Annotated in this window: 51 protein-coding genes and 2 tRNA genes (2 of these 53 cut by a window edge); 24 read left to right on the top strand and 29 right to left on the bottom strand. The window is 75.1% G+C overall.

Translation table 11 applies throughout. The annotated features are described in order from the left end of the window. Both GWJ10_RS10795 and GWJ10_RS10790 read left to right on the top strand, forming a co-directional pair. On the top strand, nt 1-1067 hold the 3' portion of the coding sequence (locus tag GWJ10_RS10795) for an APC family permease (RefSeq protein WP_163187393.1). Its footprint begins 274 nt before the window's first position; only the last 1067 of its 1341 coding nucleotides appear in the window; its start codon lies off the left edge, out of view; it ends in the stop codon at nt 1065-1067. Nucleotides 1068-1111: 44 nt separating this feature from the next. After that, entirely contained in the window at nt 1112-1426 is a 315-nt protein-coding gene (locus tag GWJ10_RS10790) for a hypothetical protein (protein WP_076404730.1), read from the top strand. Here GWJ10_RS10790 and GWJ10_RS10785 read toward each other — a convergent pair. From GWJ10_RS10785 to GWJ10_RS10775, 3 genes are all read right to left on the bottom strand, one after another. Further along, a complete protein-coding gene (locus tag GWJ10_RS10785) occupies nt 1423-1842 on the bottom strand; it encodes a hypothetical protein (protein WP_163187391.1) in 420 nt (139 codons plus the stop codon). The two genes, GWJ10_RS10790 and GWJ10_RS10785, sit on opposite strands and share 4 nt — an antisense overlap. 92 nt (nt 1843-1934) lie before the next feature. After that, nucleotides 1935-2348 (bottom strand): VOC family protein, encoded by a 414-nt coding sequence (locus GWJ10_RS10780; protein WP_163187664.1) that lies wholly within the window; start codon nt 2346-2348, stop codon nt 1935-1937. A 32-nt stretch (nt 2349-2380) separates the two neighbouring features. Next, entirely contained in the window at nt 2381-3403 is a 1023-nt protein-coding gene (locus tag GWJ10_RS10775; protein ID WP_085387816.1) for a LacI family DNA-binding transcriptional regulator, read from the bottom strand. A 175-nt stretch (nt 3404-3578) separates the two neighbouring features. Here GWJ10_RS10775 and GWJ10_RS10770 point away from each other — a divergent pair, with 175 nt between their 5' ends. From GWJ10_RS10770 to GWJ10_RS10750, 5 genes are all read left to right on the top strand, one after another. Next, nucleotides 3579-4322, top strand: a complete 744-nt coding sequence (locus GWJ10_RS10770) for a glutamine amidotransferase (RefSeq protein WP_144683406.1) — start codon at nt 3579-3581, stop codon at nt 4320-4322. Then, nucleotides 4322-5242: a ribokinase gene (locus GWJ10_RS10765; protein WP_043653989.1), complete on the top strand. Its 921-nt coding sequence runs from the start codon at nt 4322-4324 to the stop codon at nt 5240-5242. Before GWJ10_RS10770 ends, GWJ10_RS10765 begins: the two co-directional genes overlap by 1 nt. Nucleotides 5243-5335: 93 nt before the next feature. Then, entirely contained in the window at nt 5336-6394 is a 1059-nt protein-coding gene (locus tag GWJ10_RS10760) for a DMT family transporter (RefSeq protein WP_241005755.1), read from the top strand. Continuing rightward, nucleotides 6391-7440, top strand: coding sequence for a phosphotriesterase (locus tag GWJ10_RS10755; protein ID WP_043653986.1), 1050 nt, complete (start codon nt 6391-6393; stop codon nt 7438-7440). Before GWJ10_RS10760 ends, GWJ10_RS10755 begins: the two co-directional genes overlap by 4 nt. A gap of 110 nt (nt 7441-7550) precedes the next feature. Then, nucleotides 7551-8126, top strand: a complete 576-nt coding sequence (locus tag GWJ10_RS10750) for a CueP family metal-binding protein (RefSeq protein ID WP_163187388.1) — start codon at nt 7551-7553, stop codon at nt 8124-8126. Between the two features lie 73 nt (nt 8127-8199). On the opposite strand, the gene GWJ10_RS10745 is transcribed toward GWJ10_RS10750, so the two are convergent. Then, nucleotides 8200-10023 (bottom strand): DUF5979 domain-containing protein, encoded by a 1824-nt coding sequence (locus GWJ10_RS10745; RefSeq protein WP_163187386.1) that lies wholly within the window; start codon nt 10021-10023, stop codon nt 8200-8202. A gap of 170 nt (nt 10024-10193) precedes the next feature. Next, a complete protein-coding gene (locus GWJ10_RS10740) occupies nt 10194-11639 on the bottom strand; it encodes a ThuA domain-containing protein (protein ID WP_081599940.1) in 1446 nt (481 codons plus the stop codon). 280 nt (nt 11640-11919) lie between these two features. On the opposite strand from GWJ10_RS10740, the gene GWJ10_RS10735 reads away from it, so the two are divergent. Both GWJ10_RS10735 and GWJ10_RS10730 read left to right on the top strand, forming a co-directional pair. Continuing rightward, entirely contained in the window at nt 11920-12690 is a 771-nt protein-coding gene (locus GWJ10_RS10735; protein WP_163187384.1) for a response regulator transcription factor, read from the top strand. Continuing rightward, nucleotides 12683-14278: a HAMP domain-containing sensor histidine kinase gene (locus GWJ10_RS10730; protein WP_163187382.1), complete on the top strand. Its 1596-nt coding sequence runs from the start codon at nt 12683-12685 to the stop codon at nt 14276-14278. Before GWJ10_RS10735 ends, GWJ10_RS10730 begins: the two co-directional genes overlap by 8 nt. Before the next feature lie 89 nt (nt 14279-14367). On the opposite strand, the gene GWJ10_RS10725 is transcribed toward GWJ10_RS10730, so the two are convergent. From GWJ10_RS10725 to GWJ10_RS20010, 4 genes are all read right to left on the bottom strand, one after another. Continuing rightward, on the bottom strand, nt 14368-15540 hold the full coding sequence (locus tag GWJ10_RS10725; RefSeq protein ID WP_163187662.1) for an RtcB family protein: 1173 nt from the start codon (nt 15538-15540) through the stop codon (nt 14368-14370). A 121-nt stretch (nt 15541-15661) separates the two neighbouring features. Further along, a tRNA-Arg gene (locus GWJ10_RS10720) sits at nt 15662-15734 on the bottom strand. Nucleotides 15735-15777: 43 nt separating this feature from the next. Then, nucleotides 15778-15849: transfer RNA gene (locus GWJ10_RS10715), tRNA-Arg, on the bottom strand. A 154-nt stretch (nt 15850-16003) separates the two neighbouring features. After that, nucleotides 16004-16135 carry a hypothetical protein gene (locus tag GWJ10_RS20010; RefSeq protein ID WP_277394950.1) on the bottom strand — a complete coding sequence of 44 codons (132 nt, stop codon included), beginning with the start codon at nt 16133-16135 and terminating at the stop codon, nt 16004-16006. Between the two features lie 473 nt (nt 16136-16608). Here GWJ10_RS20010 and GWJ10_RS10710 point away from each other — a divergent pair, with 473 nt between their 5' ends. Then, entirely contained in the window at nt 16609-17436 is an 828-nt protein-coding gene (locus GWJ10_RS10710) for a metal-dependent hydrolase (RefSeq protein ID WP_061267388.1), read from the top strand. Nucleotides 17437-17444: 8 nt separating this feature from the next. On the opposite strand, the gene GWJ10_RS10705 is transcribed toward GWJ10_RS10710, so the two are convergent. Further along, complete coding sequence (locus GWJ10_RS10705; RefSeq protein ID WP_163187380.1) at nt 17445-19883, bottom strand: HAD-IC family P-type ATPase; 2439 nt, start codon at nt 19881-19883, stop codon at nt 17445-17447. 254 nt (nt 19884-20137) lie between these two features. Here GWJ10_RS10705 and GWJ10_RS10700 point away from each other — a divergent pair, with 254 nt between their 5' ends. From GWJ10_RS10700 to GWJ10_RS10690, 3 genes are all read left to right on the top strand, one after another. Next, nucleotides 20138-21070 (top strand): RIO1 family regulatory kinase/ATPase, encoded by a 933-nt coding sequence (locus GWJ10_RS10700; RefSeq protein ID WP_306303303.1) that lies wholly within the window; start codon nt 20138-20140, stop codon nt 21068-21070. A gap of 36 nt (nt 21071-21106) precedes the next feature. Next, a complete protein-coding gene (locus tag GWJ10_RS10695) occupies nt 21107-22096 on the top strand; it encodes a Gfo/Idh/MocA family oxidoreductase (RefSeq protein ID WP_163187378.1) in 990 nt (329 codons plus the stop codon). A gap of 62 nt (nt 22097-22158) precedes the next feature. Continuing rightward, nucleotides 22159-22560 carry a hypothetical protein gene (locus tag GWJ10_RS10690; RefSeq protein ID WP_163187376.1) on the top strand — a complete coding sequence of 134 codons (402 nt, stop codon included), beginning with the start codon at nt 22159-22161 and terminating at the stop codon, nt 22558-22560. A 51-nt stretch (nt 22561-22611) separates the two neighbouring features. Here GWJ10_RS10690 and GWJ10_RS10685 read toward each other — a convergent pair whose 3' ends face one another. From GWJ10_RS10685 to GWJ10_RS10670, 4 genes are all read right to left on the bottom strand, one after another. After that, nucleotides 22612-22896, bottom strand: a complete 285-nt coding sequence (locus tag GWJ10_RS10685) for a hypothetical protein (protein ID WP_163187374.1) — start codon at nt 22894-22896, stop codon at nt 22612-22614. 113 nt (nt 22897-23009) lie between these two features. Next, nucleotides 23010-26639: an error-prone DNA polymerase gene (locus tag GWJ10_RS10680; RefSeq protein WP_163187372.1), complete on the bottom strand. Its 3630-nt coding sequence runs from the start codon at nt 26637-26639 to the stop codon at nt 23010-23012. Beyond that, on the bottom strand, nt 26632-28359 hold the full coding sequence (locus GWJ10_RS10675) for a DNA polymerase Y family protein (RefSeq protein ID WP_163187370.1): 1728 nt from the start codon (nt 28357-28359) through the stop codon (nt 26632-26634). The genes GWJ10_RS10680 and GWJ10_RS10675 overlap by 8 nt, the downstream gene beginning before the upstream one ends. Beyond that, complete coding sequence (locus GWJ10_RS10670; RefSeq protein WP_163187368.1) at nt 28356-29438, bottom strand: hypothetical protein; 1083 nt, start codon at nt 29436-29438, stop codon at nt 28356-28358. The genes GWJ10_RS10675 and GWJ10_RS10670 overlap by 4 nt, the downstream gene beginning before the upstream one ends. A gap of 380 nt (nt 29439-29818) precedes the next feature. On the opposite strand from GWJ10_RS10670, the gene GWJ10_RS10665 reads away from it, so the two are divergent. Next, nucleotides 29819-30400 (top strand): YbaK/EbsC family protein, encoded by a 582-nt coding sequence (locus GWJ10_RS10665; protein ID WP_061267380.1) that lies wholly within the window; start codon nt 29819-29821, stop codon nt 30398-30400. A gap of 79 nt (nt 30401-30479) precedes the next feature. On the opposite strand, the gene helR is transcribed toward GWJ10_RS10665, so the two are convergent. The 6 genes from helR to GWJ10_RS10635 all read right to left on the bottom strand — a co-directional run bounded on the left by helR (nt 30480) and on the right by GWJ10_RS10635 (nt 39376). Then, entirely contained in the window at nt 30480-32708 is a 2229-nt protein-coding gene (helR, locus tag GWJ10_RS10660) for an RNA polymerase recycling motor ATPase HelR (RefSeq protein WP_163187660.1), read from the bottom strand. A 426-nt stretch (nt 32709-33134) separates the two neighbouring features. After that, entirely contained in the window at nt 33135-34127 is a 993-nt protein-coding gene (locus tag GWJ10_RS10655) for a siderophore-interacting protein (protein ID WP_163187366.1), read from the bottom strand. An 80-nt stretch (nt 34128-34207) separates the two neighbouring features. Beyond that, complete coding sequence (locus GWJ10_RS10650; protein WP_241005754.1) at nt 34208-36415, bottom strand: iron ABC transporter permease; 2208 nt, start codon at nt 36413-36415, stop codon at nt 34208-34210. 56 nt (nt 36416-36471) lie between these two features. Beyond that, a complete protein-coding gene (locus GWJ10_RS10645; protein WP_108049087.1) occupies nt 36472-37470 on the bottom strand; it encodes an iron-siderophore ABC transporter substrate-binding protein in 999 nt (332 codons plus the stop codon). Nucleotides 37471-37550: 80 nt separating this feature from the next. Continuing rightward, nucleotides 37551-38375: an ABC transporter ATP-binding protein gene (locus tag GWJ10_RS10640; protein WP_163187656.1), complete on the bottom strand. Its 825-nt coding sequence runs from the start codon at nt 38373-38375 to the stop codon at nt 37551-37553. 116 nt (nt 38376-38491) lie between these two features. Beyond that, nucleotides 38492-39376 carry an endonuclease/exonuclease/phosphatase family protein gene (locus GWJ10_RS10635; RefSeq protein WP_163187364.1) on the bottom strand — a complete coding sequence of 295 codons (885 nt, stop codon included), beginning with the start codon at nt 39374-39376 and terminating at the stop codon, nt 38492-38494. A gap of 105 nt (nt 39377-39481) precedes the next feature. Here GWJ10_RS10635 and GWJ10_RS10630 point away from each other — a divergent pair, with 105 nt between their 5' ends. After that, nucleotides 39482-40114 (top strand): nucleotidyltransferase family protein, encoded by a 633-nt coding sequence (locus GWJ10_RS10630; RefSeq protein WP_076404711.1) that lies wholly within the window; start codon nt 39482-39484, stop codon nt 40112-40114. 85 nt (nt 40115-40199) lie between these two features. Continuing rightward, nucleotides 40200-40649: an SRPBCC family protein gene (locus tag GWJ10_RS10625; protein ID WP_021483430.1), complete on the top strand. Its 450-nt coding sequence runs from the start codon at nt 40200-40202 to the stop codon at nt 40647-40649. Here GWJ10_RS10625 and GWJ10_RS10620 read toward each other — a convergent pair. Continuing rightward, nucleotides 40642-40863, bottom strand: coding sequence for a hypothetical protein (locus tag GWJ10_RS10620; RefSeq protein WP_163187362.1), 222 nt, complete (start codon nt 40861-40863; stop codon nt 40642-40644). The genes GWJ10_RS10625 and GWJ10_RS10620 overlap by 8 nt on opposite strands. A 7-nt stretch (nt 40864-40870) precedes the next feature. Between GWJ10_RS10620 and GWJ10_RS10615 the strand changes: the two genes are divergently transcribed. Continuing rightward, a complete protein-coding gene (locus GWJ10_RS10615) occupies nt 40871-41632 on the top strand; it encodes an alpha/beta hydrolase (RefSeq protein ID WP_163187360.1) in 762 nt (253 codons plus the stop codon). Then, nucleotides 41629-42333 (top strand): alpha/beta hydrolase, encoded by a 705-nt coding sequence (locus GWJ10_RS10610; RefSeq protein ID WP_163187358.1) that lies wholly within the window; start codon nt 41629-41631, stop codon nt 42331-42333. Before GWJ10_RS10615 ends, GWJ10_RS10610 begins: the two co-directional genes overlap by 4 nt. A 255-nt stretch (nt 42334-42588) precedes the next feature. Here GWJ10_RS10610 and GWJ10_RS10605 read toward each other — a convergent pair whose 3' ends face one another. The 4 genes from GWJ10_RS10605 to GWJ10_RS10590 all read right to left on the bottom strand — a co-directional run bounded on the left by GWJ10_RS10605 (nt 42589) and on the right by GWJ10_RS10590 (nt 45619). After that, nucleotides 42589-43251, bottom strand: a complete 663-nt coding sequence (locus GWJ10_RS10605; protein WP_163187356.1) for a hypothetical protein — start codon at nt 43249-43251, stop codon at nt 42589-42591. Between the two features lie 255 nt (nt 43252-43506). Next, the gene (locus tag GWJ10_RS10600) at nt 43507-43917 is read right to left on the bottom strand and encodes a hypothetical protein (protein WP_163187354.1); all 411 of its coding nucleotides are present in this window, start codon (nt 43915-43917) and stop codon (nt 43507-43509) included. 135 nt (nt 43918-44052) lie between these two features. Further along, complete coding sequence (locus GWJ10_RS10595) at nt 44053-44646, bottom strand: hypothetical protein (protein ID WP_163187352.1); 594 nt, start codon at nt 44644-44646, stop codon at nt 44053-44055. A gap of 67 nt (nt 44647-44713) precedes the next feature. Next, on the bottom strand, nt 44714-45619 hold the full coding sequence (locus tag GWJ10_RS10590) for an RNA methyltransferase (protein ID WP_163187350.1): 906 nt from the start codon (nt 45617-45619) through the stop codon (nt 44714-44716). Between the two features lie 90 nt (nt 45620-45709). Here GWJ10_RS10590 and GWJ10_RS10585 point away from each other — a divergent pair, with 90 nt between their 5' ends. From GWJ10_RS10585 to GWJ10_RS10575, 3 genes are all read left to right on the top strand, one after another. Further along, nucleotides 45710-45961, top strand: coding sequence for a type II toxin-antitoxin system Phd/YefM family antitoxin (locus GWJ10_RS10585; RefSeq protein WP_163187348.1), 252 nt, complete (start codon nt 45710-45712; stop codon nt 45959-45961). After that, nucleotides 45958-46371, top strand: a complete 414-nt coding sequence (locus tag GWJ10_RS10580; RefSeq protein ID WP_163187346.1) for a type II toxin-antitoxin system VapC family toxin — start codon at nt 45958-45960, stop codon at nt 46369-46371. The genes GWJ10_RS10585 and GWJ10_RS10580 overlap by 4 nt, the downstream gene beginning before the upstream one ends. 91 nt (nt 46372-46462) lie before the next feature. Beyond that, nucleotides 46463-49354, top strand: coding sequence for a cation-transporting P-type ATPase (locus tag GWJ10_RS10575; protein WP_163187344.1), 2892 nt, complete (start codon nt 46463-46465; stop codon nt 49352-49354). Here the strand turns inward: GWJ10_RS10575 and GWJ10_RS10570 are convergent. Together GWJ10_RS10570 and GWJ10_RS10565 are read right to left on the bottom strand one after the other, a co-directional pair. Further along, the gene (locus GWJ10_RS10570; RefSeq protein WP_163187342.1) at nt 49278-50426 is read right to left on the bottom strand and encodes a glycosyltransferase; all 1149 of its coding nucleotides are present in this window, start codon (nt 50424-50426) and stop codon (nt 49278-49280) included. The two genes, GWJ10_RS10575 and GWJ10_RS10570, sit on opposite strands and share 77 nt — an antisense overlap. Then, entirely contained in the window at nt 50426-51481 is a 1056-nt protein-coding gene (locus GWJ10_RS10565; protein WP_144723394.1) for a phosphodiester glycosidase family protein, read from the bottom strand. Before GWJ10_RS10565 ends, GWJ10_RS10570 begins: the two co-directional genes overlap by 1 nt. A gap of 150 nt (nt 51482-51631) precedes the next feature. Between GWJ10_RS10565 and GWJ10_RS10560 the strand changes: the two genes are divergently transcribed. The 3 genes from GWJ10_RS10560 to GWJ10_RS10550 all read left to right on the top strand — a co-directional run bounded on the left by GWJ10_RS10560 (nt 51632) and on the right by GWJ10_RS10550 (nt 54289). Continuing rightward, nucleotides 51632-53398 carry an FAD-dependent oxidoreductase gene (locus GWJ10_RS10560; protein WP_163187340.1) on the top strand — a complete coding sequence of 589 codons (1767 nt, stop codon included), beginning with the start codon at nt 51632-51634 and terminating at the stop codon, nt 53396-53398. Further along, nucleotides 53395-53754 (top strand): rhodanese-like domain-containing protein, encoded by a 360-nt coding sequence (locus tag GWJ10_RS10555; RefSeq protein WP_163187338.1) that lies wholly within the window; start codon nt 53395-53397, stop codon nt 53752-53754. Before GWJ10_RS10560 ends, GWJ10_RS10555 begins: the two co-directional genes overlap by 4 nt. Nucleotides 53755-54016: 262 nt before the next feature. Next, nucleotides 54017-54289: a metal-sensitive transcriptional regulator gene (locus tag GWJ10_RS10550; RefSeq protein WP_021482683.1), complete on the top strand. Its 273-nt coding sequence runs from the start codon at nt 54017-54019 to the stop codon at nt 54287-54289. Nucleotides 54290-54366: 77 nt separating this feature from the next. On the opposite strand, the gene GWJ10_RS10545 is transcribed toward GWJ10_RS10550, so the two are convergent. Both GWJ10_RS10545 and GWJ10_RS10540 read right to left on the bottom strand, forming a co-directional pair. Then, complete coding sequence (locus GWJ10_RS10545; RefSeq protein ID WP_241005775.1) at nt 54367-56319, bottom strand: ABC transporter ATP-binding protein; 1953 nt, start codon at nt 56317-56319, stop codon at nt 54367-54369. Nucleotides 56320-56462: 143 nt separating this feature from the next. Beyond that, nucleotides 56463-56663: the final stretch of an ABC transporter ATP-binding protein gene (locus tag GWJ10_RS10540; RefSeq protein ID WP_021483161.1), read on the bottom strand. The gene runs 1533 nt beyond the window's last position; the window shows 201 of its 1734 coding nt (coding positions 1534-1734); its start codon lies beyond the right edge, outside the window — the gene reads right to left on this strand; its stop codon occupies nt 56463-56465.

The following is a 56663-nucleotide window of genomic DNA, read 5'->3' as shown; positions in this document are numbered from 1 at the left end:
GCGCGTTCCGCAGCCCGCTCGTGTCGTTCCTCGTCGGGTTCTCCATGCTCGCCGCAGGCGTGACGAGCGCCGCGGGCCTCTCCCTGGCCTTCGCCGGCGACTACTTCGCGACGTTCGTCGACGCCCCCGACCGCCTCGTGGCCGTGCTGTTCCTCGCCGTGGTGGCCGCGCTCAACGCGCGCGGCATCAAGGAGTCGCTGCGCGCCAACGTCGCGATGACCGCGATCGAGCTGTCCGGGCTCGTGCTCGTCGTCGTGCTCGCCGCCGTCGTGCTGGGGCGCGGCGAAGGGTCGCCGGGCCGCGTCACGCAGTTCGCGGAGGGCACGACGCCGGCGCTCGCCGTCCTCGCGGCCGCCATCCTCGCGTACTACTCGTTCGTCGGGTTCGAGACGTCGGCGAACCTCGCCGAGGAGGTGCGCGACGTGCGCCGCACCTACCCGCGGGCACTGTTCGGCGCGCTCGTCACCGCGGGCGTCGTGTACGTCGCGGTGGGCGTCGCCGCGGTCGCGGTCGTCGACCCCGAGACGCTCGCCGGCTCGACCGGGCCCCTGCTCGAGGTCGTCGACGCGGAGGGGTCGGTGCCCGCCTGGGTGTTCTCCCTCGTGGCGCTGATCGCCGTCGCGAACGGGGCGCTGCTCACGATGATCATGGCGAGCCGGCTCGCGTACGGCATGGCCGAGCAGGGCCTGCTCCCCGCCGCGCTCGGGCGCGTGCTCCCCCGGCGCCGCACGCCGTGGGTCGCGATCGTCGTGACGACCGTGGTCGCGATGGGGCTCGTGTTCACGGGCGACGTCGCGGGCCTCGCCGAGACCGTCGTGCTGCTCCTGCTGCTCGTGTTCGCCTCGACGAACGTCGCGGTCCTCGTGCTGCGCCGCGACCCCGTCGACGCGCCGCACTTCCGCGTCGCGACGGTCGTGCCGGTGCTGGGCGTGGCGTCGTGCGTCCTGCTCCTGACGCAGCAGGACGCCGTGACGTGGCTGCGCGCGGGTATCCTGCTCGCCGTCGGCGCGGTGCTGTACGTCGTGATGCGCTGGACCCGCCGGGCCGCGGACGCACGCGCGGCGTGACGGCGCGGCGCTCGGCTCGGCTCGGCTCGGCTCAGAGGAGGACCGTGGACCCGATCGGCCGAGAGCGTCGCCTGGTCCGTGCCGCCCGGCTCCTGGCCGCCGGCGTCGTGCTGCCGCTCCTCGCCTGGTGGCTCACCACCTGGGAGGGGAACTACCACCTCGGCTCGGTCTGGCACTACGTCAACCAGGCGGAGAGCCGGGCCGAGCCGTGGAGCGCGGCGGCGATCGAGTCCAACCGGGAGCACCTGGTGGCCGCCGCCCTCTTGGCCGTCGCCGGCCTCGTGTGCCTCGTCGCCGGCCTGACGGTGGCCGTCCGGGCACGGCGCGTTCCCGCGGAGGACCGCGAGCAGGACCGCTAGGCGAACGGGACGAACGGCGGTTGCTCCGGTCCTGACAGCATCGACTGGAGCACGAGCGCCACGGTGAGCACCGCGACCGGGATCGCCGCACCGACGAGTGCGCACCGAGCCGCGACCGCGGCCGTCAGCCCGCCGCGAGCCCGGGCGCGGACGGCCAGGCCGACGGCGGAGAGCGCGACGACGAGCAACAGGACGGCACCGACCAGCGCGCGGACGACGACCGGCCGGTCGGGCACCCCGTCGAGCAGCCCGCTCGACCCGGCGTCCAGCCACCACAGCTCCCACAGGTACTCGCTGGCCGCCCGGCCCAGCAGCACGGTGGGCACGGCGGCGGCGAGCGCGGCACCTCCCACGACGAGCGCGGCACCCCGCCGACCTCGGCCCGGCCCGTGCTCCGACCCTTCGCGTGACGTCATGGCGGAAAGGTACCAACAGCGCAGAACGGACGAGCCGCGCTGTTCCCGCGACAGCAGACCTCCGTACCCCTGGGTGGCCCGACGTGCCGCCGTCAGAGAGGCGTCGCCCCGCCGACCGCCTCCGACGCGACGAGCTCGGCCTTGAACCCCGCAGAGTTCTCGAGCCATCCGGCGTAGTGGTCGGGACCGCCGGCGTGCGGGTAACGGTCGTGGTAGAGCGGGCGCCACCCGTGGTCGGGCGCGGCGACCATGAGCGCGTCGACCGTCGCGGGAGCACCGGCCCGGAACGCGAGGTGGTTGACCCCCGGGGCCCGGCGGTCGTGCGTCGCCCTGGTGAGGTTCGGGGACGTCGTGAACGTGAGGTAGGCCCCGCCACCGGCCCACGACTCACCGTCCGGCCACTCGCTGCGGCGCGAGAACCCGAGCGCGCCCAGCAGCCAGCCCCACTCGGTTCGGGCCGTCGCGAGGTCCGCGACCCAGATCTCGACGTGGTGCAGCCCGGTCACGGCACGCACCGCCCGCTCCCGGCGAACACCCCTCAGCCGTCCGCGGGCCGGGCGACCGAGCCGCGCACGACGAGGTGCAGCGGCAGCACGGTGCGTGCGGGCGGGACCGCGGGCGGGGTGCCGGCCATCGAGCGCTCGATCGCGTCCATCGCCGCGAGCGCGAGCGCCGCGACGGGCTGCTCCAGCGTCGTGAGCTTGGGGCGCAGCCACTGGCCGACACGGATGCCGTCGCACCCGACGACCGAGAGGTCCTCGGGGATGGAGATGCCGTGCAGCTCGGCCGCGCCCAGCATCCCGACGGCCACGATGTCGCTGCCGACGAACACGGCCGTCGGCGCGTTCCCGGGCCGCGTGAGGTAGGGGAACGTCGAGGCGCCGAACTGCTCGGTGTACGGCCCGTGGCGCACGAGGTCCGGGTCGACGTCGAGGCCGGCGTCGTGCATCGCGTCGACGTAGCCGCGCAGGCGGTCCTGGGTCGTGGACAGCTCCGCGGGCCCGGCGACGTGGGCGATGCGCCGGTGCCCCTGCTGCACGAGGTAGCTCGTGGCCTGGTAGGCGCCGCCGTAGTTGTCGACGGTGATCGTCTCGACGGGCAGGTCGAGGTCGACCTCCTCGTCGATGACGACGACGGGCAGCCCGTCCGCGACGGCGCGCGCGAGCCGGTCGTCGGTGCGGGACATCCCCACGTAGACGATGCCGCCGAGCGAGCCGTCGCTCGCGAGGAGCTGGCCCAGGCCGGACTCGGCGTCGCCGTGCCGCGTCGACAGCGCGACGACGAGCGGGACGCGGCGGTCGCCCGCGAGGCGCGCGACCTCCTCGGCGAGAGCGGTGAAGAACGGGTTGACGAAGTCGGGCACGACGAGCGCGACCACCCCGGTGCGACGCTCGTCGTCGCGCGCGGCGGGACCGGGCGCGGGGACGACGTACCCCACCTCGCGGACCGCGGCGTCGATCCGCGCCGCCGTCTCCGGCTGGACGTTGAGCTGCCCGCGCAGATAGCGCGACGCCGTCGAGGCCGACACGCCGGCACGTTGCGCAACACGCGTGAGCGTCATGGCTCCCCTTCCTCGGGGCGGTCCCCCAGATCCCCTGCACTCTACCGGGAGCGTCGGGCCGCGCACGGTGTTGACAGCCGCGCCGCTCGCCCCCTACGGTCTTGCGCAACGCTACACAACGTTGCGCAACGTCGTCGAGGACGTCGCCGCGCGACCTGATCGCAAGGAGGCCGGGATGAGCCGGGTTCTGCTCGCCGGGGAGTCGTGGATCAACGCGACCACCGACTACAAGGGGTACGACGCGTTCCCCCACGCCCAGCTCGAGATCGGGTGCGCGCGCCTGCTCGAGGCGCTGGCCGCCGAGGGCCACGAGGTCACGCACCTGCCCTCGCACCTCGTCGCCGAGGACTTCCCCTCCACGCTCGACGCGCTCGACGCCTACGACGTCGTGATCCTGTCCGACATCGGCGCCAACTCGCTCCTGCTCCCGCCGGTCGTGTTCTCCCAGGGGCGCCCGTTCCCGAACCGGCTCAAGCTCCTCGCCGAGTGGGTCCGCCGCGGCGGCGGCCTCATGATGGCCGGCGGCTACCTCAGCTTCCAGGGCTTCCAGGCCAAGGCGAACTACCACGGCACCGCGGTCGAGGCCGTCCTGCCCGTCGACATCCTCCCGTACGACGACCGCGAGGAGACCCCCGAGGGCATCGGCGGCACCCTGACCGACGTCGAGCACCCCGTCACCGCCGGCCTCGACCGCGAGTGGCCGATCCTCCTCGGCTACCAGCGCCTCACCGCCAAGGCCGACGCGACCGTCCTCGCCACCATCGAGGGCCGCCCGCTCGTCGCCGTCCGCACCGAGGGCGAGGGGCGCACGCTCGCGTTCGCCTCCGACATCTCCCCGCACTGGGCCCCGCGCGAGTTCATGGACTGGTCCGGCTACGGCCCGCTGTTCGGCCAGGCCGTCACCTGGCTCGCGGGCTGATGACGCCCGAGGTGGTGGTCGTCGGCAGCCTGAACATGGACCTCAGGCTGACCGTCGACCGCCTGCCCCGCTCGGGCGAGACCGTCTCCGCGACGGGCCTCGTCCGCTCCCCCGGCGGCAAGGGCGCCAACCAGGCGGTCGCCGCCGCCCGGCTCGGCCGCCGCGTCGCCATGGTCGGCGCCGTCGGCGACGACGACGACGGCCGCGCGATCCGCCGCCGCCTCGCCGTCGAGGGCCTCGTCCTCGACGGCCTCGCGACGGCGGACCGCCCCACCGGCGTCGCCGTCGTGCTGTGGGAGCAGCCCGAGTCGACGATCGTCATCGAGCCCGGCGCGAACGCCGTCGTCGACGAGGCGTTCGTCACCGAGCGCGCCGACCTCGTCCGCGACGCGGCCGCCGTCCTGTGCCAGTGCGAGACGCCGCTCGGCGCCCTGCGCGCCGTCGCCGCCACCGCGACGGGCACCACGGTGCTCAACCCGGCGCCCGCCGTCCCGCTGCCCGCCCCCGTGCGCGCCGCGTTCCGCGTGCTCGTGCCCAACCGGTTCGAGCTCGCGACCCTCGTCGGCGCGAGCGACGAGCCCGTCGGCACCGACGCCGTGCTCGCCATGGTCCGCGCGCTCGACCACCCCGGGGACGTCGTCGTCACCCTCGGGGCCGACGGCGCGCTCGTCGTCCCCGCGGGAGGCGCACCCGTCACCGTCCCGGCGGAGCGCGTCGACGCCGTCGACACGACCGCCGCCGGCGACTCGTTCTGCGCGGCGCTCGCGGACGGCCTCCTCCACGGCGGCGACCTCGTCGAGTCCGCCCGCTGGGCGGCGCACGTCGCCGCCTCCACCACCACCCGCCACGGCGCCGTCGACTCCCTGCCGCGCGCCACCGACCTGGCCCCCGAGGGCACCAGGATTCCGCTCCACAGCTAAGTCCGACGTACCGTCGGAGGAAGGCACGGTCACGCAATGAAGCACACCACGCCGGCGACCACCGGTTCCCCGTCCGGCACTCAGGGAGGTGCTGTGAGCCCGTCAGCCCGCCGCAGCAGGGTCAAGGACACCGCGACCGCCCTGCTCGTCGTCGCGACCGTCCTCGCGGGGGCCCTCGGCCCCATGCAGGCGGCCGTCAACGGCCAGCTGGGCAAGACGATCGGCGACGGGCACGCCGCCGCCCTCATCTCGTTCGGGACCGGCCTGGTCCTCATGTTCGTCGTCGTGTTCGCGCGCCCCGCGACCCGACGCGAGGCGCTCGCGATCCCCGGCCTGATCCGCTCGCGCACCATCCCGTGGTGGAACTACCTCGCGGGCCTGTGCGGGGCCGTCATCGTGCTGTCCGAGGGCGTGACCGTCGGCGTCCTCGGCGTCGCGACGTTCCAGATCTCGCTCATCTCCGGCCTCGTCATCTCGGGCGTCATCTGCGACCGCCTCGGCGTCACGGCGTCCGTCAAGCAGCCGCTCACCACCACGCGCCTCCTCGGCGCGGCGCTCGCCATCGCGGCGACCGTCGTCGTCATCTCCCCGAGCTTCTCGGTGCCGCACACGATCGTGCTCGCGATCATGCCGTTCGTGGGCGGTCTGCTCGCGGGCTGGCAGCCCGCCGGCAACGCGGCCGTCGCCGACGTCACCGGGTCGATGCTCGTCTCGATCGGCTGGAACTTCCTCGTGGGCTTCACCGCCCTGCTGATCGCCTACCTCGTGCGCGCGGCCGTGGGCGGCGTTGACTTCCAGCTCCCGAGCGAGTGGTGGATGTACCTGGGCGGCCCGCTCGGCCTGCTGTCCATCGCGCTCATGGCGCTCCTCGTGCGCGGCCTCGGCCTCCTTCTGCTCGGCCTCGCCTCGGTCGCGGGCCAGCTCGTCGGCTCGCTCGTCCTCGACGCCGCGATCCCGGCGCTCGGCCACACCGTGCACGTCGCGACCGTCGTCGGCACGGTCATCGCGCTCGTCGCCGCCGGGATCGGCATGATCCCGTCCGGCAAGGCGGCGCACACCGACGGCCCGGACGGACCCGGCCCGGACGGCTCCGACGCGGGCGTCGCGGCGGCCGTCGCGGGCGGCGAGGCCGGCGAGACGAGCGCGCGATGAGCGTCACGCCCGCCGGTCACGTCCAGACGGTCACCGGCCGCGCCGCGGCTGCGGACCTCGGCCTCACGCTCCCCCACGAGCACCTCTTCAACGACCTGTCCGGGGTGCTCGACCCGCCGAGCTACCGCTTCTCCGAGGCGGTCGTCGAGGCACCGGTCTCCGCGTCGGTCGCGTGGGCGCTGCGCCAGGACCCGTACTGCTGCGCGGACAACATCGCGGACAAGCCGGTCGCCGCGGTCGCGGCGGAGCTCGAGAGCTTCGCCGCGCTGGGCGGGCGCACGATCGTCGACGCGACGTCGAGCGCCGCGATCGGGCGCAACCCCGAGCGCCTCGCGGAGGTCGCGCGCCGCACGGGCCTGCACGTGGTCGCGGGCTGCGGTGCGTACCTCGAGAAGTTCGAGGGCGACCGCATCGCCGCCGCGGCCGTGGACGCCCAGGCGTCCGCGATCGTCGCGGAGCTCGCCGACGGGATCGGCGGGACCGGCGTGCGGCCCGGCATCATCGGCGAGATCGGTGTCTCGCCGTCGTTCACGCCGGGCGAGGCGGCGTCGCTGCGCGCCGCGGCCCTCGCGCAGCGCGAGCACCCGCACGTCGCGCTCCAGGTGCACCTGCCCGGCTGGCAGCGCCGCGCGCACGAGGTGCTCGACCTCGTGCTCGACGAGGTGGGCGTGCGCCCGGAGAAGGTCGTGCTGTGCCACATGGACCCGTCCGCCGACGACCCGGGCTACCAGCGGTCCGTGGCCGAGCGCGGCGTCTGGCTCGAGTTCGACATGGTCGGCATGGACATCACCTTCCCGAAGGAGGGCGTGTCCCCCGACCCGCACACGACCGCGACCGCGGTGCAGCGCCTCGTCGAGGCCGGCCACGCGGGCCAGGTGCTGCTCAGCCACGACGTGTTCCTCAAGCAGATGTGGGTGCAGCACGGCGGCAACGGGTTCGCCTACGTCCCGACGGTGTTCACCGAGATGCTCGCCGCGCGCGGGGTGCCGCGCGACGTGCTCGCGCGCCTCACGCACGACAACCCGGTGGCGATGCTCACCGCGTGACGCGACGCCGTCCGCCACCCGCACGGCCGGGGCCCGCCAGGGTCCCGGCCGTCGGCGCGTCCGGGACCTCCGGCCCTGGTCAGGGCGTCGCGCTCTGAGAGGATCGGCGCATGAGACGACGTGCCCTCCCGACCCTCGTGGCCGCCGTGGCCGCCACGGCCCTCGTGCTCGCCGGCTGCTCCGGCGGGCCCCCGGAGCCCTCCGCGCTGGACGCCCTGCTCGACCGCCACGACCTCACCGGGCTCAGCGGCCAGGAGGTCGTCGACCGGCTCGAAGGGCTCGAGACGGCCGACCGGCCGACCGACCTCGTGGCCTCCGTCCGCGCGGCGGAGCTCGTGCTCGCCGACGAGTCGTACGAGACCACCGTCCCGCTCCCCGAGGACACGTTCTACCTCTCCGTCGCGCCCTTCGTGGACGAGACGCACGAGTGCTTCTACCACTCGCTCACCACGTGCCAGGGCGAGCTCGCGAGCGAGCCGGTCTCGGTGACCGTGGTCGACGCGGCCACCGGCGACGTGCTCGTCGAGGAGGACACGACGCTCGGGGCCAACGGCTTCGTGGGCTACTGGCTCCCGCGCGACGTCGACGCGGAGCTGCGCGTCGAGCACGACGGCCGGGTCGGCACCACGACCGTCTCGACGCGCGACGACGACCCCACCTGCCTCACGACCCTCCAGCTCGCCTGACGAGGCCCGCGCACCCCCGCGCCGTCACGGCGAGGCGTGCTCGCCGTGACGCCGCGGGGGCGCCACGGTCGCCTCAGCCGCGGGCGTGACGCCGCACGACGACGGTGCCGGCCGCCACGAGCAGCGCCGCGAGGAGGACGGCGGCGCCGAGCCCGGCTCCGGTCGTCGCCAGGCCACCGCTCGGTGGCGTCGCCGCGGTGCCCGGCCGCTGCCCCTCGGCACCGGGCCCGTCGGGGACGACGGGCACGTCCGCGGTGTTCGTCAGCACGACCTCGACCGTCGTCCCGTCCCCGACGACGACGCGCGCGGAGCCGTCGTCGAGCACCTCGACCCCGTCGCCCGCGAACGCCGGCGCCCGCCACGCGACGCCGTCGAGGGCCGCGGGAGCCGCCTCGGTGAGCGTCACGACCGTCCCGGCCGGCAGGTCCGGGAGCACCTCGGTGCCACCGTCCGTGAGCACGAGCTCCCCGGTCACCTCGCCCTCGGGCCCGTCGTACGCGTAGCCGACCGGGTACGTGGTCCCCGTCGGCACCCCCGACGCGGCGGGCCCCGTCACGCGCTTGGTCACGGCCACCCCGCCGACGTGCGCGTCGAAGGTGTTCGTCGCGACGACGTCGATCGTCGCGGGCGACGCCGCCGTCACCTCGATCGGCCCCGCGGGGGCGAAGGCCACGCGGTCCGCGCCGCCGTCGTCGATCTCGGTCAGGGAGCACACGGACCCGACCGGCACGCCCGCGAACGTCGTGCTCGCCCCCGCCGAGACGGTGGCCGAGCGCGGGAAGCCGGCGAGCGCCTCGCCCTGCGCGCCCGTGCAGACGAGCTCGAACGCGAACGGTCCCGTCACGCCCTGCGCCGCGTCGCCGTCGACGCGCTTGGCGAGCCGGATCGTGCGCACGCCCTCGCCCCCGCCCGTGCCGCCGGCGCCCGCGTACTCCGCCGACGCCACGACGTCGCCGGACGCCAGGCCGGTGACGGTGTTCTCGTAGCGGTCGCCGTCGCGCGCGTCGGCCGGGACCGTCGTCGCGTAGGACAGCACGTAGACGTGGTCGGCGCCGTGGGCGTCCGGCACGCTCAACCGGAACTGGTTCGCGCCCGGCCCCGCCTCGACGACGTAGTTCGCCGGGTCCAGCCAGAATCCCGAGCCCCAGAAGTCGCCGTCGTCCCACCGGTCGACGGGCACCGCGAGCACGCCGACGCTGTCCTCGACGAGCGTCAGGCGGCGGTCGAACGTGTCCGTGAGCACGACGGGCGACCCGTCCGGTCCCGTGAGGAACTGCCCGGGCACGTACACGTCCCAGCGCACGACGCCCGCGGCGCGGTCGTACCAGCCGCCCTTGACCGGCGAGGTGGGCGGCTGCCAGCCGCCACCGCCCTCGCCCTCCCCGATGCCGCCGGGGACGTCGACGCGGATCTCCACGCCGCCGCCGGTGGTGAACACGAGCACCTCCGCGTCGCTCGTCTCTGTCACCTGGGCCCAGAAGTACACCGTCCCGCCGACGCCCGTGTGGTCGAGGACGTAGTCGCCGAGCGTGCACAGGAACTGCGTCTCGTCGACGGTGCACGTGCCGACCACGGCGCCCGCCGGGTCCGTCAGCTCGAACGTGTCGGCGAACCCGGCGACGCGCGGGCTCGTGGGCAGCGCGAGACGGAACGTGTCGCCCGGGCGCGCGTCGTCGGACACCGCCCACGTGGCGTCGAGACGGATCGAGTCCCCCTGGTGGATCGCACCGGTGGGACGGGTGATCTCGACGCCGGTGATGGCGTCGAGCTCGGCGGCGCTCGCGGTCGTCGGGACGGCGGCGAGGCCGAGCACGGCCAGCAGCAGCGCGACGGCGGCCGTGAGGGCGCGGCGTCCGGGTCGGGCGCGGTGGCGCGGGGGTCGGGCGATGGGGGGCACGGGCTTTCTCCTTCACTCCTGGACGGTCGTCCAGGAGTGAGGACGCGGTGCGGCGCGGATCATCACGCGGCGTGCGCGAGATCACACCTCGCCCACCGCCCGCCCCGCGCGCGACGACGCCCGCCGCACCGAGGTGCGACGGGCGTCGTGCTTGCTGGGCCGGGGAGGCGTCAGGCGGTGCCGCTGAAGTCGACCACGAGCTCCTCGGTGACCGTCTCGCCGTCACGCTCGGCGGTGGCGGTGACCGTCACCTGCCCCGCGGGCACCTCGACGAGGCGCGTCGCGAAGGCCTGGTAGGCGTTCTTGGTCGGCGCGACGGCCGCGAACTCCTTGGTCCCGTACGGCGTGGTGACCGTGAGGTCCACGGCCGTGTCGTCCTGGTTGACCACCCGGACCGCGAGGTACTGCTTGCCGCCCATGGTGCGCAGCTCGGCCTCGGCCGAGAGGTCGAGCGCGGGGCCGTCGTCGACGAGCGCCGACTGCCAGTCGACGAGGTCGTCGATCTTCGTGCCGAGCAGCGCGCGGTCGCCCGCCGCCGCCGACAGGTGGTCGACGAGCGACCGCGCGCCGCCGAGCACCTGGACGGCCGTCGCGGGGTCGTCCGCGTCGGCCGCGCTGCGCGCGCTGCCGAGCAGCGACGAGATCGCGCCGGCGATGACGCCGTCGCCCACCGCGGAGGTGTTCAGGCCCGCCACGAGCTCGTCGACCTCGCCGAAGGTGACGCAGTTGCCGCCGCCCTCGACGACGCCCGCGGTCCACTCGACGCCCTTGAGGACGTGCTCGAGGAACAGCGGGTCGGTCCACGAGGCGTCGGTGTGCCCGGCGCCCTCGTACCAGGAGCGACCGCCCTCGAAGTTCTGGCACCACGCGATCGGGTGGTCCTCGCCCATCGCGTTGTTGCCCGGGTTGTACGTCGACTCGTCGAGCGTGATGAGGACGTGGACGTCCTCGCGCGGGTTGGTCGTGTAGTTGTACCACTCGTCGAACCGCTCCCAGACGGCGGGCAGGTGCGCCGTCGAGGGGTGGCCCGGGCTCTCGACGCGCATCGTCGCCGTCTGCTGCTGCGGGTGGCTGACGAACCGTGCGCCGCCGCCCGTGAGCTGGCTGTACCAGGGCACGGTGTGCATCGTGTCCGTCGCCGCGTGCAGGCCCACGAACCCGCCACCGCCCCGGATGTAGCCCTGGAACGCGGCGAGCTCGGCGTCGTCCAGGAGGCGCGGCGTGGCCGGGTTGAGGGAGTTCGTGTTGTCGACCGGCGACGCGAAGACGATGGTCGCGTACTGCGCGAGGTCCTCGGCGCTCGTGAACGGCGAGGAGTCCATCGTCAGGTCGGGCTGGCCGGGCGAACCGCTGCCCCACCACCCCGCCGAGCTGTTCGGCGGGTCCCACACGTCGACCGTGAAGCCGTTGTCGGCGCCGAGCTCGATGAGCGCGCGCGTGGTGTCGTCGATGTGCGAGTGGCGGAAGCCGAGCGTCTCCCCCACGACGAGGATCTTGTAGTCCTCCTCGTCGGCGGCCGCCGGGCCCGCGGTCATGAGCGTGGCACCGCCCACGAGCGGCAGCGCGGCGGCCGCAGCCACCGCCCGCCGGAACGTCATGCCGCTGAACAAATCCATGCGTGCTTCTCCCTCGTCGTCGAGAGCGCGAGCCGGAGGGTCGCCGACGGCGACCCCACGGGGCGACGCGCGCACTCCTGCGTGCGTGGACGTCGGCTGCTGCCGATGCAGCGAGTTTTGACGGCAGGCGCACAAAAGTCAAGGTTTCAACGACTCGCGACTGCGGTTTCTCACCCCGGCCCGCGGCGCGCGTCGGGCGGCGGCCGGGCCGGCCTCGGGGCACAGCGAGCGCACAGGGTCACCACAGGCACGCCTCCGCGTCGCGCGCGACCCTGGGAGCATGACCACAGCCCCCGCCCCCGTCGGCCGCCCGGACCAGCCGCGCCTCACGCGCCCGGACGGCTCCCCCGTCCGCGTGCTCGTGGTCGACGACGAGCCGAACCTCGCCGAGCTGCTCACCTCGGCGCTGCGGTACGAGGGCTGGGACGTCTCCACCGCGCTCGACGGTCACACCGCGATCCGCACCGCGCGGGAGACCGGGCCGGACGTCGTCGTGCTCGACGTCATGCTCCCCGACATGGACGGGCTCACCGTCCTGCGCCGCCTGCGCGAGCGCGACGCCGACGTGCCCGTGCTGTTCCTCACCGCGCGCGACGCCGTCGAGGACCGCGTCGCCGGGCTCACCGCGGGCGGCGACGACTACGTGACCAAGCCGTTCAGCCTGGAGGAGGTCGTCGCCCGGCTGCGCGGGCTGCTGCGCCGCGGCGGTGCGACCGCCCAGCGCGAGGACTCCGTGCTCGTCGTCGGCGACCTCGAGCTCGACGAGGACGCGCACGAGGTGCGGCGCGCCGGCGAGGAGATCCGGCTCACCGCGACCGAGTTCGAGCTCCTGCGGTACCTCATGCGCAACCCGCGCCGCGTGCTGTCCAAGGCGCAGATCCTCGACCGCGTCTGGAACTACGACTTCGGCGGCCAGGCCAACATCGTCGAGCTCTACGTCTCCTACCTGCGCCGCAAGATCGACAAGGGCCGCGCGCCCATGATCCACACGCTGCGCGGCGTCGGGTACGTGCTCAAGCCCGCCGCCGACGCGGAGAGCACCCGTGCCTGACCTCGGCGGGACCCGCCCGACGGCCACCGGCAGGGACCGGCGGCCCACCGCGCTGCGCCGGCGCCTCGTGCTCGTGCTCGCGACCGTCGTGCTGCTCGTCACCGTCGGGCTCGCCGTCGCGTCCGCCGTCGTGCTGCGCACCCAGCTCGTCGCCCAGGTCGACCACGAGCTGCGCCAGGCGAGCGACCGGCTCGCCCACGGCGACGGCCCCGCGCAGCCCCCGGACGGCACCGGCGACGCGTCCGGGCCGGAGCCCGGCGGGCCCGACGACCCGTCGCGCTTCCCCGCGGGCACCGGCCCCGGCAGCGCCGTGCTGCGGTACGACGGCGGCGCGCTCGTCCTCGCGGAGTACGTCACCCCGGACCTCCAGCGCGTGGCGCTCGACGACGCCCAGGTCGCGGCGCTCGAGAACGTCCCCGCCGACGGCGCCGCGCACGACGTCGACCTCCCCGACCTCGGGTCGTTCCGCGCCGTGCACCGCACCACCGCGGACGGGCAGCCCGTCGTCGTCGCGTCGAGCACCGCCCAGGTCGACGCGACGGTCGAGAGCTACGTGCTCGTCGAGGCCGCGCTCGGCGCAGCCGGGCTCCTCGCGGCCGTGCTCCTCGGCACCTGGCTCGTGCGGCGCTCGCTGCGCCCGCTCGACGACGTCGCCGCCGCCGCGGGCCGCGTCTCCGAGCTCGAGCTCGCGCAGGGCGAGATCGACGCCATCCCGCGCGTCCCGGACGACCTCACCGACGAGCGCACGGAGGTCGGCCAGGTGGGCGCCGCGCTCAACCGGATGCTCGAGAACGTCGAGACCTCGCTCCAGGCGCGCCACGACTCCGAGACCCAGGTGCGGCGGTTCGTCGCCGACGCGAGCCACGAGCTGCGCACGCCGCTCGCCTCCATCCGCGGGTACGCCGAGCTCGTGCGCCGCTCCCCCGACGACGTGCCGCCCGCGACCGCGCGCTCGCTCGACCGCATCGAGGCCGAGGCCGTGCGCATGACCGGCCTCGTCGAGGACCTGCTGCTCCTCGCCCGGCTCGACGCCGGACGCCCGCTCGACCGCGCGCCCGTCGACCTCGCCGTGCTCGCCGTGGACGCCGTCACCGACGCGCACGCCGCGGGACCCGACCACGAGTGGGCGCTCGACCTGCCCGGCGCGGACGACCTCGACGTCGACCCGGCGTCCGGCGCCCCGGACCCGGACGACCTGCCGGACGACGCCGTCGACCTCGAGGTGACCGGCGACGAGGCCAGCCTGCGCCAGGTCCTGGCCAACCTCCTCGCCAACGCCCGCACGCACACCCTGCCCGGCACGCACGTGGACGTCCGGCTCACCGCGGACGCCGACGCCGTCGTGCTCGCCGTCGCCGACGACGGACCCGGCATCCCCGCGCCCCTGCGGCCGACGCTCCTGCGCCGTTTCACGCGCGGCGACGACGCCCGCAACCGCACCGGCGGCTCCACGGGCCTCGGGCTCGCGATCGTCGACGCGATCGTGACCGCCCACGGCGGCACGATCACGGTGACCTCCACGACGGCGGACGAGCCCGGCCCCACCGGCACCACCGTCGCGGTCCGCCTCCCCCGAACCCGCCTCTGACACCCCTCCGGCGCCGAGCAGGTGGTCCTGGCTCGTCCGGACCTCGGGACGCGCCAGGACCACCTGCTCGCCGCGCCCGGACCGCCTGGTCAGCCCTTAACGCAGAGGAGCGTCGTGAGCCGGGCGACGACCTCGACGAGGTCGGACTGGGCACCGATGACCTCGTCGAGGTCCTTGTAGGCGGCCGGGATCTCGTCGAGCACCCCGGCGTCCTTGCGGCACTCCACGCCGGCCGTCTGCGCGGCGAGGTCGTCGAGCGTGAAGGTCTTCTTCGCCTTCGTGCGCGACATCCGACGGCCCGCGCCGTGCGACGCCGACCAGTACGACTCCGGGTTCCCGAGCCCGCGCACGATGTACGAGCCGGTGCCCATGGAGCCCGGGATGAGCCCGAGGTCGCCCTTCCCGGCCCGGATCGCGCCCTTGCGGGTCACGACGAGCTCCTGGCCGTCGACGTGCTCGACCGCGACGTAGTTGTGGTGGACGTTCACGGCCTCGTCGAACGCGATCTCGCGGCCGGGGAACGACGCACGCACGGCGTCGACGACGAGGGTCATCATGACCGCGCGCGAGCGCGCCGCGTACTCCTGCGCCCACCACAGGTCGGCGAGGTACGCGTCCATCTCCGGCGTGCCGCCGAGGAACACGGCGAGCTCGCGGTCGACGAGCCCCTGGTTGTGCTCCAGGCGCTTCGCGACCGCGACGTGCTGCTCCGCGAGCGTCTTGCCGATGTTGCGCGACCCCGAGTGCAGCTGGAGCCAGACCTGCCCGTCGGTGTCCGTGCACAGTTCGACGAAGTGGTTGCCCCCGCCCAGCGTCCCGAGCTGACGGCGCGCGCGACCCTCGATGTCCGAGACGCGCCCGTGCAGCCCGGAGAACCGCGACCAGAACGCGTCCGCGCCGCGCGCGACCTCGGCCGGGCCGCGACCGGAGATCGAGCGCAGCCGGTGCGGGTCGACCGGCTCGTCGTGCGCGTGGAAGCCGACGGGGATCGCGGCCTCGATGCGCGCGCGGACCGGTCCGAGGTCGTCGGGCAGGTCCTCCGCCGTGAGGGACGTGCGGACGCCGATCATCCCGCACCCGATGTCGACGCCGACGGCGTTGGGCGACACGGCGTCGCGCATCGCGATGACCGAGCCGACGGTCGCGCCCTTGCCGAGGTGGACGTCCGGCATGACGCGCACGCCCTCGACCCACGGCAGCGCGGCGATGTTGCGCAGCTGCTGCAGCGCGGCCGGCTCGACGGCGTGCTCGTGCGCCCACATGAGGGTGGGTGCCTTCGCGCCCGACAGCGGGACGGGGAACGTGTGGGCCTCGGTGCTCACGATGCTGACCTCCTCGGGTCGTCCTGACGATCATGACGCCGCCCCGGCAGGGACGGCGAGGTGCGCGCGGGAGGACTCGAACCCCCGCCGCCCGGCTCCGGAAGCCGGCGCTCTGTCCGCTGAGCTACGCGCGCTGGTGCTCCTTAACGTCGAGCAGACGGGACGCGAGCGTCCAGGTGCCCTCGGAGGGAGTCGAACCCCCGTCTCCGCTTCCGTAGAGCGGCGTCGTGTCCGTTGGACCACGAAGGCAGTGCTTTTCCCCGCAGGCGCACGGCAAATGCGCGCCGACGGCGGAGAGAACAGAAAGACGGCACGATAAATGCACCCCGACCGTGTGCATTCCCGCACAAGAAAAAGGCCGCCCCGGCGATGTCCGGGACGGCCTGTCGTGACGACGCTGTGGTCAGACGACAGGACCGCCGGGGTAGCCGGCGAGGAACGAGGACACGCTGAGATACGCCACGGGCAGCACGACGCGCGGCTGCTCGCAGGGCAGGACGGGACGTCGCCGGTCCTGCTGGACGGGTTCGCGCACGGCACTGCTCCTCTCGGTCGTGTCGGGTGGCCCACGCACCGGAATGTCGTCGACCGAGGTAGACCGTACGCGCCTTTCCCGAACCGCACAACCCCATTTCTCGAATTCGTCGGAGAATCTTCGACCGTGACCCGCGCACCACCCGGATATCCCGCCTGCCGGCCTTTCCTCACCGCAGACGAGCTCGCCCGCCCTGCGCCCCCCCGTGCCACCCCCGGCTCCCTGCGCGCCCTCCGCGCAGGACACGGCCTCCGCCTCCCCCGTCAGGGCTCGGTCGGTCGAGCTCCGGCGACCGGCCCCGGATGACGCTCGGCCGCTTGGCACACTTTTCTCCTCGCGGGCGCGAAGGCCCTCGGCGTTCCGGGCGACCGACCGAGGCTGTCGGCGGCACCGGGTAGGGTTCCGGACGTTCCGGACAGACCTCCCGACGCCGACGAACCGCGCGCGGGCCCGACGACAGGAGATGCGCCGCCATGATGGGTGCCAACCACGCCGCGACCGGTGCGGCGGCGTGGATCGCCGTGACGTCCACGGCCCCGTTCGCCCTCGGCTGGCACCCCGTGTCGTCGGTCGGGGTCATGACGGGTGCGGTCGTGTGCGCCGGGGCCGCGCTCCTCCCCGACGCCGACCACCACAACGGCACGTTCGCGCACTCGCTGCCGCCCGTGAGCGAGTGGGTGTCCGACGCCGTGGAGACGGTCGCGGGCGGGCACCGCCAGGGCACGCACTCGTTCCTCGGCATCGCGGTGTTCACCGCGCTCGCCTGGCTCGCGGGCCTCGTCACGGTCGAGACGGCGAGCTTCGGCACGGTCTACGTCGGCGGCGGGCTGCTCGCCGTGCTGCTCGTCGCGCTCGCGCTCAAGGCGCTCAAGCTCACGCGGCGCGGCAAGCTCGTGCCGTGGGTGACGTCGCTCACCGTCGCCGTGCTCGTCGCCCTGTTCTCCCCGGAGGAGTGGAACTGGCTCCCCGTCGCGGTCGGGCTCGGCGTCGCGATCCACATCCTCGGCGACGTGCTCACGACCAACGGCGCCCCCCTGCTGTGGCCGGTGAAGATCCGCTCGCCGCGCTGGGTGCGGCGCTCGCTCGTCGTCGACGACGTGTGGCGCCCGAGCGGGAGCTTCGCCCTCCCCCTGCTCGGCTCCACGGGGTCGGTGCGCGAGTGGATCCTCGCGACGGCCGTCGGGATGTACGCGACGGTCGGGTTCGTGTGGTCGGCGCTCGACCAGATGGGCTTCGACACCCTGGGCACGTACGAGCGCGTGGTGGCGGCGATCCAGGTCCTCGCGTCCGGGGCGGCCTGAGCCCGTCCTCAGCCGGCGGCGCGGGCGCGGGGGACGCGCGCCGTCGACCACCGCAGCGCCTCGGTGAGGAGGATCGCGAGCGCGCCGCACGCCAGGCCGACGCCGAGCGCCGCGGGGTCGGAGACGTCGAGCGACAGGAGCTCCCTCGCCGCAGGGACGCTGAAGAGCGCCACGTAGAACACCGCGCAGAAGCCGACCAGGACGACCTTCCACGCCGTGTACGGGCGCGCCACGACGGCGAGCACCCACAGGGCGCCCACGAGCAGGGTGACGAGCGCAGCGGTGGACGCGCGGACCTCCGCCGGGGCGAGCGTGTCCGTCGGGCCGCCCAGCGACGCCCCGCCCGCGCCCGGGTCCACCACGAGGTAGCACAGGAAGGTCATGACGCCGATCGAGACGCCCGCGGGCACCGCGAGCCGGAGCACCCTGGGCACGAAGCCCGGGCGCGCCCGCTCGCCGTTGGGCGCCAGGGACATGACGAACGCGGGGACCCCGATGGTGAACCACGCCGCGACGGTCACGTGGATCGGCAGGAACGGGTAGGAGACGGGCGCGGCCCCGAGGAGCCGGGCGCCGACCCCGGCGAGGCCGACGAGGACGGCCAGCACCACCGCGTACACGGTCTTGGTGAGGAAGAGGTGCGCGACCCGTTCGATGTTCCCGATCACCCGGCGCCCTTCCCCGACGACGGACGGCAGCGTCGCGAAGCGGTCGTCCAGCAGGACGATCTGCGCCACGGACCGCGCGGCCGGGCTCCCGGACCCCATCGCCACGCCGATGTCCGCGTCCTTGAGGGCCAGCACGTCGTTCACGCCGTCCCCCGTCATGGCGACGGTGTGCCCGCGCGCCTGCAGCGCCCCGACGACGGCCCGCTTCTGGTCCGGTCGCACCCGGCCGAACGTCGTGGCGCCCTCGACGACCGTCGCGAGCTCCTCGCGGTCGGCGGGCAGGGTCCGGGCGTCGACCGACGTCTCGGGACCGCCCAGGCCGAGGGACCGCGCGACTGCGGCGACGGACACCGGGTTGTCGCCCGAGACGACCTTCACCGTGACGCCCTGGGCGTCGAAGTAGTCCAGGGTCTGCCGGGCGTCCGCGCGCACCCGCTGCTCGAGCGCGACGAGCGCCCGCGGGGCGAGGTGCCCCGGGGCGCCTCCGTCCGGGGCGGCGGCGTCGACCGGGGCGTCGGTCGACGCGAGGAGCAGCACCCGCAGGCCGTCGGCGCCGAGGGCCGTCGCCTGCTGCACCACGGCGGACCGGGGGTCCAGCAGCACGTCCGCCGCGCCGAGCACCCAGCTCCCCTGCGGGCCGTCGGCGTCCGCGAACGACATGCCGGACCACTTCGTGGCCGACGAGAACGGGACGACGGCGGTCGCCCACCAGCCCGGTGCGTCCGCGAACCCCTCCGCGACCGCGGCGACGGACGCGTTGGGCCGCGGGTCGAGGGCGGCGAGCGCCGCCAGGGCGCGCTCCACCTCGTCCCGGGGGCCGTCGAGCACGTCCACCCGGGCGAGGCGCATCCCGTTCTCGGTGAGCGTGCCCGTCTTGTCCGCGCACACCACGTCCACGCGCGCCAGCCCCTCGATGGCCGGCAGCTCCTGCACGAGGCACCGCCGTCGGCCGAGCCGGACCACGCCGATCGCGAAGGCGACGGAGGTCAGGAGCACCAGGCCCTCGGGGACCATGGGCACGAGGGCCGCGACCATGCCGAGCACGGACTGCCGGAACCCCTGCCGCGAGATGACGAGCTGGTTCACCACCGTGAGGACGCCCGCGGGCACCAGCAGCCACGTGATGACCCGCAGGATCGAGTCGATGCCGGACCGCAGCTCCGAGCGCACGAGCGTGAACGCGCTCGCCTCGTGCGCGAGCCGCGCGGCGTACGCGGCCGGGCCGACGTCCGTCGCCCGGTAGGCGCCCGACCCGGCCACCACGAAGCTCCCGGACAGGAGCCGGTCCCCGGGCCTCTTCACGACGGGGTCGGCCTCGCCCGTGAGGAGGGACTCGTCGACCTCGAGCGAGGCGGACTCGACCACCGGGCCGTCGACCACGACCTGGTCCCCGGCGCCGAGCTCGACGACGTCGTCGACGACGACGTCCGCCTGGTCGACCTCCGTCACCGCCCCGTCGCGGCGCACGCGCACGGGCGCCCGCCCCACGATCGCCAGCGCGTCCAGGGTGCGCTTCGCGCGCAGCTCCTGGACGATCCCGATGCCGGCGTTGGCGAGGATCGCGAGACCGAAGAGGCTGTTGATGAGCGAGCCCGTGCTCAGCGCCAGCACGAGGAGCACCCCGAGCAGGGCGTTGATCCGCGTCGCGGTGTTGGCCCGGACGATGTCCCAGGTCGTGCGCCCCGAACGGGGCGGCAACCGGTTGACCCTGCCGTCGGCGACGCGTTCTTCGACGTCCCGTGACGTCAGTCCCGCAGCCCTCGTCGACGGCGCCGTCATGGGCGCGATCGTATCCGCCGTAATTCCGTTGCGCCGGGCCGCGCGGCGATGAGACGGTCGCAGGACGTCGCCCGCGTCGTCGGGCACCGGAGGAGAGGAGGAACGCCATGAGCTGGACGACCCCCGCTCGCGTGTCCACCACCCCCGGGAGCACCCACCGCCGCTGACCGGTCCACGACCGCTCGCGACGACCGTCCCCGACCGCCCGTCCGGCGGCCGCGGCGACGCACGCTCCCCTCCCCCGAGGAGCCCCCGTGCCCGAGCACGACCTGCCGTACCCCGACCTCTCCCTCCCGCCCGCCCTGGCGCGCGACCCCCGCACTCCCCCGCCGCGCCGTCTGCGGCGCCTCGCCGACCTGGCCGACGCCGAGGCCGAGGCCGGTGTCCTCGACGCGGCGCTCGGTGACGACCAGCGCTGGTCCACGTGGTCCGCCGTCGAGAAGGGACAGCGCGGGCCGGAGCCGCGCCCCGACTGGGTGGTGACGGCCGACGCGGCCCTCGACACCGAGCTCGGCCTGCTCAAGACCGGCAAGGAGGCGGACGTCTTCCTCCTGGAGCGGGCCGTCCCCGGCGACCCCGCGCGCCGCAGCCTGCTCGCCGCGAAGCGCTACCGCGACCTCGACCACCGCTCGTTCCGGCGCGACACCGTCTACACCGAGGACCGCCGCGTGCGCCGGACGCGCGACCGTCGCGCCCTCGACCGCAAGTCGCGCTACGGCCGCCAGGTCGCGGCCGGGCAGTGGGCCGCGGCGGAGTTCGCCGCGCTGTGCGAGCTGTGGTCGGCCGGTGCGCCCGTCCCGTACCCCGTCCAGATCGACGGCGACGAGATCCTCATGGAGTTCGTCGGCACGTCCGACGGCGTCTCGCACGAGGCCGCGCCCCGGCTCGCGCGCACGCGGCCCGACCGCGACCTCCTCGCGTCGTGGTGGGACCAGGTCCGCGACGCCATGGCCGTGCTCGCCCGGCTCGGCTACGCGCACGGCGACCTGTCGCCGTACAACGTCCTGGCGGACGGCGAGCGGATCGTCGTCATCGACCTGCCGCAGGTCGTGGACCTCGTGGCGAACCCGTTCGGCACCGAGCTCCTGCTGCGCGACTGCCGCACGATGGCCGCGTGGTTCGCCGGGCGCGGGCTCGAGACGGACGCGGACGAGCTCTTCGCGGTGCTGCTCGCCCAGGCGTGGTGACGACCGGGCCCGGACCAGCGTGCGACGATCGACCGCGTGCTGCGCCTCGCCCTCGTCGGTCTCGACTCGTCCCACGCCGACCACTACGTGCGACTCGTGGCCGCCGAGCGGCGCTGGCCGGGCGTGCGGCTCGTGGCGCTCGTCGACGGGGAGCCGGACCGCCGGGCGGAGCTCGCCGCGGCCGGCGGGCTGCTCCTGGACGCGGGCGACACCACCGTGCCCGACGTCGTCGGGAAGGTCGACGCCGCGATCGTCGCCCACCGCGCGGGGCGGCGGCACGGCGCCGCGACGCGTGCGCTCCTCGCGGCGGGCGTCCCGGTGCTCGTGGACAAGCCGTTCGCCGCGTCGGTGGCCGACGCGCGGGCGACGCTCGACGTGGCGCGCGCACACGACACGGCCGTGACGACGGCGTCCGCGCTGCGGTTCGCCCCCGAGGTCGCGGCGGCGCACGCCGCCCTCGCGACCGCCGCCGGAGGTTCCGTCACGCCGCTCGTCGCCGGGGCACCCACGGCGCCACCCGGGCCAGCGGCGTCGCCGCCCGGGCTCGCCGTCGAGGTGTCCGGCCCGGCGGACCCGCACGACGAGCGCGACGGGCTGTTCTTCCTCGGCATCCACGCCGTCGAGGCGGCGCGCGCCGTCGTGGGTGCGCCGCCCGGGACGGCGTGGTCGCCGCCCGTCGTGACGCGCTCGGCGGACGGGATCGTCGCCACGACGCGGCTGGGCGGTGTCGACGTCCGGCTGCTCCTCCTGGACCCGGGCGCCCACCCCACCGCGGGGTTCGCGGTCGCGGTGCGCACGCCCCGCAGCGTCGAGCGCACCGAGGTCGTGCTCGACGCCGACTACCTCGCCCCGGTGGTCGAGCACGGGCTCGCGGTCCTCGCGCCCGGGACCACCACGACGACGCCTACCGCGGCGCGCACGACGGCGGACGCCGCCGACGACGCGGGCCGGGTCGCCGCCGAGCACGCGACGATCCTCGCCGACCTCGCGCTCCTCGAGCAGGTCGGCGCGACCCTGCGGCCCTGAGCCCGGGCCCCGGAGCTCCCGCCGCCCGCGCCGGGGCGCGGCGGACGGGGTAGAACGGGACCATGGAGCCCTCCACCGAGTCCTTCGACGCCGACGACGTCCGCACGTTCCTCACGACCTACGGCGTCGCGCTCTCGACGGGCGACCTCGACACGATCGGCGAGAGCTACGCCTTCCCGGCGCTCGTCGTCGGCACGACGGGCTCGGTGCTCCTCGGCGACCCCGAGGACGTCCGCGCGTCGACGGCCGAGCTGACCCAGGGGTTCCGCGAGCGCGGGCTCGTCGGCGTGGTCGCGCACCTCGTCGGGGTCGAGGAGGTCGGCGACGCGCTCGTCTGGGCGCACGCGCGCTGGAGCTACCGCGACGAGTACGCGAACGAGCAGGAGGCGCAGGAGGTGCGGTACCTGCTGCGCCGCGCGCGGGACACGTTCGAGGTGTGCGTCGCGGTGCCGGTCGGCCCGTAGGCCGCGCCGACCGCGCCGACCGCGCCCACCGACCGGCTGCGAGCGCCCGGGTCAGGACAGCCGGTTGTCCCGGTCCTCCCACGGCGACGCGGCGGGCGACCGCCCGGGGGAAGCGACGTCGTCGGGCTGGAGCGCCCGCACGACGAACGATCCCGCGGCGAGCACGACGCCCCCGGTGAACGCGACCTGCAGCACGGTGAGCAGTACGCCCACGAACCAGGTGCCCGCGAACGGGTAGGCGAGGTTCATGAGGCCGACGTTCTGGACGAGCGCACTCCCGACGGTCAGGCCGAGCCCGGTCCAGAGCATCGTGCGGGCGGTGAGACGGGGCGGCATCACGGGTTTCCTCTCGTCGGCGAGACGGTCCGGGCCCGGGGCGTCGTCGGACGCGCGGCACCCGGTCCGTTCCTACCACGCCGTGCGGGGCGCCGCGGTCCCCGCCTCCCGCGTCAGCGGAAGTCGCGCGAGGTCGTGCCGACCTGGAGCGAGAGCGGCGCGAGGTGCTCCGCGACGAGGTTCGTGGCGCCGTCGGCCCGCTCGAGCCGCCCGCGCACGACGAGCGCCGCGGACCCGCGCGCGACCTTCCGGAACCGCTGCCACAGCCCGGGCGAGCACACGACGTTGAGGATGCCCGTCTCGTCCTCGAGCGACAGGAACGTCACGCCTCCGGCGGTCCCGGGCCGTTGCCGGTGCGTGACGACGCCGCCCACGGCGACGCGCGACGACGGGTGCGGGCGCGTGCCCGGCACCTCGCCCGCCGCGCGCTCCGCCTCGTCGACCTGCTCGATCTCGCGCGACACCGCCACGGCGCCGACGACGGTGAGCACCCCGGCCGCGGTGAGTCCGTCGCGGACGTACTGCGTCGGGTAGGAGTCGGTCGACACGCCCGTGGCCCAGACGTCGGCGACGGCGGTCTCGACGTCGGTCATGCCGGGAAGCGCCGGCGCCTCGACGCCGACGCTCACGCCCGGCAGCGTCCCCGGACCCTCCTGCGCGAGCGCGCCGGCCGCCCACAGCGCCTCGCGTCGCGTCACGCCGAGGCCGTCGCTCGCGCCGGCGGTCGCGAGCCCCTCGAGCTGGGCGGTCGTGAGGTCGACGCGCCGCACGAGGTCGCGCAGGTCGCTGAAGGCCCGCCCCTCCCCCGGTGCCCCGCGCGCCGCGACGACGCGCTCGGCCGCGTCCTTCCCGAGCCCGCGCACGCTCGCGAGCCCGAGCCGCACCGCGAGCCCGAGATCGGGCTCCGGCCCGTAGTCCGGGTCGACCCGCACCTCCCCGCCGAGCATGCGGTCGCTGCCCGTCCGGACGTCCTGATGGTCGGCACCCGCATGGTCGGCGGGCAGCCGCTCGACCGTCGCCTCGACGTCGGACGCGTTGACGTCGGGGCGCAGCACGGTGACGCCGTGGCGGCGCGCGTCCGCCACGAGAGACTGCGGCGAGTAGAACCCCATGGGCTGCGCCGCGAGCAGCCCCGCGTAGAACGCGGCGGGGTGGTGCACCTTGAGCCACGAGCTCGCGTAGACGAGGAAAGCGAACGAGTACGCGTGCGACTCGGGGAACCCGAAGTCGGCGAACGCCTTGAGCTTGTCGTAGATCTCCTCGCGCACGGCCGGGTCGGTGACGCCCTTCTCGCGCATCCCGTCCATGAGCCGCCCCCGCAGCTCCTCCATGCGCTCGACCGACCGCTTGGACCCCATCGCGCGCCGGAGCTGGTCGGACTCCTTCGGGGAGAAGCCCGCGACGTCGATCGCCATCTGCATGAGCTGCTCCTGGAACAGCGGCACGCCCTTCGTCTTGCCGAGCGACTTCTCCAGCAGCGGGTGCAGGAACGTCACCTCCTCCCGGCCCCGCGCCCGGTTGATGTACGGGTGCACGGAGCCGCCCTGGATGGGACCCGGGCGGATGAGCGCGACCTCGATGACGATGTCGTAGAACGTCCGGGGCCGCAGGCGCGGGAGCGTCGCCATCTGCGCGCGCGACTCGACCTGGAACACGCCGACGGTGTCGGCAGCGCACAGCAGGTCGTACACCGCCGGGTCGTCCTCGGGCAGCGTGTGCAGCGCGAGGCGCGGGCCGCCCTCGTGCCGTTCCACGAGGTCGAACCCGATGCGCAGCGCCGTGAGCATCCCGAGGCCGAGGAGGTCGAACTTCACGAGCCCCGCGTCCGCGCAGTCCTCCTTGTCCCACTGCAGGACGGTGCGGCCCTCCATGCGCGCCCACTCGACGGGGCACACCTCGATGACGGGGCGGTCGCACATGACCATCCCGCCCGAGTGGATGCCCAGGTGCCGCGGGAGGCGCAGCATCCGGTCGGCGAGGTCGAGCACCGCGTCCGGGATCTCGCCCTCCTGCGCGGCCGACGGCGGCCGGTGCGCGGGCACGACGTCGTGCGTGTCGTCCGCGCGCAGGACGTCGCCCTCGTCCACCGCGAGCGGGTCGACGACGCGCGCGCCCCGGCCGGTGAGGTCGGGCGACCAGTCCCGGCTCCCCCACAGGCGCGACGTCGCGGCGTCCTTCCGGGCGGTGCGCGTCGTGACCCGCGGCGCGGCCGGGCCGGCAGGCCCCGGGGTCTTCGCCGCGATCGACCGCTCCTTCGCCGCCCGGTCCGCCGCGGGCGACGACGGGTCGGGACCGCGCAGCGACCCCCACCGCTCGATCGACTTGCTCCACGCGTCGGCCTGCCCGACGTCGTACCCCAGCGCCCGGGCCGCGTCGCGCACCGCCGACTTCGGCCGGTAGGAGATGACGTTCGCGACCTGCGCGGCGTGCGTGCGCCCGAACGTCGCGTAGACGTGCTGGATGACCTCCTCGCGCCGCGCCGACTCGATGTCGATGTCGATGTCCGGCGGGCCGTCGCGCTCGGGCGCGAGGAAGCGCTCGAACAGCAGGCCGTGCTTCACCGCGTCGACGGCCGTGATGCCGAGCGCGTAGCAGACCGCGGAGTTCGCGGCCGACCCGCGGCCCTGGGCGAGGATCCCGTTCCTGCGGCAGAACTCGACGAGGTCGTAGACCACGAGGAAGTACCCCGGGAAGTGCAGGTCCTCGATGACGCGCAGCTCGTGGTCGATCTGCGCCCACGCGCCCGTGATCTTCTCCTGGCCGCGCGGCCCGTACCGGTCCTCGCCGCCGCGCCGCACGAGCTCGCGCAGCCAGGTCGCCTCGGTGTGCCCGTCCGGCACCGGGTAGGGCGGCAGGTCGGGCGCGACGAGGTGCAGGTCGAACGCGCACTCGTCCCCCAGCGCGGCCGCGGTCGCGACGGCCTGCGGGTGCCGGGGGTGGCGCGCGAGCATCTCCGCAGCGGAGCGCAGGTGGGTCGTCGGGGCACCGGGCAGCCAGCCGTCGAGGTCGTCGAGCGACGAGCGCGCGCGCACGGCCGCGAGCGCCCCCGCGAGGTCGGCGTCGCGCGGGTGGGCGTAGTGCGCGGCGGTCGTCGCGACGAGCGGCAGCCGGGCGTCGGCGGCGAGGTCGGCGAGCGCCGCGTGGAGGTCGGCGTCGCGCGGGTCGTCGGTCGTGGTGATCTCGACGGCCACGTTGTCGGCGCCGAAGAGGGCGACGAGACGGTCGAGCTCGCGGCGGGCCGCGGCGCGCCCGGACGTGACGAGCGCGCGCCGCACCGCGCCCTTGCGGCACCCGGTGAGCACGAGCCACTGCCCGGCGGCCTCCGCCGCGAGCTGCTCGAGGCGGTAGTCGGCGGCGCCCTTGGTGCCCGTCGCGAGGTGCGCGGTCGCGATCGCGCGCGACAGGTTGCGGTAGCCCTGCGTGCCGCGCGCGAGCACGAGCAGGTGGCTCGAGCGCGGGTCGGGGACGCCGGTGGGCGGGTCGAGCACGGGCGCGCCGGTCGTGGTCGGCGCGGGCAGGTGCAGCTCGGACCCGAAGACGGTGGGGAGATTGACCTTGCGCGCGGCCTCGGCGAAGCGCACGACGCCGTACAGGCCGTCGTGGTCGGTGACGGCGAGCGCCGACAGCCCGAGCCGCGCGCCCTCGGCGGCGAGCTCCTCGGGGTGGGACGCGCCGTCGAGGAAGCTGAACGCGGAGTGCGCGTGGAGCTCGGCGTAGCGCGGGCCGGTGGTCCGGTCAGTCATACAGGCCCTCCACGGTCCACCGCCCGCGCGCGCTCGCGAGGAGCAGGCCGCGGCCGTCGTCGAGCAGGACCTGCACGTGCACGCGGCGCCGGGGCGCGGGCGTCCACCAGCGCTCGGCGAGCGGCCACGGCCCGGCCCAGTCCACGACGGCGCGCGCGGACCCGGGCCCGGGCAGCGCCGTCTCGTCCCGGGGCGGCACCGCACGGCGCGGGCCCTCCTCCGGCGCGGGGGCCGGCCACCGCACGGCCGCGGGCTCGCCGCTCATCGCGAGGCGCGCGTCGACGACGACGGGCCGCCCGGCGTCGTCGAGCACGACGACGTCCTGCGGCTCGACGGGCACGAGCGCGGGGGCCGGGCTCGGCAGCGCGCCGGGCCACGGCAGGGCCGGGTCGCGCGGGCGCACGACGTCCTCCCCGAACGGCACGAGGTGCACGCGGTCGGTCGCGTCGCGGCCGCCCTGGACCTGGACGCGCAGGACGGCGTCGCCGCCGAGGATGCCCTGCACGCGCCCGAGCGCGCGGTGGGCCCGCGCGTCCTCGCCGCTCGACGCGCCCCACAGGCGCGGCTGCTCCGCCCCCGCGGGCACGACCTCCTCGGCCGTGAGGGACAGGCGGGCCAGCGGCGCGACGCCCGGGACGACGTCGGCCCCGCCGGGCGAGCCACCCCGCTCTCCTCCGCGACCGCCCCCGCGCGCGGCCCGGGCCGCGCGCCCGGCGCGGACGGACGTGGTGGTGAGCCAGCCCTCGAGCTGCCACCGGACCTTGTCCGTGAGGCGCGCCGGGCTCATCGCGCCCGGCCCGTCGAGCCGCCAGGTGCGCTCGAGGTCGTCGCCCTCGACGGTCCGCGCCGTGATGCGCAGGCGCCCGGCGACGAGCGAGCGCGCGACGAGCTGGTCGTGCAGGTCCTCGGAGAGCCGACGCGCGGCGAAGGTCGCGACGTCGACGCGCTCGGCGGGCGGGTCGAGCTCGGCGCTCACCGCGACGTCGGGCTCGACGCGGCGCCGCGCGGGCGGACGCAGGTCCTCGCCGCGCGCGAGCCGGTGCGCCCACGCGCCGAGGTCGCCGAAGCGCCCCTCGACGGTCGCGGGCGGCAGGGCCGCGAGCGCCCCGAGGGTGCGCACGCCGAGCCGGCCCAGGAGGTCCACGAGCTCGTCGACCGCGACGGCGGCGTCCGGCCGGGCGGTGACGTGCACGAGGTCGCGCGCGGGCCGCGGCGCGAGGAACGCGGCGGAGCGGCCGGGCGGGACGACGGCGGCGTCCCGCGCGGCGAGCACGGCGCCGAGGATGCCGTCGGCGACGCCCACCTGGCTCTCGTGCCCGGTGCGCTCGGCGACGCGCGCGACGAGCGCCTCCGCGAGCGCGGCGTCTGACCCGTGGTACCGGCTCGCCCCGGCGGCGGGCAGGAGCAGCAGGCCGGGCCGGGTGATCTCCAGCCCCGCGACGACGGTCTCGGCCGCGAGCGCGACGGGCTCGAACTCGCGGGCGTCGCGCGCGTCGTCGACGTCGAGCAGCTCGAGCTCGGGGCAGCACTCGCGGGCCCGACGGCGGCGCATGCCCCGGCGCACGCCGTGGGCGCGCGCGGTCGCGGAGACGGCGACGACGCGGCGGCCGTCGTGCGTCGCGGCGGGGACGTGCGCGGGGACGTCGCGCGCCGCCATCGCCGCGAGCACCGGCCAGTCCGGCACCCACAGGGCCGCAGTGCGGGTCGGGCTCGTGGTCATCCGACGAGCCGGAGCCGGGAGGGCCGGTCGGGGTCGTCGGCCCGGGCGGTCTCGTGGGCGGTCACGGCGGCCCCGGCCACGGTGGCGCCGGTCCCGGCCGCGGGCCGGGTGCCGCGGGCGTCCTCGGCGAGGAACGCGGGCCAGTCCTCGTGGACGAGCGGGAGCTCGACCTCGAGGCGCGCGGGGCGCGCGGCTCCCCCGCGGCCCGCGCGCTCGACGACGAGGGTGCGACGGCGCAGCCAGCCCGCGCCGCGGTCCGCCCCGGACCAGCCGCCACCCGTCACGGTGAGCGCGACGTGCGCGCCCGGCCACGTCCCCGCGGCGACGAGCAGCGCCCCGCGCTCGCGCGCCCGCGCGGCCAGGCGCCGTCGGTCGGGGTCGGTGAGGGCGGCGTCGGGCCCGACGACCACGACGTCCAGGCCGTCGACGAGCGCCGAGATCGCGAGCGCCGCGTCCGGGCCGGGCCGCGGGACGAGAACGACGCGGTCGAGGTCGGCGCCGGCGTCGGCGGCCGCGAGCAGCCCGACGGCGGGGAACCCGACGGCGGCGGTCCACGCCCCGGCCCGCGACGGCCGCGCGACGAGCGCGAGCAGGAGGCTCGTCGAGCCGCGCACCGCCAGCACGGTGCCGCGCTGGAGAGCGCCGAGCGGGAGGAGCGGCGCGAGCGCGTCGTGCACCGGCCATACCCGCTCGTCCGTGCCCGCGTCCCGGCTCGCGCCCGAGGTCCGGACGTGGCGGGTGCGGGCGCGCGCCGGAGGGTCGGGCGGCGCGGGGGCGGGCCGCACGACCGGCGAGGCGGCGGCGTCCGCGAGCGGGGCGACCTCGGCGAGGAGTGCGGTGCCGGCGCGCGGGACGGTGCCGGCACGCGGGGCGGTCTCGGTGCGTGGGACGACGGCCGGTGCCGCCGGGGCGGTGAGCGGTTCCGGGGCCGCGGGGGCGACGACGGGACGGTGTCGGCGGACGCCCGTACGCTCCTCCGCACGGCGCAGGACGGCACGGGCGCGCTCGGCCTTGTCGACGGCCGCAGCCGTCGGGCCTGGTGTCCCCGCCCGTTCGGCGGGGTCGGCGAGAAGGGTCATCTCGCCTCCCGGGGTGGTGCTCGGACGGGACGCGCACCGCGCGTCGACTGCTGCGGGCGGTGTGCTGCACCCGCTGGGCGTTCGAACAAACGTTCGAACACTTCCAGTGAACGACCGCCGCTCCGAGGTGTCAACTCCGCAGGTCGGAGGCGCCTGCTTCGTCCGAGATGCCCACCCCAACCTTCGACTCCCACTGGAGACTTGCCCGAAACCCTCGACCTCTACCTGACCCTCCTCCCCCGCCGACCATGCGGCTGTCGCCCGTCCGGCGGGCGGCACGGGCTGCGACCGCATGCTCGGCGGGCTCGAGGGGCTCCGGGGGCGTGTTCGGCATCCGGCCTCTCCCGCGCGGCGGCCCGCCGGGGTGGCAGGCTGACGCCATGGACGCCCGCACGACCCTGCCCACGCTCGGCTCGCTCACCTGGGAGCCGGCGCTCGACCACCTCGACCTCGTCGCCCCCGTGACCGCCGACGCGCTGCGCCGGTGGGCCGACGCCGACCCGGACGTCGCGACGCTCGTCGCCGTGACGGAGATCGACCCCGACCTCGCCGACACCGCGACGCTCAACACCGCGTTCGACCTGCCCGTCGAGGCCTCGGCGAACTGCGTCGTCGTGGGCGGCACGCGGGCGGGCGACGAGCGCGTCGCCGCCGCCGTCGTGCGGGCGCACACGCGCGCCGACGTCAACACGCGCGTCCGCAAGCTGCTCGACGTGCGCAAGGCGTCGTTCCTGCCGACCGACCGCGCGACGGCCGAGTCCGGGATGGAGTACGGCGGCATCACGCCCGTCGGGCTGCCCGAGGGGTGGCGCGTGCTCGTCGACTCCCGCGTCGTGACCGACGGCGCGCTCGCGCTGATCGGCAGCGGCGTGCGGCGCTCGAAGCTGCTGCTCCCCGGCGACCTGCTGGGCCGCCTGCCCGGTGTCGAGGTCGTCGAGGACCTGGCCGTCCCGGTCGCCTGACCCGTCCCCCTGCCGAGCACGACCTGGCGGTCGCCACGGGCGGCCTGACGACCGCCAGGTCGTGCTCGACGCCCGGTGCTCAGCGATCCAGGACGACGAGCCGCTGCGTCGCGCGCGTCATCGCGACGTAGCGGTCGACCGCGCCCTCGACGCCGTCGCCGAACGCCTGCGGCTCGACGAGCACCACGAGGTCGAACTCGAGGCCCTTCGCCGTCTCGGGCGTGAGCCACCGCACCCGCGCGGCCCCCTCGCCCTCGCCACCGACGCCACCGACCCTGCCGTCCGACTCCTCGCCGGACGGCCCGGACGACTCGGTGGCGGCGATGACGCACACCGTGCCGTCCGCGTGCTCGGCGAGCCACGCGCCGAGGACCGCGTCGAGGTCCGCGACCGCCCCGTGGGCGACGGGCACGCCCGTGCTGCGCACCGACGTCGGGACGTTCGCGTCCGGGATCGCGGCCCGGACGACGGGCTCCGCCTCGGCCATGATCTCCCGCGGCGTGCGGTAGTTGACGCTCAGCGACGCCTCCTCGACGCGGGCGAAGCCCACGCGCGCGAGCCGCTCACGCCACCCCTCCGGGAAGCCGTGGCGCGCCTGGGCCCGGTCCCCGACGACCGTGACGCTGCGCGACGGGCAGCGGCTGAGGACCATCTGCCACTCGGCGTCGCTGAGCTCCTGCGCCTCGTCGACGACGACGTGCGCGAACGGACCTGCGAGGCGGTCGGGCGTCGCGACGGCGAGCGCGCCGTCGTCCACCAGCGCGTCGCGCAGGTCCTCGCCGCGGAGCATCTGCATGACCCCGAGCTCGCTGTCGTCGGTCGCCACGAGGTGGTCGACGACGTCGTCCATGCGCGCGCGCTCCGCCGCCACGGCGGCCTCGTTGCGGCGGCGGCGGCGCGACGCCTCCGGGTCGCCGAGCCGACGGCGCGCGGCGTCGAGCAGCGGGAGGTCCGCCGTCGTCCACGCGTGCGCGTCCGGGCGCTGGAGCGCGCGCACCTGCTCGGGCGTGAGCGACGGCGCGCACAGCCGCAGGTAGGCGGGCACGGACCACAGGTCGGCCACGAGGTCCGTCGGCTCGACGAGCGGCCACGCGCGGTCGAACGCGGCACCGAGCGCGCGGTGGCCGCGCAGGGCACGGCGCACGTCGTCGGCCTCGACGTCCACACCGTCCTCCGCGGCTCCCCCGCAGGCCTTGTCCACGAGGATCTCGACGAGCGCGGCCCAGACGTCGTCGCGCGCCTCGTTGTGCGGGGTGCCCGGATCGACGGACTCGAACGCCTCGGCCCAGTCGGCCGGGGAGAGCCAGACGTCGGCCCACGGCGTCTCGACCTCCCTGCCCTCGGCGAGCGGGCGTTCGGAGAACCGTACGGCGGGCTCGATCGCGGCGACGAGCGCGGCGGACGCCTTGAGTCGCGCCACCTCGGGGTCGGTCTCGGCGCGCGCCGTCGCGCCCTCGGGGACGAGGTCGCGCAGCGTGCAGGTCTGCACGCCCTCCTCGCCGAGGCTGGGCAGCACGTCGGCCACGTACGCGAGGTACGGACGGCTGGGCCCGACGACGAGCACGCCGCCGCGCCCACCACCGCTCCCGCCACCATGCCCACCACCGTGCCCGCCGCCCACGTGCGGGTCGGCGTACAGCAGGTAGGCCGCGCGGTGCAGCGCCACGACCGTCTTGCCCGTGCCGGGGCCGCCGTCGACGACGAGCGCGCCGCGCGAGCCCGCGCGCACGATCGCGTCCTGGTCGGCCTGGATCGTGCCGAGCACGTCGCGCATCCGCGGCGACCTGCTCGCGCCCAGGCTCGCGACGAACGCCGACTGGTCGTCGAGCGCCGCGCTCGACCCGGCGCCGTCGGGCACGAGCTCCTCGTCCCAGTAGTCGGTGACGCGCCCGCGCGCCCACCGGTACCGGCGCCGCGCCGCGAGGCCGAGCGGCTGCGCGGGCGTGGCCGCGAAGTACGGCTCGGCGGCGCGCGAGCGCCAGTCGACCAGCAGGCGCTCCCCCGCCGGGTCGGTGAGGCCCACGCGGCCCACGTACACCGGGGCGGAGCCGTCGGTGAAGGTCATGCGACCCAGGCACAGGTCGACGCCGTAGCGCTGGAGCAGCCGCAACCGGCTGCTGAGGCGGTGGATCTCCTGGTCGCGCTCGAGCGCCTCGGTGCCGCTCCCGCCCGGCGCGCGCCGGGCCGCGTCGAGACGCTGCGCGAGGTCCGTCACGGAGTGCTCGAGGCTCGCGGCGATCGCCGCGAAGTGGCGCTCGTCGGGGTCGACGAGCGACGGGTCGGCCTTCGCGGCCAGCCGCGCGGGCAGGTCGAAGAACGGCGCGGGCCGTGGGTCCTGGTCCGCGGTCGGGCGGGTCGACGGGCGGCGGGACGGGTCGGTGGTGGCGGTCACGGGGGCGTCGGGCAACGTCATCAGCTCCGGTCCGGGTCCTGCGGAGGGACGCACGGGCCACGACGACCCGCGCACGAGCGGAGATTCTGCGCCCCCGAGGGGGCCTTGCCGCAAGACCCCCGGTGCGCTATACCTTGGAAAGGGAGGCCGGTCGAGCCTCCCTTTCTCGTTGCCGGACGTCGTGCCGGTGCGCTCGGTGCCGACGCTCTGGGTACCGACGTCGACCGCGCAGCGTCTGTGCGGCGCCGCACAGCCGAGATGCGAGAAGTGGCCCCCTACCGTGCTCGGTGGGGGCCACTTCTCGTGTCTCGACGGGACCCTCGACAGGATCCCGGGAACGCCTCAACTCTCGGCGCGGCCCTCGCGCCAGTAGCCCATGAACGCGACGGCGCGGCGGTCGACGCCGAGGTCGGCCACGAGGTGGCGGCGCAGCGTCTTGATGGCGCTCGCCTCGCCCGCGAGCCACGCGTAGAGGACGGTCTCCTCGTCGAGGAGCCCCGGGACCTCCCAGAGGATCGACGCGTCGACGTCGACGTCCTCGAGGTCCTCCGCGGTGCGGCACTGGACGGGCGGGTCCGTCCCGAGGACGCCCGCACCGAGCATGCGCGCGGCGGCCTCCTTGACGGCCGGCACGAGGCGCGCGCCGTGGGCGTCGTGGGGCCCGCCGGGGACGTCGTCGCGCGCGAGGAACGTCACGCGCACCCCGGGCGGGGTCACGAGGTCGCGCGCGTCGCCCACGTGCGGGACCTCGACGTAGACCTCGCCCCACGCGTCGGCGGGCAGGTCCTCGCAGATCGCCGCGAGGGCGGGCAGCGCGGTCTCGTCGCCCGCGAGCAGGAGCGCGTGCGGGCGGGTGGGCGGGCGGAACTCGATGCCGCCGGCCGGGCCGTCGAACGTGGCGTCGGGGCCGAGCAGGACGAGCGGCGTGCCGACCTCGGCGGCGAGCGCCCAGCGCGACGCGGGGCCGGCGTCGCCGTGCAGCACGACGTCGACGTCGACCTCGCGCGCCTCGGGGCGCACCGCGACGGTCGTGTAGGTGCGCAGCGGGTTGCGGCGCTCCTCGGGCTGGTCGCGCCACGCGGCGTACCAGGACTCGGCGTCGCGCACGAGGTGCGCGTAGCCGCCGTCAGGCGCGGGGAGCACGAACTTGATCCGGACGTCGAGACCCGGGTCGCCGAAGAGGTCGAGCTCCGGGCCGGTGAAGGTGAAGCGACGGAAGCTCGGCGAGAGCTGCTCGACCCGCGCCACCTCGACGTCGAAGAAGCGCCAGGGGGCGGTCGCACGGGCGACGGGACGACGAGCGCGGGTGCGGGGTGCGACGACGGTCTGGCTCACACAGGTGAGGCTAACCTACGCGCCCACGGCGGGGTCAACCGGTCCGGGACGCGGACCTGCGCCCGGCGGGGTGAGACACGTCACGCTCCGCGGCCGCGGCTGCGCCAGAGCAGGTAGACGAAGTACGGCGCGCCCAGCAGCGCGGTGCCGAGACCCGCGGGGATCTGCCCGGGCGCGATGACGATGCGGCCGAGCGTGTCCGCGACGGACACGAGGAGGGCCCCGAGCAGCATCGCGACGGGCACGACCCGGGAGTGCCGCGACCCGACGAGCGCGCGGGCGGCGTGCGGCGCGACGAGGCCGACGAACGCGAGCGCCCCGATGGCGCACACGGCCGCGGCGGTGAGCAGCGCGGCGACGCCGAGCAGGAGCAGCCGCGTGCGGTCGAGCGCGACGCCGAGGACGCGCGGCGTGTCGTCGTCGAGCGCCACGACGTCGAGGTCGCGCCGGAACACCGCGGTGAGCGGGGTGAGCACGAGCAGCGCGAGCGCGACGGGGATCAGCTGCTCGAGCGTGCGCCCGTACGTGGAGCCCGACAGCCACGTGAGCGCGAGGTTCACGTCCCACGGCGCGACGACGACGACGAGCAGCGTGATGATCGCCATCACCCCGGCCTGGGCGCCGATGCCGATGAGCACGAGCCGGTCGGAGCTCAGCCCGCCCCGGTAGGAGAGCCCGTAGACGAGCCCGAACACGGCGAAGGCCCCGACCGCGGCGGCGGCGGACATCGGCCAGATCCCGACGCCGGGGACGAGCAGGATCATCGTCACGGCACCGAGGCCGGCGCCCGACGTCACGCCGAGCAGGCTCGGCTCCGCGAGCGGGTTGCGGCACACGGCCTGCACGATCGTGCCGGCGAGCGCGAGCGCGGCGCCCGCGAGGAGGGCTGCGAGCACGCGCGGGACGCGCTGGTCGAGCACGAACGTCACGTGCCGGCCGGCGACGCCGGCCCACCAGTTGGCGACGTCGCCCAGCAGCACGACCCGGTCGCCGAGCAGGAGGCCCGCGACGGCGGCCGCGGCGACGGCGAGCGACAGGACGACCACGACCACGACGACCGCGCGCCGCGAGCGCGGCCGGCTCAGCGCACCGTGCCCGCCGCGCGACGACGCGGGCCCCGAGTCGCGCAGGCGGCGCGCGAGCCACACGAGCAGGATCGCGCCGAGGACGGTCGTGACGATGCCGGTCGGCACCGCGATCGAGAGCGTCCCGGGCAGCAGGAGGCGGAGCAGGACGTCGGCGCCGAGCACGACGACCACGCCGACGAGGGCCGCGAAGGGCAGGAGGAGCACGTGCCGCCCGAGCCCGGGCACGCGACGCGCGACGAGGCGGGCCACGACGGGCGCTGCGAGACCGACGAACCCGACCGGCCCGGCGACGGTCACGGCGATCGAGGCGAGCAGGACGGCGACGAGCACCGAGGCGACGCGCGTGCGGCGCACGTCGACGCCGAGGACGGTCGCGGCGTCGTCCCCGAGCCCGAGGAGGTCGAGCCGGCGCGCGAGGACGAGCGCGGCGAGGACGCCGACCACGACGACGGGCGTGGCCAGCGTGACCGTGCGCGTGCCCGACTGGACGATCGAGCCGCTCCCCCACGCGAACAGGCCCATCGTCTCCTGCTCGAACAGCACGAGGAGGACCGTCGTCAGCGAGTGGAGCGCGAGCATGATGGCGGAGCCGGCGAGCACGAGCCGGGTCGGCCCGTCGGCACCGCCGCGCGCCAGGACGAGCACGAGCCCGGCCGCGGCGAGCCCGCCGAGGAACGCGAGGCCGCCCTGGAGGTAGAACGGGACGGAGAGGCCGAACGCGGCGACCACGACGACCGTGAGGTAGGCGCCCGCGTTGACCGCGAGCGTGTCGGGCGACGCGAGCGGGTTGCGCGCGACCGACTGCAGCACCGCCCCGGCGACGCCGAGCGCGACCCCCAGCAGCAGCCCGGCGAGGAGCCGCGGCACGCGCGACGCGACGAGGACGGCGACCGTCTGGTCGACTCCGTCTCCCCCGGTCGCGAGGCGCAGCAGGTCGAGCGGGCCGACGTCGGCCGTGCCCTGCGTGAGGTGCACGGCGGCGAGCACGAGCGCGACGACGACCGCCGCGAGGAACGCGCCCGCGACCCCGAGGCGCGACGTCCGCGCGCGGGGGGCGGCCGCCGTCGGGCCCGGGGCGGTGCCGGTGCCCGGAGGGACGCCGCCCTCCGGGCCGTCCGCGCCGGGGACGACGGCCGGAGCCGGGTCCTCCAGGAGGAGGGTGTCCGGCTCCGGCGCGGTGCGCTGCTCTCGCCTGCTCACAGTGGGTCTCGTCAGCCTTCTCGTCGTCCTGGCGGGGTGCGCGCCCAGGTGCCGCGTCAGGCCGTCAGGGCCTCGACGACGGCGTCGGCGTAGGCCGCGGCGGACAGCGGGCCGCCGAACATCCAGATGCCGTCGGGCAGACGGTGCACGTCACCGGCCGTGACGAACGGGAGCTGCTCCCACACGGCGTTGCCGGCGAGGCCCTCCTCGAACGGGTTCGCCTCGGAGTCGCTCGCGACGTAGAGGAACTGCACGTCGCCGAGCTGGGTGAGGCCCTCGACGTCGGTCTGCGCGAGGCCGTAGTCGGGGTCGCCGCCCTCGGTCCACGCGTTGACGAGGCCGATCTCCTCGCCGATGGCGCCGAAGAACGAGCCCGGCGTGTACATGCGGATCGAGACGGCGCCGTTCGTCACCCAGCCGTCGGCCATCGTGAACTCGGCCCCGGCGAGGCCCGCCTCGTCGAGCGCGGTGGTGGCCTCGGCGATCTTCGCGTCGTACTCCTCGAGCGCGGCGGCCGCCTCGTCCTCGCGGCCCGTCACGGTGCCGAGCGTCTCGACCGTGGAGCGCATGTAGCCGATGGGGTCCTCGCCGTCGGAGCCGCGCAGCGCGAGCACCGGCGCGACCTCCTCGATCTGCGCGATGACGTTCTCCGGCAGGTCCGTGGTCGTCACCACGAGGTCCGGCTCGAGCGCCGAGATCGCGTCGAGGCTGGGCTCGCCGCGCGTGCCGACGTCGGGCGTGCTCGCGTCGATCGGCGCGACGGTGTCCCACGTGTTGTAGCCCTCGACGTCCGCCTGGCCGACGGGCTCGACGCCCAGCGCCACGAGGTTCTCCGTGAGGCCCCACTCGAGCGAGACGATGTCGGTGGCCGGGGCGTCGAGGGTGACCTCGCCGCGCTCGTCGGTGACGGTGACGGGGCCGGACGCGGCGTCGGTCGTCGCGCCGTCGGACGTGCCGTCGTTCGCGGGCTCCTCGGTCGTGCCGCACGCGGTGAGCGCGAGCGCGGTCGCGAGCGCGACGGCGCCCGCGGCGAGGGAACGGGTGGTCGAGCGCATGGGTGTCCTTCGGGGTCGGTGCGGAGGGGTGCGAAGAAGAGGTGCGGCGAGATGCCGCGTCGGGCGGCCGGACGCCGCGGTCAGACGAGGACGGCCGCGTCCAGCCGGGCCGCGTGCCGACCGAGCGGCTCGCAGCACGTGCGCCCCGTGAGGGGGTGCGTGTAGACGTCGACGTGGATGCCGTAGACCTCGGTGAGGAGCTCGGTCGTGAGCACGTCCTCGGCCCGGCCCGTGGCGCGCACGACGCCGCCGTGGAGCAGGACGACGTGGTCGGCCACCGCGGCGGCCTGGTTGAGGTCGTGCAGGACGACGCCGACGGCCACGCCGTGCTCGCTCGCCAGGTCGCGGACCAGGTCGAGCAGCTCGACCTGGTAGCGCAGGTCGAGGTACGTCGTCGGCTCGTCGAGCAGGAGCACCTTCGTGTCCTGCGCGAGGCACGTCGCGAGCCACACGCGCTGCAGCTCGCCGCCGGAGAGCTCGTCGACGCCGCGGTCGGCCATCGCGGTGATGCCGGTGACGTCCATGGCGTGCGCGATCGCGCGCGGGCCGTCGGGGTCGTTCGAGCGGAACCGGCCACGGTAGGGGTGGCGTCCGTAGGCAACGACGTCGCGCACGCTCACGCCCGACGGCGTGGGCCGGCTCTGCGACAGGAGCGTCACGCGCCGCGCGAAGTCCTTGGCGTGGAGCGCGAGCGCGTCGGGCTCGTCGTCCAGGGCGACGGTCCCGGCGTCGGGCCGGTGCAGGCGCGCGAGCGAGCGCAGGAGGGTCGACTTGCCCGAGCCGTTGGGCCCGATGAGGGCCGTGACGGCCCCCGGGGCGAGCTCGAGCGCGGCGCCGTGGACCACGGTGCGGGCGTCGTAGGACAGCCGCAGGTCGTGACCCGCGAGCGCCGGGGCGCCGGGCAGGCCCGGCGCGACCGAGGCAGCTGAGGTTCCACTCACAAAGGTGAGGCTAATCTATGTCGCCCGCCCGGAACCAGCCCCTCACGGCCGTGTGACCGGGCTCACGAACGGCCTCGCGGTCAGCCCTCGGCGGCCCGGCCGGCCCGCCGTCGCGGCTCTCCCGCACCCGCGGTGGGCGGCGCGTGGTCCTCGTCCGCCGCGTGCGCGCGCGTCGGGGACGCGTGCCGCTCCCCGCCGAGCGCGACGGGCACGACGAGCGCCCGGTGGTCCGACAGCCCCGTGTCGACCGCGACAGCGGGCGCCGTCGCCCGGACCGGGCCGTGGGCGAGCACGTGGTCGAGCTGGCGCGCGGGCTCGCCGACGGGGAACGTCGGCGCGGAGGCGAGCGGGCGCCACCCGCTCGTGCGCGCCGCCTGGGGCGCCTCGATGTTGAGGTCGCCGAGCAGGACGACGGGCTCGCCGTCGAGCACGTCGGCGGCGAGCTCCCGGGTGAGCCGCACGAGCTGCGTGAGGTTGCGCCCCGGCACGAAGGTCAGGTGCGTGCACACGACCGTCACCGGCCCGCCCGGCGCCTCGACGCGCGCGACGAGCGCCGCGCGCGGCTCGTCGCGCACGAGCGTCGGCAGCCGGCGCCCGGGGAAGCGCACGGGCACGCGCGTGCGCGGCGCGGGCAGCAGGACGGTGCGCCACGCGGTGACCGGATATCGGCTCACGACGGCGATCCCGTAGGCGGCGCGGCCCGGCTGGTGCTCCCCCGTCGGCGCGGTCCACACGCCCGGCTCGCCGACGAGCGTCGCGACGAACCGGTGGTCCACGGCGCCCGCCGCCTCGGCCGCGACCGCGGTGAGGTCGGCGCGGTGCGAGCGGGGCTGGTCCCGGTCCACCTCCTGGAGCGCGAGGACGTCCGCGTCGAGGGCCCGGACGGCACCGGCGAAGCGGTCGACGTCGACGCGGTCGTCGACGAGCGACCGCCCGTGCAGGATGTTGAACGTCGCGAGGCGCACCCTCCCGATTGTGGGGACCACGGCCCGACGCCGCACGCGCTCAGCAGGGCGGCCGCTCCCCCGTGGCGACGTGCCAGCACCCCCGGGGTGGTGTAGACCCTGGGCATGGTGGACGACAGGGACGCACTGCACGACGGCCTCCGGATGACCGCCGCGGCGCTGGCCGAGGCCGAGATCCCGCACGCGCTCGTCGGCGGCTACGCGGCGTGGGCGCGCGGGGCGCCGGAGCCGAGCCACGACGCCGACTTCGCGATCCGCGAGGTCGACGTGGACCGGGCGCGCGAGGTGCTGCGCGAGGCGGGGCTCGAGATCACGGAGCCGACGGAGAACTGGCTCTTCAAGGCGTACCACGGGGGCGAGCTCATCGACGTCCTGTACCGGATGGTCGGCGAGCCGATCGACGACGACCTGCTCGCGCGCACCGACGAGCTCGAGGTCCTCGCGGTCCGCATGCCCGTGCTGTCCGCGACCGAGATCATGGCGTCGAAGCTGCGCGTCCTCGGCGAGCACTACTGCGACTTCTCGCGGCTCCTGCCGGTCGCGCGGGCGATGCGCGAGCAGATCGACTGGTCCGACGTCCGGGAGCGCGTGGACGACAACCCGTACGCCCGCGCGTTCCTGTTCCTCCTCGACGAGCTCGCCGTCGTGGACGCGCAGGACATGGGCGACGACTCCCTCGGCTCGCGCACCGACGCGGCCGAGCCGGCGTCCGGGGACCCGTCGAGCGCGCTGGAGTGAGCCCGACCCCCGTTCGCCGCGCGAGCGGGACGGACCCCGGGAAGGGTGTGGTCGTACCGCCCGCCAACCACAGGAGGTATCACCGATGAGCACGGTCACCCAGTCGATCGACGTCGACGTCCCCGTCCGCACGGCCTACGACCAGTGGACCCAGTTCGAGGAGTTCCCCCGCTTCATGGAGGGCGTCGAGGAGATCCGCCAGCTCGACGCGACGCACACGCACTGGAAGACGAAGATCGGCGGCGTCGAGCGCGAGTTCGACGCGGAGATCACCGAGCAGCACCCCGACGAGCGGGTGGCGTGGAACAGTACGTCGGGCCCCGACCACGCGGGCGTCGTGACCTTCCACCGGCTGAACGACACGCAGACCCGCGTCACGGTCCAGCTCGACTGGACGCCGGAGGGGGTCGTGGAGAAGGTGGGCGACGTCCTCCAGCTCGACGAGCGCCGCGTCAAGGGCGACCTCGCCCGGTTCAAGGAGTTCATCGAGTCCCGCGGGGCCGAGACGGGCGCGTGGCGAGGAGACGTCAGCTGACGACCCGGAGCACGTCGTCGGCCACGGCCGGCGACGACACCCAGCACGTCACGGAGCGGGTCCGGTTCGCCCGGGCCCGCTCCGGCGCGTCGTCCGCGCCGTCGACGGTGTCGGCGGCGTCGGCGGCGTCGGCGGCGTCGGCGGCGTCGGCGGCGTCGGCGGCGGCAGCGTCGGCGGGCACCGCGGAGGTGCGCTGCGCGGTCGGCGATCTCACCGCCGTCGTGCACGTGTCCGGGGCGGACGCGCCCGACGTCGTGGTCGTGCTCGTGCACGGCGTCGGGTCGTCGGCGCGCGCGTTCGACCCGGTGCGGCGCGCGCTCCTGCGGCCGGGCGCGCTCCCCCGGGTCGCCGTGCACGCGATCGACCTGCCCGGCTTCGGCGCGGCGCCCCGCGCGTCGCGCGACGTGTCGATCGAGGAGCACGCGGCGGTCGTCGCGGAGCACGTGCGCCGCCGCGTGCTCGACCTGCCCGACGGCGCCCCGCGCCCCGTCGTCGTGCTCGTCGGCCACTCGATGGGCGGGCAGGTCGTCGCCCAGGCGATGGCCGACCACCCCCGCGAGGCGCCCGCGGGCGTGCTCGTCGGGCCGACCGCGGACCGCGACGCCCGCAGCGCGCCGCGCCAGGCGCTGCGGCTCGCGCGCGACGCGGTGGGCGAGCGTCCGCGCGCGCTCGCGACGCTCGCCGTCGACTACGTGCTGCGCTGCTCGCTGCCGCACTACGCGCGCCAGGTCCGGCACATGCTGGCGCACCGGCTCGAGGACGTCGTGCCGCGCGTGCCGGGGCGTCTCGTCGTCGTGCGGGGCGCGCACGACCCGATCGCTCCGCGCCGGTGGTGCCGCGAGCTCGCGCTCGCCGCGCCGCGCGGCATGTTCCGCGAGGTCCGGGGACGCCACCACGCGATGGACGCCGACCCGGAGGGGATCGTCGCGGCCGTGCGTGCTGCCGGTGGACTGCCGCGCGGACTGCCCCGGGACCTGCCGTGAGGGCGCCCCGCTGGCCCCGCTCGCTGCGGCTGCGCGACCGCGCGGTGGACTACGCGTACGTCGCCGCGCACCAGGTCCAGGGCGCCCTGCGCGCGCGCCGACCCGTCCCGACCGGCCCCGGCGGTGCGAGCCCCGTCGTGCTCCTTCCCGGCGTCTACGAGACGTGGCAGCTCCTCGGGCCGATCGCGACGGCCCTCGCCCGAGCCGGGCACCCCGTGCACGCCGTGCCCGGCCTCGGCTACAACCGGCGCCCGTTCGCCGAGGCTGCCGACCGCACGGCGGCGTTCCTCGAGCGGTCCGACCTGCGCGACGTCGTCCTCGTCGCCCACAGCAAGGGCGGCCTCGTCGGCAAGCGCGTCATGCTGTCGGCCGCCGGGCCGCGCGTAGCCGGCATGGTCGCCGTGGCGACGCCGTTCCGCGGCTCGCGCTACGCGCAGTACCTCCTCGGCCGCACGCTGCGCGCGTTCTCGCCGCGCGACGCCGCGCTGGTCGCGCTCGCCGCCGAGCGCGGGGTCGACGCGCGCATCACGGCCGTCTACCCGCGCTTCGACCCCCACATCCCCGAGACCGGCCGCCTCGAGGGCGGACGGAACGTCGAGCTGCCGCTCGCCGGGCACTTCCTCCCGCTCGGCGACCCGGCGCTCGTCGAGGTCGTGGTGCGGGAGGTCGACCGGTTCGCCCGGTCGGCCCCCACGGACTGAGCGCGGCCCTCAGGCCGAGCCGACGGGCTCGCCCACCGCGACGCGCACGAGCTCCTGCGTGCACGTACCGACGGCCGTCGTGGTGGACACCGACGAAGACCGAGACCGGGCGACAAGTCTCCTACTCCACGTCCAGCAGCACGATCGCCTCGTAGGCGTCCTCGACGCTGCGCGCGAGACCAGCCCTGATCACGGCCGAGACTGTGTCGCATCAAGATCCACCAGACCCCGTCCTCCTCCGACGTGCGTCGCGCCCTAGCCGTGCTGCTCCGGCTGCACCCACCGCACGTGGTCGGCAATCACCACGTCTCGGCCGAGCGCATCCTGCAACTCGCGAGGATCCGTACCCGATGGCAGGACTGCCGTGACCTGCGGTGCACTGCCTGGTCCTTGGGACGACCATTCCATGACGTCGAAGTGGTGCGGCGCGACGTGCACTGCCGAAGCACCGGCAGCCAACGCCTGCTCGGCGGCCTCGATCCGCGCGGCGTTGTCGTCGCTGTCGCCGGAGACCGCGATGAACGCCTCGGGCGTGGCGATCGCGACGTGGACCGGGCGAGAGGGGTCGAACGCTGCGGCGTGCTCCTTCAACACGGTCGAGAGCCGTCGGACCTCGGCCTGGTTCCACCGCTTTTCGGTGTGCACGATGACGAGCCCCAGGGTGGGCACGAGGGTGTCCCCGGGGACCTTCTCGACCGAGACCGAGCCCACGCCGTCGAGGTCGGCAGCGGCCTCGGCGACGGCTTCGGCGTCGACAACCCCCGAGTGGGCCCCGACGTCGAACGGGAGCGTCTCGTTGACGGCTCGCCCGACGAACAGCGCCGAGAGTGCGGCGACACCGAGGACGAGTACGAGGATCGTCGCGGCCGCGAGAACGAGATGTGCTCCGGCGCGCGGTGTCGAGCCCGTGTCTGCCACGCGGCCACAATAGGGACGTACGGACCATCGCCTGCGGGTATTCACAGGATCACCCGTCGATCGCCCGATCCTCGCGGTGCGCGCGCCGAGTCGGCAGGGCTTCTTCGCTCCGATGCGCAGCCGGCTTCCGCGGTCACGCCTTCACCCTGATGGTCTCGTCGGCGGGTCTCCTGGGTGAGGCTGAGCCCGTCCACGCGCCGATCATCGAGCCGGCCATCCGTCAGCAGGCCCGAACCAACACCTGTATACGCGCCGCTAACCGCCGAGCTGGCTCGGGTCGAAGAAATGCTCGCGTGGTGGCCCGACTGTCTCTCCCGAGTAGACGAGCACGAGGTAGACCACCACCGTCGCGGCGACCAGGGCGCCGAGGTACCAACCCACACGTCGAGGGAACGCGACGAGCAGCCCGACGACGCTGGGTGCGGCGAGCAACACCATCATCACGCCGTACGCCTCGACCGCCGTGATGTGGCACATGTCGCCGAAGAGATGGTCGTCCGGGGTGTAGCAGGCCCCCGTCCTGTAGTCCTGCGCGAGACTGCCCGCGAGCGCCGCCGGAAGAAGCGTGAGCAGCGTGCCGGCCACGCCCACCACCACGCCCACGGCGACGCGCCAGCGCGGCACCCTCCGCCGCGCGACGACCGTCTGCGCCGGTGCTCTGCTCACGGCGCGAGGGTTCCGCTCTCGAGTGGCCGCGTCCCGAGAACCCTCAAAGTCGGCTCGCCCGCGGACGCACGGCACAAAGACCGCAGCGAGCCTCGTGCGCCCTGCCCCAAGAGGCGTCCTCGTCACGCCGAGTGGTCACCGGCCTGTGCACGCGCCGCCGCCGGCTGCGGCCGTCGCCACCGCGTCTGCGAGCTCGGTGTACGGCGTCTGCCCTCCGGCCCGCTCCTGTACCCACGCCAGCGACATTCCCGCCCCCGCTCGCTCGACGATCACGTGGCGGGGCAGCACGTAGAACTCCCACTGCGCCACGTCCAGGGCGTCGTACGCGTCGTGCTCGCGCGCGGTGTGCACGCACAGCACGTACACGTCTGCGTTCCACCCCTTCTCCCCGAAGGCGCCGGTCGCGTGGTCCCACGGGGCCGCGGCCTTGATCTGGAACGGCGAGAGCTGCACCCGCTTCTGCGCCCACGACTGCAGGTACCCGCGTACCTTCACCTCGACCCGCACGCCGTCCGGGGTCAGTACGTCGTAGGCGTCCCACTCGACCCGGTTGCCTGCCGCGCCGACGGCCCGTGCGACGAGGAACTCGGCCAGGTAGCCGCGCACGTTGTTCATCCGGAGATCGCTCATCGCGAACCGCCAGAAATCCAGCACGGACGCGTCCACGCCCCGGAACCGCTCCGACCCGTCGAGCGGGACCGCGTCCGGCACCACCGTCATCTCGTCCACGTGCCTCCCCCACAGTTCCTCGTCAGCGCCGTTAGTCCCGCGCACCGGGGTGGCCGGCAGAGCCACCTCATGAGCGCATCGCCCAGGCTGCCACGGCCACCGCGGAGGCGACGTTGAGCGAGTCGACTCCCCCCGCCATCGGGATCCGCACCGTCAGGTCGCACGCCGCGACGGTGCGTCGCTTGAGGCCGTCGCCCTCCGTCCCGAACACCATCGCGAGGCGCTCGGGCGGATTCGCCGCGAGCTCGTCGAGACTCACCGAGTCGTCGTCGAGCGCCAGCGCGGCAACCGTGTACCCGAGCTCTTGCAACAGGTCGACGCCGCCGGGTGTCGCGTCGTCGCGCGGGCCGTGCGGCCAGTGCTCGAGACGGGTCCACGGCACCTGGAACACCGTGCCCATGGACACCCGGATCGAGCGGCGGTAGAGCGGGTCGGCGCACGACGGCGTGACGAGCACCGCGTCGACCCCCATGGCGGCGCACGCACGCAGCGCGGCACCGATGTTGGTGTGGTCGACGACGTCCTCCAGCACCGCGACCCGCCGCGCACCCGTCCCGCCGCGCGCCGCGGAGAGCAGGTCGCGCACGGGGACCAGCGGCGGGCGGTGCATCGCCGCGAGCGCCCCGCGGTGCAGGTGGAACCCGGTGATCGCCTCGAGCACGTCGGGCGCACCGACGTACACCGGGACCTGCTCGCCCGTGCCGCCCGGGGCGTCGTCGACCGGCAGAGCGGCGATGTCGTCGGCGAGGTCGTCGAGCCAGCGCTCGGCCATGAGAAACGACCGCGGGCGGTGTCCCGCGGCGAGCGCGCGCCGGATCACCGTCGAGCTCTCGGCGATATACAGCCCCTTCTCCGGCTCGTGCTTGGACCGCAGCGCGACGTCGGTCAGGCGGTTGTAGTCCGCGAGGCGGTCGTCGGCGGGGTCGGTGACGTGCACGACCCGCAGGCCGGCTCGGGGGCTGGTCTCGCTCACGCGGTCGATTCTCCCAGGCCCGCCACGAGCCTTGATCTCCGCTGGCCGGTCTGTCTAGTCTGTCCAGACCGGACGACGAGCGGAGGTCGCGTGAGCTGGCAGGTGCAGGATGCGAAGCAACGCCTCAGCGAGGTCTTGCGAGAAGCCGAGAAGGGCCCGCAGGTGATCACCCGGCACGGCAAGGAGATCGCGGTGGTCGTCGGCATCGACCTCTACCACGAGCTCGCCGGGTTCCGCGTGGAGCTCGCCGACTACCTCCTTCAGGCACCCACGTCGGACGACCTCGAGGTCGTCCGCGACCGAGCCCCGCTGCGCGAGCTCGATCTCGGGATCGACGCGTGAGATACCTGCTCGACACGAACGTCGTCTCCGAGCTCGTCCGAACCCGCCCGGACGAGCAGGTCGTCGCGTGGCTCCGCGGGCTGCGGACGCACCAGATCTACCTCTCGGTGCTGACCGTCGGCGAGATCCGCACCGGGGTCCAGCGCCTCGTGCCCCGCGACGCCGCGCGGGCGACCGCGCTCGAGGCGTGGGTCCACGGCCTCGAGGAGACGTACGATGACCGCATCCTCCCCGTGACGCTCGGGATCGCGCAGCGATGGCCGGCCGTGCACGCGGCGCGACCGCTACCCGTCGTCGACTCGCTGCTCGCGGCGACCGCGCTCGCCCACGGGCTCACGGTGGCGACACGGAACACGCGTGACTTCGTCGACAGCGGCGTCCCCGTCGTGAACCCGTTCTCCTCGCCCTGACCGCTGACCGTTGACCGTTGACCGCTGCCGTGGTGCGGATCACGGTCCTTCGCCCCTCGCGCGATCCGGGCATCGGGGGTCGAATAGGGGCATGGGATCCGCGCCGGACGCTGCACCGACCCCCGCCACGGCGGCCTCCTCGACCTCGGCGAGCACGACCGAACGGTCGCTCGACGCGCCGTGGTCGCGCCCGCCCGACGCCGTCCTCGCCGAGCTCGGCACGGACGCAGGCGGCCTCTCCAGCGCCGACGCCGCGACACGGCTCGCGGAGGTGGGGCCCAACCGGCTGCCGCCGCCGCAGCGCGACCCGCTGTGGAAGCGGATCCTCGTCCACTTCGACGACATCCTCATCTACATCCTGCTCGTCTCGGCGGTGCTCAAGGCGATCCTCGGCGACTGGGTCGACTTCACGGTGATCCTCGCGGTCGCGGTGATCAACGCGGCGATCGGGTTCATCCAGGAGGGGCGCGCGGAGAGCGCGCTCGAGGGCATCCGGAACATGCTGTCCGTCAACGCCGAGGTGCGGCGCGACGGTGCGTGGGCCCGCGTGGACGCCGACGACGTGGTGCCCGGCGACGTCGTGCGCGTGCGCTCGGGCGACCGCGTGCCCGCGGACGTCCGGCTGATCCAGGCGACGAACCTGCGCGTCGAGGAGTCGGCGCTCACGGGCGAGTCGGTCGCGGCGGCAAAGTCGGTGGCCCCGGTCGGGGCGGACGCGGGCGTGGGCGACCGGTCGAGCATGCTCTTCTCGAGCACGCTCGTGGCCGCGGGCCAGGGCGTGGGCGTCGTCACCGCGACCGGGACGGCGACCGAGATCGGCCGGATCCAGACGATGATCTCCGAGGTCCGCAGCCTCGCGACGCCGCTGACGCGCCAGCTCGACCGGTTCGGCAAGCTGCTCGCGGTGCTCATCCTCGCGATGGCCGTCGTCATGGTGATCATCGGCCGCGTCTTCCACGACTTCACCGTCCCGGAGCTCATCTCGGCGTCCATCGGCTTCGCGGTCGCCGCGGTGCCGGAGGGCCTGCCCGCGCTCGTGACGATCACCCTCGCGCTCGGGGTGCAGCAGATGGCCCGGCGTCGCGCGATCACGCGCAAGCTCCCCGCGGTCGAGACGCTCGGCTCGGTGACCACGATCTGCTCGGACAAGACCGGCACGCTCACCAAGAACGAGATGACGGCGCGCACGGTCCGCACGAGCGGGCGCACGTTCGCGGTCGCGGGCGCGGGGTACGCGCCCGTGGGAGACGTGACCGTGCCCGACGACGCACCCCGCCCCGGGGCGACCGGCGCACCCGGCGAGGTGGACGGCGCGGGCGAGGGACCGGCGTCGGGCACCCGGCACGCGGACCTCGCCGACGACCGCGACCTCGCGGCCCTCGCGACGGTCATGATGCTGTGCAACGACGCGCGGATCGTGCCCGACGGCGAGGACACCGACGGCTGGCGGCTCGTCGGCGAGCCGACGGAGGGCGCGCTGCGCACGCTCGGCATGAAGGCCGGCGTCGACCCGACGGGGTGGCGGCGCGTCGCCGTCGTGCCGTTCGAGTCCGAGAACAAGTTCATGGCCACGCTCGACGCCGAACCCGACGGCGGCCTGCACGTGCACGTCAAGGGCGCGCCCGACCGCGTCCTGGACCGCTGCGCGACCCAGGTCGCCCCGGACGGCGGCAGCGAGCCGCTCGACCGCGCGTTCTGGGACGCGCAGATCGACGCGCTCGGCGGGCAGGGGCTGCGTGTCCTGGCAGCCGCGCGACGCCCGGCCGCCGACGGCACGGCGGACCTCGACATCGCCGACGTCGCGGACGGCCTGGAGCTGTGCGGGCTCGTCGGCATCGTGGACCCGCCGCGCCCCGAGGCGATCGAGGCCATCGCCGAGTGCCGCGACGCGGGCATCCGCGTGAAGATGATCACCGGCGACCACGCGGGGACCGCGCTCGCGATCGGCCGCGAGATGGGCATCGTCGACGCCCACGACGGCTCGTCCGCGCCGGCCGTGCTCACCGGCCCCGAGCTCGAGGAGATGAGCACGGAGAAGCTGCGCCAGGTGGTGCGCGACGTCGACGTGTACGCGCGCACGAGCCCCGAGCACAAGATCCGGATCGTGTCCGCGCTCCAGTCGCACGGCGAGGTCGTCGCGATGACGGGCGACGGCGTCAACGACGCCCCCGCGCTCACCCAGGCGGACGTCGGCGTCGCGATGGGCATCAAGGGCACCGAGGCGACCAAGGAGGCCGCGGAGGTCGTGCTCGCCGACGACAACTTCGCGACCATCGAGCGGGCCGTCAAGGAGGGCCGGCGGATCTACGACAACATCCGCAAGTCCGTCCTGTTCCTGCTCCCGACCAACGGCGCGCAGTCGCTCGTCATCCTCGTCGCGGTCCTGTTCGGCCTCACCCTGCCGCTCCAGCCGGTCCAGGTGCTGTGGATCAACATGATCACCGCGGTCACGCTCTCGCTCGCGCTCGCGTACGAGAAGGCGGAGCCCGACGTCATGCGCCGCGCCCCGCGCGACCCGAAGGCGTCGATCCTCGACGGCGCGTACGTGCGCCGCATCCTGCTCGTGTCGCTCCTCATCGGCGGCGCGACCATCCTGCTGTTCTACGTCGAGCGGGCGCAGGGCGTCCCGCTCGCCGAGGCGCAGACGACGGCGGTCACGATGCTCGCGCTCGGCCAGCTCGCCTACCTGTTCAACTGCCGGTTCCTCGACCGGTCGAGCCTCACGCTCGACGTGCTGCGCGGCAACCGGGTGGTCTGGGTCTCGGCGGCGACGCTGCTCGCGCTGCAGGCCGTCTTCGTCTACGCGCCGTTCATGCACTCGTGGTTCGACTCGGCACCCATCGCGCTCGCGGAGTGGGGCAAGACGCTCGGGCTCGCGCTCGTCGTCTTCCTGCTCGTCGAGGTCATCAAGTGGGTCGGCCGGCGCTGGACGGCGCGCGACCACGTGCCCGCCCTCGTCGAGCGGGACGCCGGTCAGCGCTGAGAGGCGCGAACACCACGCGCCGTTGCACCTCGTAGCTCGTCGCGACGAGCACGGCGTCGGTGCCGACCTTGGCCGCGAGGAGCGGCAGGCCGATCCCGGTCAGCATCGCGAGCAACCCGTAGCTCGCCGCGAGCAGCACGGCCGCGAGCGCCACGTACCGGGCCGCCGCGACGCGCAGCGGGAGATCGCGCCCGCCCGGGAAGACCAGGCGGCGGTTCACGGCGAAGTTCACGCCCGCGCTGAGCAGGCGCGCGCCCACCACGGCCGCGAGGAGCGACCCGGTGAGCGCGTGCAGCGCGAGCAGCGCGACGACGTCGACCGCGGCCGAACCGAGCGACGACGCCGCGAACCGCAGCAGCGGCGCCCACACGCGCAGCGAGTCGGCGACGGGCCGGAAGTGCGAGGACGCGTTGTCGTCGAGGTACACCGTCGCGACGTCCACCTCGACGATCCGGCGGCCCGCGCGGGTCGCCTCGAGGAGCGCGCGCAGCTCGTACTCGTACCGGTCCCCGCGCACGGCGAGGAGATCGCCGAGCAGGCCCGGCCCGTAGGCGCGCAGCCCGGTCTGGGTGTCCCGGACACGCGTGCCGGTCGTCGCGGCGAACGCCCAGCGGGTCGCGGCGTTGCCGATGCGGCTGCGCACCGGCACGTCGCCCGCGAAGCGCCGCGCGCCGAGCACGACGGCCTCGGGCTCGGCCTGCGAGCGCGCAGCGACCCGCAGCACGTCGACCACGGTGTGCTGCCCGTCCGCGTCGGCGCACACCACGCCGTGGCCGGGCAGCCGGTCGCGCACCCACCGGATCCCGGTCCGCAGCGCGTAGCCCTTCCCACGGTTCACCGGGACGGTGAGCACCACGGCGCCCAGCGCCCGCACCGCGCGGAACACTCCCCCGCACCGCCGGTCGCTGCCGTCGTCGACAACCACGACCGGGGACTCGGGGACGGCCGCCTGCAGCGCGTCGACGAGCGCGACGAGCCGCGCGTCGGGCTGGTACGCGGGGACCACGACGGCGGTCCGCGCGACGCTCGTCGCCGGGTCCGCGGGCTGCTCGCGCGTGGTCGCGGCGGCCATCAGGCACCGTCCGCGACGTAGAGGACGTCGGACGTGCCCCGCTCACGACCCTGCGACGGGCTGTTGACGACCTCGCCGTCGAACCAGAGGGTCGAGGACCCGCCGCCGTCGATGTTGTAGGCGGTCGTCGCGCCGAGGTCCTGCAGGATCCCGGCGAGCTCGGTCGTCGTCGCGCCGCGCGAGTAGCCCTCCTGACGGCCGTCCACGACGACGAGGACGAGGTGGTTCTCGTCGACGACCCCGATCGCCGTGCGCGGCTGCTCGCCCTGGATCGAGTGGTTCCCGACGTTCGTGTCGACCTCGACGTCGTCGATCCCGGCCACGACCTCGCCGTCCTCGACGAGCGCGGGCCCGAACGACAGCGTGTTCCACACCCCGGCGTCGACGAGGCTCTGCGCGTCCGTCGTCGTCTCGTCGTAGACCTCGACGTGGCCGTCGCGGTAGATCGCGAGGCCCTCGCGCGCGCCCTCGTCCCGGTACACGACGCCGTTGCGGATGACGATGCCGGTGTCACGGAACCCGTAGTAGTCGCCGTTGACCGCGAGGACGGCGCCGTTGTCGGCAGCGATGTCCGACGTCGTCTCCGTGATGTTCGTGCCGAACGCGTCTTGCGCGAACGCGGAGCGCAGGTCCGTCATGTCGGAGAGCACGACGTCGGCCACGTAGTACGTCAGGGTGTCGTCCCCCGACCCGGTGGTCACCCGGGAGACCGTGATGCTCGTGCTGTCGGACGTGTACGTGTCGCCGTCGACCGTCCCGGTGCCCGCGGAGGTGCCCGCCGAGGTCCCGGTCGAGGCGCCCGCGCCGTCGTCCGCGGTCGCCCCCTGGCCCGACGCCCCGCTCGCGTCGAGACCCTGCGAGGCCTCGTACGCCGACACGTCGGCGATCTCGACGTGCTCGACGACGAACCGGTCCAGCGCCCACGCCGTGGCGCCACCCAGCGGGAGCAGCACGGCAAGGGCCGTGACGATCGCGGCACGCCACCGTCGTCGGCGTCGGGACACGGGCGGCGGGGACGAGGCGGGAGGGGCGGGGTGCGGGGCAGGGGTGCTCATGGGCCGTGTCTACGGAGCGGGCGTGTGCTGTCCGGATGCCACGGCTGTCCGTCCGCTGTGAGCGGCCGCGCGGCGCCCGGGGCGTCCCGTGACCGACCTCTCAGCCCGTCGGCTTGCGTCGACCGATACCCCGGGGGGTATCGTCAGAGCATGATCCCCTCGACCCCCGGCTCGACGACCCACCCGTCCGACCCCGACGGCGCCCGCCGCATCGTCGTCGTCGGCGGCGTCGCGGGCGGCATGAGCGCCGCCGCGCGCGCCCGCCGTCTCGACGAGCGCGCGTCGATCATCGTGCTCGAGCAGTCCGACCACGTCTCGTTCGCGGGCTGCGGCCTGCCGTACCAGGTGGCGGGCGAGATCGCGGAGCGCGACGCCCTCCTGCTGCACACGCCCGCCTCTCTCCGCGCGAGCCTCGACCTCGACGTGCGGACGCGTCACCGCGTCACCGCGGTCGACCGCGCGGCGCGCACGGTCACCGTCGCCGCCGAGGACGGCACGTACGAGCTCGGCTACGACGCGCTCCTCCTCGCGCCCGGCGCGACGACCGTCCTCCCGCCCATCGCGGGCCTCGACCACCCGGCCGTGCACACGCTGCGGACCATGGCGGACCTCGACGCCCTGTCGGCCCGGCTCGCGCAGCTCGAGGCGGAGGTCGCCACGGGACGCACGGCCCCGCTGCGGGCCGTCGTCGTCGGCGCGGGCTTCATCGGGCTCGAGGCCGTGGAGGCGCTCGTCGGCCGCGGTCTCACGGTCGACGTCGTCGAGCGCGCCGACCAGGTGCTCCCGCCGCTGGAGCCCGACCTCGCGCCGCTGCTCGCGGACGAGCTCCGCGACCACGGCGTCGGTCTCCACCTCGGGACCTCCGCGAGCGCCGTCGTGCCGCAGCCCGAGGTCGCGGACCACGCCGTCGCGCTCGAGCTCGCGGACGGCACCGTCCTCGACGCCGACGTGGTGCTCGTGAGCGTCGGGGTGCGGCCCGCGAGCGACCTCGCGGCGGCGGCCGGGCTCGCGCTCGGCGAGCGCGGAGCGATCCGCGTCGACGCCGACCAGCGCACGTCCGACCCGCACGTGTGGGCCGTCGGCGACGCCGTCGAGGTCGTGCACGCGGTCACCGGCGCGACGGGCCCCGTCCCGCTCGCCGGCCCGGCCAACCGCCAAGGGCGGCGCGCCGCGGACGCGATGACCGGGCACCGCACCACACCGCAGGCGCCCGTGCTCGGGACGGCGATCGTGCGCGTGTTCGGCCTCACCGCCGCCGTGACCGGGCCGAGCCACGCGACCCTGGCGGCGGCCGGCGTCGTGCACGAGCAGGTCCGCGTCCACGCGGCCCACCACGCGGGCTGGTTCCCCGGCGCCGAGCCGGTCCACGTGACGGCGAGCTTCGCGCCCGACGGCCGCCTGCTCGGCGCGCAGGCCGTGGGCCGCGCGGGGGTGGACAAGCGCATCGACGTGCTCGCGACCGCGCTGCGCGCCGGGCTCACGGCCGACGACCTCGCGGAGCTCGAGCTCGCGTACGCCCCGCCCTACGGCGCCGCCAAGGACGTCGTCAACATGCTGGGCTTCGTCGCCCAGAACGTGCTCGACGGCACCATGCCGCAGTGGCACGCGGCCGACCTCGACGAGGTCGTCGCGACCTCCCTCGTGCTCGACGTCCGGTCGCGCGCCGAGCACGCCGGGGGCCACCTCGACGAGGCCCTCAACGTGCCGCACACCGAGCTGCGCGAACGGCTCGACGAGGTGCGCGCCGCCGCGGCGGGGCGCCCGGTCGCCGTGCACTGCGCGAGCGGTGTGCGCTCCTACCTCGCGACCCGTGTCCTGCTCGCCGCCGGGCTCGACGCGCGCAACCTCTCCGGTGGCTGGCTCACCCTGACCACCACGCCGCGCGCCGCGCGCACCCTCGAAGGAGTCCCCGCATGATCGACCGCCTCCGCCGCCTGTTCTCCCGCTCGTCCGACGACGGCGGCGTGCGCCCGACCGTCGACGCCGCCGCCGCGGTGCAGCTCGTCCGCGACGGCGCGACGCTCCTCGACGTGCGCGAGCGCGACGAGTGGCGCGCCGGGCACGCGCCCCAGGCCGTGCACGTGCCGCTCGCCGACGTCCCGTCGGCCGCGCCGCGGCGCCTGCAGGACGGCGCGACCGTCGTCGTCGTGTGCGCGTCGGGGATGCGCTCGCGCACCGCGGCACGCCAGCTCCGCTCGCTCGGCTACGCCGCGACGAGCCTGTCCGGGGGGCTCGGCGCGTGGCAGGCCGCGGGCGGAGCCGTGCGACGCTGATCCTGCGCCACCACGCACGGGCCGCCCCCGGCCCGCCGAGCCCCGACCCCCACACCCCCGATCGACCCCCACACCCGAGGAGACCCACCATGTGCAGTCCCGCCCTGTGCCGCACGTGCGGCAAGACCACCTGGACCGGCTGCGGCATGCACGCCGACGAGGTCATGGCCGAGGTGCCGCCCGAGCAGCGCTGCACCTGCGCCTGACCAGGCACGCCACGACGAGAACCGACAAGAACACCGACGAACGCAGGAGGACGACCGTGGAGCTCGACCCGACCGACATGAGCAAGGTCGCCAACCGGCTCAAGCGCGCCCAGGGCCAGCTCGCCGCCGTCGTGCGCATGCTCGACGAAGGACGGGACTGCGAGGACGTCGTCACGCAGCTCTCCGCCGTCTCGCGCGCCCTGGACCGGGCCGGGTTCGCGATCATCGCGTCCGGCATGCGCCAGTGCCTCACCGAGCCGACCGAGGACGGCGAGGACCCGACGCTCGACGTGGCGAAGCTCGAGAAGCTCTTCCTCTCGCTCGCCTGAGCGCGACGGCACCGGGACGCACGCGGCCCGCACCTCGCCGCACCCCTCGGGGTGGGCGTGGTGCGGGCCGCGGCGTGTCAGCGTCCCGCGGGAGCGCCCACGCCCTCCGGGTCCTCCGCCTCGGCGTCGAGCGGCGCCGCGAACTGGCTCTCGTACAGCCGGGCGTAGGCGCCGCCGGCGGCGAGCAGCTCGTCGTGCGAGCCCTGCTCGACGATCGAGCCGTGCTCCATGACGAGGATCGTGTCTGCGTCGCGGATCGTCGACAGGCGGTGCGCGATGACGAACGACGTGCGGCCCTCGCGCAGCGCGTTCATCGCCTGCTGCACGAGCACCTCCGTGCGCGTGTCGACGGAGCTCGTCGCCTCGTCGAGCACGAGGATCGCCGGGTCGGCGAGGAACGCGCGCGCGATGGTGAGGAGCTGCTTCTCCCCCGCGCTCACGCTCGACCCCTCGTCGTCGATCACCGTGGCGTACCCGTCGGGCAGCGTGCGCACGAACGGGTCGACGTGCGTCGCACGCGTCGCGGCGAGGAACGCCTCGTCGTCCACGGTGCGGCCGTCGCGGACGCCGTAGCGCAGGTTCTCCTCGATCGTGCCCTGGAACAGCCATGTGTCCTGCAGGACCATCCCGATGTCGGAGCGCAGGTCGTCGCGCGTCATGTCCCGCGTGTCCACGCCGTCGAGCGTGATCCGGCCCCCGTCCACGTCGTAGAACCGCATGAGCAGGTTGACGAGCGTCGTCTTGCCCGCACCCGTCGGCCCGACGATCGCGATCGTCTGCCCCGGCTCCACCACGAGGTCGAGGTGCTCGATGAGCGGGACGTCCGGGTCGTAGGAGAACGAGACGTCCTCGAACGCGACGCGGCCACGCACCGGGTCGACCGTCTTCGCGGGCGACGGGTCCGGCGTCTGCTCCTGCGCGTCGAGCAGGTCGTACACGCGCTCCGCCGACGCGACGCCCGACTGGAGCAGGTTCATCATCGACGCGATCTGAGTGATGGGCTGCGTGAACTGCCGCGAGTACTGGATGAACGCCTGCACGTCACCGAGGGTCATCGTGCCCGACGCGACCCGCAGGCCACCCACGACCGCGACGATCACGTAGTTGAGGTTCGCGAGGAAGCCCATCGCGGGCTGGATGGTGCCCGAGATGAACTGCGCGCGGAAGCTCGCGTCGTAGAGCGCCGCGTTCTCGCGCTCGAAGTCGTCGATCGCCGCCTGCTGGTGGCCGTACACCTTGACGAGCGTGTGGCCGGTGTACATCTCCTCGATGTGCGCATTGAGGCGGCCCGTCGCGGCCCACTGCCGGATGAACTGCGGCTGGGACCGCTTCGCGATCTGCGCCGTGACCAGCACGGACAGCGGCACGGTGACGAGCGCGACGACCGCGAGCAGCGGCGAGATCCAGAACATCACGCCGAGCACACCGACCACGGTGAGCACCGACGTCACGAGCTGGGACAGCGTCTGGGTGAGCGTCTGGGAGATGTTGTCGATGTCGTTCGTCACGCGCGAGAGGATCTCGCCGCGCGCGTTGCGGTCGAAGTACGACAGCGGCAGGCGCGCCAGCTTGGACTGCACCTCGCCCCGCAGCCGGTAGACCGTGCGCTGCACGACGATCGCCGTGATGCGCCCCTGGAGCCAGCCGAAGAGGAACGAGCCGACGTACACGGCGAGCACCCACGCGAGCACGGTCGCGAGCGCGGTGAAGTCGATGCCCTCTCCCGGCACGAGCCCCGGGACGCCGGAGACGAGGTCGGCGACCTGGTCCTGGCCCTGCGCCCGCAGAGCCTCGACGGCCTGCTGCTGGGTGACGCCGGCCGGGAGCTGCGAGCCGACGACGCCCGCGAAGATGATGTTCGTCGCGTTGCCGAGGAGCTTCGGCCCGGCGACCGCGAGCGCCACGGACACCACGCCGAGGATCACGACGGCGACGATCGGCACGCGCTCGGGGCGCAGCGATCCCACGAACCGGCGCAGGGAGCCCTTGAAGTCCAGCGCCTTCTCCCCGGGGACGCCCATGCCGCCCATGGGGCCGTGCCCGCCGCCACCGCGGGGTCGGCCCGCGAGCCGGGTCGCGGCGACGTCGCGCCCGTCGGCCGCCGCGGGTGCGCCGTTCTCGGGAGCGCCGTCGCCCGACGTCGCGGGCGTGCGCGAGGCGTCCTGCTCGCCGCTCATGCTGCCTCCTCGATCGAGAGCTGGGAGTAGACGATCTCCTGGTACGTCTCGTTGGACTCGAGGAGCTCGGCGTGCGTGCCGCGACCGACGATGCGGCCGTGGTCGAGCACGAGGATCTGGTCGGCGCCCCGGATCGTCGCGACGCGCTGCGCCACGACGATCACGGTCGAGCGCCGGGTGCGGGGCGCGAGCGCCGC

Source organism: Cellulosimicrobium sp. SL-1, from assembly GCF_011033075.1.
Taxonomy (GTDB): domain Bacteria; phylum Actinomycetota; class Actinomycetes; order Actinomycetales; family Cellulomonadaceae; genus Cellulosimicrobium; species Cellulosimicrobium funkei.
This window is presented reverse-complemented; position numbering and strand designations above follow the sequence as displayed.

Bases quoted from the DNA above. Each gene is read 5' to 3' on its own strand.
- GWJ10_RS10785 (WP_163187391.1), bottom strand. From the start codon at position 1,842: ATGACGTCACGCGAAGGGTCGGAGCACGGGCCGGGCCGAGGTCGGCGG.
- GWJ10_RS10775 (WP_085387816.1), bottom strand. From the start codon at position 3,403: ATGACGCTCACGCGTGTTGCGCAACGTGCCGGCGTGTCGGCCTCGACG.
- GWJ10_RS10770 (WP_144683406.1), top strand. From the start codon at position 3,579: ATGAGCCGGGTTCTGCTCGCCGGGGAGTCGTGGATCAACGCGACCACC.
- GWJ10_RS10765 (WP_043653989.1), top strand. From the start codon at position 4,322: ATGACGCCCGAGGTGGTGGTCGTCGGCAGCCTGAACATGGACCTCAGG.
- GWJ10_RS10755 (WP_043653986.1), top strand. From the start codon at position 6,391: ATGAGCGTCACGCCCGCCGGTCACGTCCAGACGGTCACCGGCCGCGCC.
- GWJ10_RS10750 (WP_163187388.1), top strand. From the start codon at position 7,551: ATGAGACGACGTGCCCTCCCGACCCTCGTGGCCGCCGTGGCCGCCACG.
- GWJ10_RS10740 (WP_081599940.1), bottom strand. From the start codon at position 11,639: ATGGATTTGTTCAGCGGCATGACGTTCCGGCGGGCGGTGGCTGCGGCC.
- GWJ10_RS10735 (WP_163187384.1), top strand. From the start codon at position 11,920: ATGACCACAGCCCCCGCCCCCGTCGGCCGCCCGGACCAGCCGCGCCTC.
- GWJ10_RS10725 (WP_163187662.1), bottom strand. From the start codon at position 15,540: ATGTGGGCGCACGAGCACGCCGTCGAGCCGGCCGCGCTGCAGCAGCTG.
- GWJ10_RS10710 (WP_061267388.1), top strand. From the start codon at position 16,609: ATGATGGGTGCCAACCACGCCGCGACCGGTGCGGCGGCGTGGATCGCC.
- GWJ10_RS10705 (WP_163187380.1), bottom strand. From the start codon at position 19,883: ATGACGGCGCCGTCGACGAGGGCTGCGGGACTGACGTCACGGGACGTC.
- GWJ10_RS10690 (WP_163187376.1), top strand. From the start codon at position 22,159: ATGGAGCCCTCCACCGAGTCCTTCGACGCCGACGACGTCCGCACGTTC.
- GWJ10_RS10685 (WP_163187374.1), bottom strand. From the start codon at position 22,896: ATGCCGCCCCGTCTCACCGCCCGCACGATGCTCTGGACCGGGCTCGGC.
- GWJ10_RS10680 (WP_163187372.1), bottom strand. From the start codon at position 26,639: ATGACTGACCGGACCACCGGCCCGCGCTACGCCGAGCTCCACGCGCAC.
- GWJ10_RS10675 (WP_163187370.1), bottom strand. From the start codon at position 28,359: ATGACCACGAGCCCGACCCGCACTGCGGCCCTGTGGGTGCCGGACTGG.
- GWJ10_RS10670 (WP_163187368.1), bottom strand. From the start codon at position 29,438: ATGACCCTTCTCGCCGACCCCGCCGAACGGGCGGGGACACCAGGCCCG.
- GWJ10_RS10665 (WP_061267380.1), top strand. From the start codon at position 29,819: ATGGACGCCCGCACGACCCTGCCCACGCTCGGCTCGCTCACCTGGGAG.
- GWJ10_RS10645 (WP_108049087.1), bottom strand. From the start codon at position 37,470: ATGCGCTCGACCACCCGTTCCCTCGCCGCGGGCGCCGTCGCGCTCGCG.
- GWJ10_RS10630 (WP_076404711.1), top strand. From the start codon at position 39,482: ATGGTGGACGACAGGGACGCACTGCACGACGGCCTCCGGATGACCGCC.
- GWJ10_RS10625 (WP_021483430.1), top strand. From the start codon at position 40,200: ATGAGCACGGTCACCCAGTCGATCGACGTCGACGTCCCCGTCCGCACG.
- GWJ10_RS10575 (WP_163187344.1), top strand. From the start codon at position 46,463: ATGGGATCCGCGCCGGACGCTGCACCGACCCCCGCCACGGCGGCCTCC.
- GWJ10_RS10570 (WP_163187342.1), bottom strand. From the start codon at position 50,426: ATGGCCGCCGCGACCACGCGCGAGCAGCCCGCGGACCCGGCGACGAGC.
- GWJ10_RS10565 (WP_144723394.1), bottom strand. From the start codon at position 51,481: ATGAGCACCCCTGCCCCGCACCCCGCCCCTCCCGCCTCGTCCCCGCCG.
- GWJ10_RS10560 (WP_163187340.1), top strand. From the start codon at position 51,632: ATGATCCCCTCGACCCCCGGCTCGACGACCCACCCGTCCGACCCCGAC.
- GWJ10_RS10555 (WP_163187338.1), top strand. From the start codon at position 53,395: ATGATCGACCGCCTCCGCCGCCTGTTCTCCCGCTCGTCCGACGACGGC.
- GWJ10_RS10545 (WP_241005775.1), bottom strand. From the start codon at position 56,319: ATGGGCGGCATGGGCGTCCCCGGGGAGAAGGCGCTGGACTTCAAGGGC.